This window comes from Paenibacillus sp. CMM36 (genome assembly GCF_053570945.1).
In genome coordinates, this window is sequence record NZ_JBSEDY010000011.1 from 57,672 (window position 1) to 115,342 (window position 57,671).

Sequence of the window (57,671 nt, forward strand, 5' to 3'; positions counted from 1 at the left end):
ACGAATGTTTCCTTGTCGAGACCCTCCAGAATACGGATAAAATAATCCATGCCTTCAATCCGGTTCAAGCCCATAACCTTTGGCGTAGCCTCGGTAGGCAAATCGCCTCGAACCAATTCAACCTCTAACAGTCGATCAATAACCGTACGGCGTATCTCCAAAAATTCTGGGTTGCTAGAAATCCATGTATTGCGGACATTGGTTAAGGTACTCATATGTCTTCTGCTTTCACTACCGGCCAGCAGTTCCCGATATACTTCCCCTACACCGATCAACCCTTTTTCATAGGCTTTGAAATAATCCTCCAGATCCAGCGGAGAATAAAAACGATTTTCCGCTCCTGGCAGTTCTGCGTAGTTCACAAAAGTATGGAAAAAGCGCTTAAAGGACTCATTATCATGAACCTGCCCCTTCTCCAGCGCCACCCACGGGCCGGACAATAGATGGAGCATTCCCAAATCCTCTGCTGGTCTGTCCTTAGGCACGCACTGCATTAGTGAATTTAAAGCAAGGTCAATTACGTCAAATGTTTGGTCACCGGATGTGTCCATAAAATAAGCATTAACTAATGTGCTTACCTGATCGGAGTAGGTCAGCTCTGCCATCCATCTTTGAACCTCGTTAATCCGATCCACAGGATACATTTGCTCAGCGAAGTCTTTACGCCATCCTTCCAGCAGCATGTGCTTGCTTAGCTCTGAATAGTCCATTTTAAAAGAAAAGTATCGATAGTAGCGATCCAGCGTTCGGTCCATAGGCTCCAATCGGTCATAAAAAACAAGCTCCAGCAGTTCACGTGCTTCTATGCCGCTTTCCTGCAAATAACGGTCCCACTCCTCATAAAGAGGATATAAAGACAGCCTGGAATCTACTTCTTCATCGACCTGAACCAGCCGTAGAGGGCGAAGGTTCGTCCCAATAAGCGATGTATCTTTGTAGCCTGAATAATATTCCGCTGTATATTCCACATCACGATGATGATGAACAAGCTCATCCAGTCCAGTCAAAAACTGCTTGAGCTTCTCCAATGGACTAACAAAAACATCGGCCAATCTAAAATCATCCAGATCCACTTTCTCTTCCAACCAAGCTTCCTTGACATTCGGATCGTACAGGCCAAAACCGTTAGCCCCTGTATAAGCATCCTCCTGTCCCAGTTTGGACAGCAGTTGCTCCTCTTTGGCGGTAGGTTGCTGTATGATATCCGCCAAAGCCCGCAGGTTTTCATACTGTTCGGCACGATCCGGGTCTGCATATATCTTCGTCAATACCTCCAGTCCACCCAATCGTTGCAGCTCCGCCTTAGCACGCAGCAAGCGTTCCAATGAGCCAGCGAGCGGCTCTTCCGATTGTGAGAGCAACACACCAATGACACTTTGTCGCAATGAGCCCGTCTTGAGCTTTAGTAAGGCTTCCATTTGTTGCATTTCTGGTTCCGACAGCGTCAGCTTACGCGCCTTGGCCACAGCGAACTCACGGATACTCATACTTTTGTCCGACAAACTGGAAAAAATAAAATCACGCTGTACCGTATCCTCAGGATTTTGCACAAAATGGTTCAACAGTTCGCCACGCAGATTAGGGCTAATCTGTTCCTTTAAGGCTATGATTTCCCCAATCCAAGAAGCGTCCATATCATAGCCAGCGAGATATAGCATTTTTTGAATAGGTGCATCTGAGCGGTGATATAGATTTACAAAATCTAGCACCTTGGAGGGCTCGGTGGACTCACCCTTTTTTATATGTACAAACAGGTTATGAAGTCGTTCAAAATCCTTACGCCGCTCCTCTTTGCTCTCCAGCAAAGGAGTGCGCACCACTTTAACGATCCGATCCGCGACTGTCCCGCCTTCTATCCATTCATAAAAATAATTGCTTGTATAGTTCGTCAGAATCCAATATTGAAGCTCCGGATCTGTTTCATCCAGATATTCTCTCGCAATTCCGAGGCGCACATCCTTGTTGTCACTGTTAGACAGTACATACAGTGCTACGATCTTCTGGTAAGTTGCTCCCTGCTCCATGAGTTTCCGAACCTGTCCATACAGATCACGTTCCTCATGTACTGCGGTAGCCCACAAACTCATATACACTTCATTAGCATTTGAGCTGGTCAGCCATTCCTGGCGCAGTTCACTACGAGTCAATGCTTCATATGCCTGCTCGATCAGTTGGCGAACGACCCGTTGATTGGCGGATTCCAAGCCCATTCCCGTCCATACTGCAAGCGCCCGCACTACCGAGCTGTAACGAATGAAGCCTTGGTCGATGATCAACTTTAACAGATATATTAGAGCCTCCGGGGTTCCTTCATCCATTTGTTCCACAATACTTTGGCGCAATCCCTCTTGGAGTTTGGCAGCTGCCAGGAGCTCTCCGATCATGCGATAATTCTCCTCCTGATGACTCAGGAGCATGCCTTTAATCATATTGCGTGTAAGTAACGCCGCCTGATTATCCCCATAAATAATAGCTTTTAGCGCCTCAAGCACCTGTGAATTGCCGTTGTCTAGCTCGTAAGCAATCCAATCACCAATCGTTTCCTGAATCCGGTAATCCCTACCTGATTCATAATCTTTTTTCGTTAAATAATCCATTATAGAGAATCCGATACAGTCCATTCGGATCAACTGCACCATTCTTTTATAAACTCGGGAAGTATGGGCCGTAATATCTGAAGTGCGGAACGGTTTTCGCGCATACCCGGTGCTGTATGGATATTCAGTCACATGCTCTGTTAGATGTGCGAATACATCGCCCGCTGTTTGTCCAATTAGAGCACGTAATACCTCTGTTAGTGGCTTAAACAGCGGTTCTCCGCTTTCTGTCGCCCGTTCTTTTAATATTCGCTGACATTCGTTAAATGGCTCCTCGTTCTCCTGTATGTAATGAAGCTTACTCAGTTCCACAACATACTGAGCCAACTCCTGTTGTTGTCCCTCCAGTTGCGCCGCGCGCTCCTTCAGTGTGGTGAAATATTCTTGCTCATTGTTCTCTCGATGCATATTTCATTTCCCCCTCTACCATAGGCCTCCAGCCAGCATTGTGAAGCGTATAAATACAATTTCATTCCCATCCTTAAGTGCCAAAGGAGCATCCAGTTCAATAGTTTCCTCGTCACACACAAAAACTCTGTATAAACCATCTTCAAAAGCCTGCATCGCTGTGTTCACAGCATCCTTAATATCCGGGACACCATCATTATATACGGAACCGAATCCTACTTTGCCTATCTCGCCTTGTGCCTCAACTTCCTCTCCCGTGAGGAATGGAATCAGCGCGACACTCTCCTGCTTATCCCGCAGCTTTTGAACATTCAAAGCAACGGTTGCAGTAATCAAATCTCGCAATGTTTTTGGAGCAGGACTCAGTTCTATTTCCTGTCGTGCGAGTGCGGGCTTGCGTTTTCCCAGACTTTTTACAGTTACAAGCAGCTTCATGTCGTTCCCCTTCCTTTTTATTCACGCTTTTGACCCGTTGTCAGCTGAATTTTTTGACCCATTTAAAACACCGTTAACGAAATCGAAAACGAATGTTTGTTCGTATATTTATTTTAATAGGTTCCTTATCATTACTCCATCACCCTTTATGACCAAAATTCATAATGCTGTAATACACTAAAATCTTAAAAAATAAGACTTTGTACCCTGATTTCGATGAATTTTATCCATATTAAGGATGAAAAAGAAAAAAACCTGCACAAGGGAGACCATCTGCTCTTCACAGACTTCACTCCATTATACAGGTCAAATATCATCATAAATAATGTTTCAATACTTATTTAATTAAAATGCTGGAACAACGCTATCCTTGTAATTGTCCTCAAAAAATTTACGCACTTCCGGTCCGGTCATTCGCTTTGCCAGCTTTTGAATGGCATCGGAATCTGCATTATCCTTACGCGCTACCAGATTAATGGCAAAGTGCGTATCGTCTTTTTCGGTAATCAGCGCGTCCTTCTTCGGTGTCAGACCGAGCGGCTTGGCATATGCGGGATACATGGCAGCCATGTCCACATCATCCAGTGAGCGCGCCAGCATCAACAAATCCACTTCTTTAAACACAAACTTTTTCTTATTCTCAATAATATCAGCCTGTGTAGCATTATAGCCTACACCTTCTTTAAGCTTGATCAAACCGTTTTGCTCCATCATTACCAAAGAACGTCCTGTATTGGCCGGGTCATTGGCAATGGCAATAGTCGCACCTTCGGGCAGGTCTTTAACGTTCTTGTATTTTTTGGAGTACGCACCATAAATGGCGTTGTAAATTGGTTTTATCGCTACCAAATCAGACTTGTTGCTTTCATTATATTGTTGCATAAAAGGAGCATGCTGAAAGAAGTTAGCATCCACTTCATGGCTTGCCAATGCGTTGTTCGGTTGGATATTGTCTGAAAGCACGACGATTTCCAGATTGACTCCGTCCTGTTTAAGCAGCGGCTTCACGATATCCAGCACATCTGTCATCGGTGGGATGAGCGTCGCTATTTTCAGGGTCACTTCTTTTTGGGAAGTCGCTTCTTTGGACTGTGTTTCTTGTGCAGCCTGCTTTTGACCACCGCATCCGGCAACCAGTAGCATAACGACAGCAAATAGTGTAAGTAATTTCAAGTTCGTTTTCATGTTGTTTTTCCGACTCATTCGATGTGGAACCTCCAAAATTAGTTGTGATCGGGAAGATAAAAATGAGTTACAGCATAGCCGCTTCGCGTGCAGATTGTTCTTCCGATCGCTGACGCTTCTCCAGAACAATTCTGCCCGCTCCGCTTTGGAGGCACTGTAAAGTCATTTTTATTTCCCATAGTGGGCGGTGCAAGTGTTAATGAAGAGATTCATAAACCATTTACCGCTTGTCGATCCGGCGGGATATGGTGCTTCCGGTGAACTGGATCGTTTGTACGAAAATAATCATGACGACGATGGTGAACGCCATCAAGCCTGTTTCAAAACGCTGGTAACCGTAGCGGATGGCAAAATCGCCTACCCCGCCGCCACCCACAATGCCCATCACCGTGGAGTAGGAGATGAAGCTAATGGTGGACGTGGTCAAACCCAGTACAAGCCCAGAACGAGCTTCCACGTACAGAAATTTGAAGATAAGCTGAAGAGTGGATGCCCCCATAGAAGTAGCGGCTTCAATTACACCCTTCGGCACCTCAAGCAATGATTGCTCCACCAGCCTCGAATAATAGGCGATGGCCACCACTGACAAGGGAACCGTAGCAGCCATCGTACCCAGCGCCGTCCCTACGACCAGACGTGTAAATGGAATCATAAACACGACGAGCAGCAAAAACGGGAACGAGCGGATGACATTGACCACACTGTTCAATAGGGTGAACAGCAGTCGATTTTCATATTTTTGCCCTTTGCCGCACAAATACAAAATCGTTCCTGCCGGAAGCCCTAACAGTACAGCTGCTGCGATAGAAATCCCCACCATAATAAACGTCTCTGCGATGGCTTTCCATATCTCAGACTGATATTGCGCAATGATGTTCAGCATTTCATTCATCAGCTTCACCTGCTTTCGCTGTTGAACCTACCGCAGCGTCAGCTACACGTTGCGTGGAAAGCAGCTGTCCATCCCGCATTTCTGATACATGGGTACAAATGTTGCGTACCACGTCCATATCGTGCGTTACAATTACAATGGTAACTCCCAGTTCACGGTTGATCTCCCGTAACACGCCCAGAATATCCGCGGTCGTCTGCGGATCAAGCGCCGAGGTCGGCTCATCACACAGCAGCACCGCAGGTCGATTCGCCAGCGCTCTGGCTATCGCTACACGTTGCTTTTGGCCTCCGCTCAATTGTGCCGGATACTGTTCTGCTTTATCAGCTAAACCGACGAATTGCAGGCATTCGCGCACACGTTCTGCTCTCTCTTTTTTCGCGACACCTGCCAGCTCCAACGGCATTGCTACATTTCCACTGACCGTCCGATTGTGAACAAGATGATAATGCTGAAAAATCATCCCTATGGATCGCCGCGCTTCACGGAGACGTTTTTCCGGCATGCGAGTCAGATCTTCCCCGTTCACAACCACGTTTCCCTCATCCGGCCTTTCCAATACATTCATCAACCGGAGCAAGGTAGACTTACCGGCACCGCTGGCACCTATAATACCGTGGATTTCCCCCTTCTCCACTTGAAGGGACACGGATTGAACCGCATGAAATTGGCCGCTTGAGGTGGTATAATGCTTGTTTACCTGATGCAGCGTAATCATGAAACCTGGCCTCCTGATGATCCATTTCTCAGGGAAAATGTAATAAGCCCGCCAGCCCAGGCGGGTCTGTACGAGCCGTCAATTCCCATTGCATTAATATACCACAGAGCAGAAAACGGGCAAAGCCTTTTGACAACAATTAACGTACATCCCACACCCCTACATAAGGAAAGCAAATCCCAAGTCCCCAAGCCAGCGTAAGCATGACGACAAAATAGAATATGAATACAATATCTATAGCCGAATAGCCGATCGCATAATAATACGTTCGCTTGGTTTCATTGGTAAAACCCTTGGCTTCCATAGCAATAGCAATGCGCTGGGCACGCCGAATACTTTGAGCGAGTAGCGGAATCGCATACCTGCGAAGCGTGGCATACATATTCCATTTGGACACATGCTGATGTAAACCTCGAATACGGTGGGCTTGTCTCAATGCCTGGAATTCCTCCACCATCATAGGCATCAACCGCATGGCTGCCAAAAAGCTGTATGCATACTTCGGAGGGAGCTTCCATTGCTGCATCAGTGAATAAAAAAGGTCCACTGGACGAGTCGTTAAACCAAACAACAAACCTACCGCAGCCATACTCAGCGCACGAAAGCCCAGATGCATGCCTCGGTAAAAGCTTTCCTGCGTCACATGGATCAAGCCCCATGTCCACCAGGTCGTCACCCCTTTGCCGAACATCATCATGCCCGTTGAAGTTGAAATAAACACCAATATAAAGGGAGACCCGTATAGCAGCAGCCTCTTCCATGGATGGCCTGACCAGACAAGCAGCAACAGCATAGCACACGCAACATTAAACATGACATTCGGATCATGAATGACTATAACGACCACAAACAGGATGGAAAACATCACGAGCTTTAGGCCCGGATTCACGCGATGCAGCCATGTTTTATGATGGGGAAAGGACAGGTTCATACTGTAGTTCCCCTTTCTGAATCCGCCATGTATCGGTACAATATCGACGGACAATTTCCGGGTCATGGGTGACCATCACAATGGCCGTGCCTGCCGCTCTCAGCTGCTCCAACATATCCAGCATGACAAAGGTATTACGCGCATCCTGCCCAAAGGTCGGTTCATCGAGCAGCAGCACTTCCGGCTCACGAATCATAGCCGTAGCAATACTCAACCGCCTTTTTTGGCCTAACGAAAGCTGATACGGATGCCGCTCGTCCAGCCGCTCCAGTCCGAACTGTACGAGCATCCGATCGACCCGTTCCCGGCACTGTTCAACAGTATACAAGCTCTTGGGTAACGAATACTCTAGTTCCTTTCGTACGGTATGCGCTACAAATTGCAGCTCGGGATTTTGAAACGCGAACCCGATACGCTCTGCCAGTTGTTCTGTACTGCCTGCCTCAATTCCGCGCACGCTATAACGTCCCTGTGTGCGAAGTAAGCGCATCATGGAGAGCAGTAGCGAGCTTTTGCCAGCCCCGTTTTCACCAACCACGCCAATCCAGTCGCCAGGCTTCACCTGCGCATGCTCCACATAAATCACTGAACTTAAACCGCGGAGGCCGCTAAAATGTTCCAGCTCCAGCACATCAGTCCCCGCACCATTCTGTTGCGTCACTGCTTCACTCCAACGTGGCGAAGACGCTTCATTCCATACTCCCGGATACCACACGCCGTACTCGGACAATGCCTGCCGGTGCACATGAAATACTTCTTGGGCCCTTCCATCTGCAATGATCTCCCCTTGAGCAGAAAGCACCACAATCCGATCCACATCATGGACAATTTCATTAATTTTATGCTCCACAATCACCAGTGTCTGGTCTACCGAAATGTTGCGAATGGTATCCCACACCTGTGTAGTGCCTTCCTCGTCCAACAAAGCCGTGGGCTCATCCAGAAAAAGCACTTCTGGCTCCATAGCCAGCACAGACGCAATCGCCAGCCGCTGCTTCATTCCCTGTGACATGCTGCCAATGGGCATATGTATATCATCCGTCGATAGACCCACCTGTATCAGCAGCTCGCGAATACGGGATCGCATCTGCTCCCGGGGAACCTGATTATTTTCCAACACAAAAGCCAGTTCCTCATCTGCATATGACATACAGAACTGCGTATCAGGATCTTGAAATACAATACCTGAGACACTTGGGATTACAGCAGCATCGCATTTCATAGGCACTTCTATCGTGCGTGGAATCAGACCGCTTAACACTTGGAGCAGTGTTGATTTACCGCATCCACTCGGTCCCAGTAGCAGCAGCTTTTCCCCCTTGCGGACAGACAAAGACATATTGTGAAAAAGCAGCTCTTGCTCACCGGGGAATTTCAACCGTAGCCGGGTGATCGAAGCCACCACATCTTCGGTTGCCCGGCTCATCAATCCAGCCCCTTATAATCTTGTTCCGTTGCAGGCCTCAAACTTCGCGTGACTCCGGTTACCTCCAATGCCTTAGCCAGATAGAACGCGAATACCCCGGCAATCACAATACTGCCAATCATCCGAAATCCAATATACAAAACATAGTTCCAAGTCGATAGCTGATCAATATACCCGTAGCTGAAGTCTAAAATCAGAGAAGTGACAGCCGCCCCAGCCGCAGCTAGCGAAGCAACCCACAGGTTTGCGTTCCGATACAGAAAAGCCGCAAAAAACAGCTCCGCTCCCAAGCCTTGCAGCAGGCCATAGTACAAGGTGGACATACCCCATTCGCTTCCCAAAAAAGCACTGACCGTTGCCGCTGCCACCTCTGCCAAAATCGCAACACCCGGCTTGCGAATGATGAGATAAGCAAACGTACCTGCCATAAACCACATGCCATACATCAGTTGCTCGGCGTGTAGACCCAATGGTTTCATCAAATCATAGGCAGGTCCCCATATTTTGTAGATCAACCCGAACACAACAGCGATCACAATCGTGACCAAAATATCCGTCAGTTTCAACCCTTTGGACGCTCTTACAGCAGTATTCATTATTGCGTGCTCCCCTTTTTCCTTATAGTTGGCCTCTTGGCCATGAAAAAAAGCTTGTCTGGAGCTGAATCTCCAGGCAAGCTTTATGCGCAGTAAAAGGTGAAGCACCATACAAAACATCATTCGTCGATATGCCTTATATAACCAGTAGTCTAAACTACTACACTGATACCCAGCCAAGTCAGGATCAAGGTAAAATGCTAGGACATACATTGAATCTATCGACAACCGCAAAAAAAAGCGGCATTCCTGTATAGTGTTCTTGGTTTCTCTACGCTGGCATTACCCAGATCAGATTTCACGGTCAGTGGCAAGGGCCACCCTCTCAGCCTGACTTTCTCAAGCTCCCGACAATGCTTTTTAATTCACTATAATATATACCACATCTATGGCTTTGACAATCCTATAATCCGAAGAAACGTTTAGCCGTTTCCGTCGTCGCGATTTCGATCTCCATCATGCTTCGACCTGTACATTCGGCTATCGTAGCAGCAATGTGAGCGAGATACATGGGCTCATTACGCCCTTCTTTAGGCTTCACAGGCAAATTACGCGGGGTCAAAAATGGAGCATCCGTTTCAATCATCAGACGGTCCAAGGGAATATCTCTGACCAGTTCACGCAGATGCTTCCCCCGCCGTTCGTCGCAAATCCAGCCGGTGATTCCGATATACAGTCCCATTTCTACATACGTACGCAATTCCTGTTCCGTGCCGGTAAAACAATGCACTACCGCTTTATCGACAAGCCCTTGATACTCCCGAAGCATAGCGACAAAGTCCTCATGTGCATCTCGTTCATGCAGAAATAACGGCATTTTCAGCTCACCCGCCAGTTGGATTTGCTCGACAAACCATCGGCGCTGCACATCACGTGGCGAAAAATCACGGTTATAGTCCAATCCGCATTCCCCTATGGATACGACCTGCGGCTGACCCGCCAACTGGCGGAGCTGCTGAATCGTGTCTGCACTGCAGTCTTTGGCATCATGGGGATGCACGCCAGCTGTCGCATACAGCTTGCCCGGATAACGCGCTGCATACTGAGAAGCTTCCCGACTGCTGCGGACACTGGTCCCGGTAATAATCAGCGGTGAAATCCCTACAGCCGCGGCTCTCTCTACCACCTGTTCCCGATCTGCATGAAACGAACGATGCATCAAGTTCACACCAATATCAATTAACGGTGTACCCCTTTCCATCTCAATCCCTCCCTCGCAAACTACAATCTTGGATCAATCGGCTCTGATTCCAGAGATAGTGCGGCAAGGACGCATTCATGAATACGATCTACCGTATCCTTGCGGACAAAACGTTCCACGCCTTCCATACCAAGCGCTCCTTCCATCAGGGCATGACGCTCCTTTTTGTTCGTTCGACGCTGCTTCAGACGCTTTAAATTCTCAGGGGCAAGATAATCCATACCGTAAATGATGTGCAAATACTTCCGGCCTCTCACCTTGATTGCAGGCTGAATCATCTTGTCCCGATTTTTCATCAAAAAGCGTTCCGGCTTGATCACAATCCCCTCATGACCATCCTCTGTCATCTCGTTCCACCAACGAATGACCTCTTCCTCGCTTGCTTCGTCCGTGATCACGCGATACTCTGTCTCCATAAACAGGGAAGACAGCCCAGCCAGCTCCCGGTTTTGCTCCATATGCCAAATATGAGAATGGTCGAAAAAAGTCTTTCCGCTGTGTGCCAGCGTATGAAACGGTGCGATACGAATCTCATCCAGACCGTCCACATCCCAGCAATATTTTTGAAAAGCCTCTTGAAACGTCACGGCATTCGCGTACTTCTGTTCCATTTCCTCCAACCAGTCTCCAACCTCTCGGCCCGCAACCTTCGCCTGCTTCAGCTTGTCTACCAGCTTACTGCGATCCAGCAGAGCTGCTTCACCCACATGCGCATACTGTGCAGCAATCAATTCCCGAGCCTTGAGATTCCACGGTACAATTTCCGCATCCAGCAACACAAAATCCGTCTGGTTCCGTTCAAAATATCCGGCAGTCCGTAGATCCACATTCAGCTTTTCCAGCACTTGCTTCCCAAGGCTTTGTTCAAAGAAAGCTCTCCCGCTCCGACTGTAGATCGTGCCCAATGTCGGGTAGCCTACATACTCGACAGCGGCCTGTTCGTTTTTGAATAATAGCAAAATAGCCCGGCTACCCATATGTTTTTTCTCAGCCACCATCGTTTGTACCCCTTGCCCGCGATAATAAGCCAGCGCTTCACGCGGATGCTCCAGATAACCTTCCTCTGCAGACACCGCTGGAGCAGGACTCATGGTCGGTGGAATATACACCAGTTCCTCTATCGGTACTGTCACATGTGACACGGCATCTATAGCGGTTTTGACCGATTCTCCTTGAACGCGCACTTCGCCATACGATTCCGTCAGTACACTGTAACCAGCGATGAGCTTGCGTAAATTCGGCGGGGAAAACCGTTTTCTCTGCCACCGGACAAGTGGGCTATCGGGATCATTCGCATAATTCTCATGTGCCGGAACGCTGACAAATTCCTTTTCCGGAAAACGATAAGCGGTCAGCATACCGCCAAATACCACACCCTGATCAATATTCACCGTCTGATTCACAAGGGTAGGCTGCGGTCTAGGATCATGTCCCCATACTACTATTTCTCCCGATTCATGGTCTACGAACCAATCTTTGCGGATTGGTTTTCCGTCTGCATCCTGTCCTTCCGTATCTCCATAACGGCAATAATCAGAAATACGTGCCGACTGTTTGCCGATAAAATGATCCTTAATCCCCGCATGAGCCACGACCACGTGTCGCAATCCATTCCTGCCAAAAATAAGATGTGAGGGTGCATGTAGCAGAAAATCCCTTAACTCGCTTCTAAGCTGTTCCGCCGCTGCCTTGCCCGCTTTTTGTTCATACTGGGCCAGTTCCTCTGCAAATCGTTCATCCCCATGACTGAGAGTCACCTTTCTTCCATCAAGGTAACGGCCGATTTTCCAGCCATGATTGCTGTCAATCATATACGCTAGTCCAGCATCCACGTGCTTTTTCCAGAACTGCACCGCTTGTAACGATTTGGGGCCACGGCTCATCACATCCCCGACAGATACCAGTCTTCTGCCATCTGGATGATGGTATAGTCCTTCCGTATCTTCCGTATATCCTAGCCGCTCTATCACTTCCAGCATCTCACGGTAGCACCCATGGATATCACCAATGATGTCAATACCTGAGCCAATCTCATGAAACAGTGGCTGCGCACGGCGAACAAAATTCATTTCTTCTATATCCTTAAGGATATAGCAAGCGTTAAAGCCTTCCTCACGGATCCCACGCAGGTTCCGCTTTAACAGCTGTGCCTGCTGCTTGACCCGTTGGCGGCCACGCGGATGCTCCCTGCCTAAATCACGTTCCAGCAGCACAGCTTCGGATACATCCAGTACCAAAGCCATTACAGGAACATGCGCCTTGGCTGCCAACTGTACATATTTTTGACGGTCCTCAGCATACAAATGGGTGGCATCCACAACCGTCAGCTTATTCAAGCGACATCGCATAGCCAGAATCGTATCCATCGCCTCAAACGCCTTGGCTGACATTTGCTGATACTCATAGAACAGTACGTCCGATTCCAGTCTTGGAAGTCCACTCCAGTCTATAAATTCCGTATCTCCGACCAGCTTGCGAAAATGATCCGAGGATACCACTTCTGTCTCCAGCAGAATCCCTTCGCTCACCAGCTTGTCTAATAATGTGGTTTTCCCACTGTTGGAGGCCCCCACCAACACAACCAGTCCAGCATGCGGTAAATGAATCGTACGTTTGGATGAATTGCTCATGCTTCCTTCTGCTCCTTTCTGCGCGTAAATATAGCCATTTGGGTCGGTTGTCCAAAGCCTTCGACCTCTTCTCCGATCCCCTTCAGCGCTACCGAATAAGGAGCTTCCACAATCCACTGCTCACATCGTTCCTGAAACTCGCTTCTACTCCATTCAAAACGGTGATCGCCATGCCGCATCTCTTGCTGATTCATACGATACACTTCATTATATTCACGATTGGGAGTCGTCACGATCAGCACGCCCGGCTGATACTCCGTTACAATCGTCTTCATCACCCGGTTCAGACGATGCTCATCCACATGCTCAATGACCTCACATAGGATCATCACATCTTTTCCCCGCAATTGTTCATCATAATAAAAGAGAGAGCCCATCATGGGTGTAGGACTGATCGCATCGGCATGCCTTTCCAGCTTGTTAAAACGCTCCACGGCTCTCAACTGTGCATACGCAGACGGCTCCACCGCCCAAATCTCTTCAACGCCCGTCATTCGGGCCATCCGAGCCGATAGCTTCCCTTCCCCTGAACCCAAATCTACGATTTTCTGTCTGCGAGGCAGCTTGCGAATTACGTCCATAATAGCTTGATACCGCAGCTCATTTAGCCGTACTGTAGGCTGTTGCTTCCCTTCCTCATGTGGCTGTTCTGGCTGTTGAATCTGTTCGTGCTTATCCTTTTGAGCTTGGACAGTATCCTTTTCAATATGTTTTTTAATACCTATTTCATCACAATCAGATTGCTCAAATTGCTCAATCAGATTGGTAAAACGAAGCGTGCGTCGAATGATAAGCTCGCGTAGCGGATGCGCTGACAGCCAGCCTTCACCGTAACGTCTCAGCTTGTCAAACTCTTCTTCACTGATATAGTAGTGCTTATAGTTATCCAACACCGGAATCAACAGCAATAACTGACGTAGCGCATACTGCACCGTCTGATGGCCACTTAACGTGACATATCTGACAGTGCTTCGATTTTTCAGCTGAAAAGAATAGTCTGCTTCCCCTCGTTCTATGTCCACTTGATAGCCCAGCGGAGCAAATAGTCCCTCCACCACAGAATCCGGTAAATCCGAAGCAACAGGCCCAAACGATAACTCCAGCGCGAAAGGATGCGTCACCCATTCTGCATACTCTTCTTTGGGTTTGCCGTTCAGTGCCGTACCAAGCGAGCCACGAATATAGGTGCAAAATAAGCTGCTGGTTACAAACTCCCGGTCATTAATATATTGTGTAATATCATAGCTATCTGGACTGTTTTTGACCAAATCTATCGAATCTGGCGAAGCCTGAATGACGATTTCTGCCTCTTCCTCGGTAAACACGGTGTACACCATGCGTACACGCGCACCCTTTTCCGTGCGATCATACGTATTGTAGGGATTTTTGGCAAGCAAGTGCGAAATCATCCCAGCATTGTTTCCGGTTGCTTTTAGCGTGATGTGCATACTCTACTTCTCCTTCCCAGCTTATACTTTCCATACTTCATTCACCGCAGCGCGGAACATATCATCCAACTGCTGATCACGTCCACTCTCCATATGCTGAAGCAAGGGCGCCTTTTGTTCAAAATAAGCAATTTGCTGCTGGATAAAATCATTCACCACCGAAAGCTGTGGCTCCACATCCAGCTCCTCGCCCGCTTTTTTACGATCAAGCAAATGTTCGATCACCTGATAAAGTTCGGTATGTGCCGGAATGAGTTCCTCTAGCAATTCTACGAATTCCATTGGAGGCATGCTGTTGTGACGTTCAATCCAGCTACAGGCCAGCAACGGGCGCAGCACGTAAAAATACTTTTTAATCTTCACCTGTTCTCCCTGCAAATAATCCCGATAATTTCCCCGCGCCATATTCAGATAATGGTACATGCAGGACTTCGGAGAGAAGGTTAACGGCGAGATCGCACGAATCTGATCAGCCACTGCATATTGCTCCAGATAGGAAATCGGAGATTGCAGCCATTCCAGCAAAGGCGGATTGGATTTGCGAAACAATTGGAGCGCCTTTTTTAAATCCCAGCCGTTTATATCCAGCAAATCGCTGATTGGCCGTTCAATCACATCCCGCTTATCAAAAATAGATAAATACCATTCTATGGGTCTTACATAGATAAATCGTACATCATAGTCACTGTCCTGTGAAGGAAACCCCCACGCCCGACTACCTGATTCACAGGCGTATACAATGCGCACCTGCTCCGCTTGCTCCAACGCGCGCAGCTCACGCAAAATCGTCTCACGCATTTCCGGTTGAATGAAACCCTGCCCATGCTTCATATCCGTCATGTTGTTCCCTCCCTTATCATTAAAGTATTTCCCGAATCTGTTCTCTAATCGACTCCTCCGTTTCATCTATCGATAAGCGGCGAAGACGCTCTGTCGTTTCCTCTCCCCACATCTCAGAAGGCCATTCCTTGAGTACATGAAGTGCTGCATGACGATTGGAGATCACCGGACTCCAAAGTCCGGCAGCAACTAGCTCTTGTCCCATTCCTTCGTAAGAAGACAATAGCTGAAGCAAAATACCCAGACATTGATGCGCTTCATACTCCGGTCCAAAGCCCGGCACATCAGCAGGACCAGAAGCAATTTCTTCCAGAGGCAAGTGCTTTTCTGCAAAAGCCACCAGCTTACGAGCCCGCTGTTCATCCTCTGTCTTGATGAGTTCAAAGTATAGATTAGGCTTGACTGGATATTTACTTAATTGATCAAATAGCACGGGCCATACATCTAGTGCTAGCATTCGAGCTACGCGAATGGCGCAGTGGAGATGCGGTGAATCTGCATACTGCAGTTCCTGCTCTACTGGCTTCACCCACTGCGGATCGTCCATCATCTGCTGGCATATTGACGCGTAACGTTTACGTAATTCCGGCGTCCATTCATGCTCATAACGTGCCTCCCATGAATCGTCTTCTTCATCGAGAAAATCCGCAGTATCCATGATGATCGTAAAATGCTTCACAGTCGTACACATGGTCTTAGCATGGCGAAGGTAGTTGCCTATGACCATAGTGGCATGCTCATAATCGTCTATACTTTCCGCAGGTCCGCCTGCTGCCAGCAAAGCCGATAGAATATCACCCGCCCCGTCAAACAACTCCTGATCAATGTGCGGTACAGCGATGGCTGTATGCAGTTCGCCTTTATGAGCACACTCATAAGCAAGATACTCATACATGACATTGTTGCGGAATCCTTCCCTTAATAACCAGTCACGTATTTCCTGCCGCGCAGGCTCCAGCCGTTCTACTACGTGAATACGTCCCCAGCCATGTACCTGTGAGGCTAAATTATACAATTGTTCGTTGGCCTGCTCCGAAATATTACGGATAGCTACAGCTGCATATAGCGTGAATTCATCATGCTTGGCTAGTGTTAAAATAAGTTCGTGGTGCTGATCCGTCTCCAGTAATCCAAGCAGCGCAATACCGACCTTCACCACATTGCGATGTGCTCCGTGTTCAGCCAGCCAACGTGCTTCCTCATACAATCGATCCGGCTGAATTGCTGGATGCTCGCGCACCGCATCTAGCAGCGGATCAATCAGGCTGAGCGCATTTTCCTCCATCAAGCGTACATACGTCTCACGTCTCGTCTTCATCCCTGGCTTGCGGCATTGTCTGGACAACAACTGCGCCAGATCCTTAATTTTGTCAGTCTCTCCATCTCCGCCAGCGCCATGATGCCCAAATGCTCCATCCAATCCTCCTGCCACCCAACGCATCGTGTGACCTGCCCAGTATTCTTCATCATCTGGCAAATGATCATCCGTAAGCCTGCCCTGAGGGTCCAGTCCCTGCTTAATCGTTTCATAAATCGAAAGCTTACCTACCCATGGATATAACACTTCATTTTTGAATCGTCCAAACATGTTGTATCACCCTTCTGTTATGTATTGCTTCTTACTTATCGTGCTACCTTATATCCCTATAATCCTTTATTTTGGAAGTCATGAACATGGTGAAAGTATTACAAGGATGAATAATTTCCCTTTTTCCTACATCCCTTCCCTGTTAGAATAAAGGGATACTTACTTTCGGAGAACGGCAACAGAAACGGGGAATGCATCATGGCGAGAGAAAGTTTTGATAAAGAAATTCAATTCCTGCGTATGCTCACATTAACAAGCGGCGCCTATAATCGGCAGCAATTCGCAGATAGACTGGGCATTTCGGTACATACCTTTGATAAAACAATCCGGCGTCTCAAGGAAATTGTCCAATCGGTACAACAGCAGTTGCCTGCGGAACACGGACATGATTTTAATGAGATGCTGCGCTTTAATTATTACGAATCGGCTGATCCATTATTGTTATTTCTGTTTCGGGCCAAATCGCTCAAGGAATCGGAAAGCGTCCGCTTATCCCTTCTGCTGACAGCGCTACAGTCACAGCCTATGACCACCATGGAACTATTGGATGCTTGCTGCAACGGGCTGCCTTCCGACAGTTCACTACCGGATGAGAAAACGATTCGTTCCGATCTGAAATATCTGGTTGAAGTCGGCGTCGTTCGCAAGGAACCCGGCGGCAGACCTTACCGCTATGCTGTCCGCAACGATCTGGTGACAGAACTGACGGACGAGGAGCTGCTGGACTTATATGATTTTGTAGACATTATGGCCAACACCCAGCTCCCCTCTGTACAGGGATATCTGCTGCGAGATCATCTTAAAAAAGCCATGCGCCGTCAGCTCGGAGATCGGGAGATGGCCGAACCTTTTTTATATAAATACCACTATTATTCACGCATTCTGGACGAAGCCCATATTCATCCGCTTCTACACGCCATTCGGCAACGCCGCTGTGTAACTTTTTTATATTTTTCGACATCCAAACGAAGCATGTACGGGTCACAAAACACAAACCCGCTGTTTGAAAAAGAGACCGACGGCCGTGAACACACCATTCTGCCCCTACAAGTCATCTATGATCATCAATATGGACGTTGGTATATTCTGGGTCATGTAGGCGGTAAAGGAATCATGAAGTTTCGTATGGAGGGCATGACTCAATTGGTGGAGGGCAAGCCTGTACCAGAGCAGTTTCATGCCGATCTGCTAGCGGTGTTGGAAGAAAAAATGCGGTACAGCTGGCTTGTTGATACGGGTCGTCCTGTGAAGGTGCGGGTACGTTTTTTCAATCCTGAGGGCGCGAAGCGCAACTTTATTCGGGAACGTGTGCTGTCACAGGGACAATGGGGTACGATCGCGGAGGAGGAAAGTGAATCCTTTATCTATGAAATCACAGTGAATGGAATCACTGAGATTAAACCGTGGATTCGCAGCTTCGGATCAAGCTGTGAGGTATTGGAGCCTCAGCGGCTACGGAAGGAATTCAGACAGGAATGGAAGGAGCTGCAAGCCTATTATGAGCCTGTTCGAGAAAATATTTAACTACCAGATCGTCTCACGGCTGGATGAATCGGGCGCTTTTGCTACCACATCACAGGAAAGAATTTGGCTCAAATCTATGCTTGCAGACTCGGCAGCGACAGAGGGTTTTACCCCGGCTACACTTGATAAGCTTCGGCAATTACTTGCAGACGACGAGCCGCTGGAGGCCGATGGAAGTTTGCGGGAAAAGGCAGGTATCCCTGCTGTCTCGGTATACCATCCACTCTTGCGTGAATTGCGTTCCATTCTGCGATCCCGTTCTGGCATCTGTGTGACCTACAAACTGCGCAACGGACGCTTGCATGAGCGAATGTCCGGTTTTCCATATAAGCTGGAGTTTTCCATGGTCAAAAAAGAATGGAGCCTGCTGTGGTATAATCGCAGACACCGCGCGCTCATGTCTACCAAGCTATCTAATATCGTGAACATCACGGAAGATGAGCTTCTACCCGAAGAGGCCGATAAATTCACCCAACGTATACTCGGTATACTGGAGTCGCGCAAGGAACAGGGCATCATCGAAATTGTTCCTGTATATAACGGTGAAATGTCTCGTATTTTATATGCTTTTTCCTGCTTTGAAAAAGAGGTCGAATATGTTCAGGAAGCAGATACCTATCGTATTACACTCACTTTCCAGGCAGACGAATGTGAATATGTGTTATCCAAAATCCGTTTCCTGGGCAAACGTGTCAAGGTCGTCCAAGGCTCCCGGCTGATCTCACGAATGAAGGAGACAACAGCCAAGGCCCTTGCACGCTACGAAGAGGAATAGCTACTGAGGCAAATATGAGATTCATCCATGTAAATAGCCCCTCCCTCCGTCTGTTAATGAGACGAGGGAAAGGGCTTTTAAACGAGTTATGGCAAGGCTTGTCCGCGCGCACTGACGTACAATTCATACCATTCCTCACGGGTCATCAGCTCGCTCTGGCGTTCCGCATCCTGACATGCTTTGATTCGTTCAGGATTGGCGCTGCCAATGACAGGCTGAATCCGTGCTGGATGCTTCATAAGCCAGCCAAGGACGATCGCTTCACGTGTCGTTTCCTTTTCAGAAGCCAGCTTCTGCACCAGCTCTGCCGTCTTAACGACATGCTCAGGCGCCCCTTCCAAAGAACCTCCGCTAAAACGTCCCTGCGCCAGCGGTCCCCAGGCTTGGAGCTGAATATCCTCGGTTTGGCAATATTCTAGCAACCCTTCACCAAAATGTACATTCGTCCCCGCCTGCTGGTTCACATGTACGGTCTGATCTACAAAATGCAGATGTGCCAGGCTCATCTCCAGTTGATTAGCGATCAGCGGCTCCGTCAGGCTCCGCTCCAGAAAACGAATTTGGCTTACATTCATATTAGAGACGCCAAAATGCCTTACTTTGCCGGATGCCTTGAGCTCACTGAACGCTTTCGCTACTTCTTCCGGCTCTACCAGCGGATCGGGGCGATGCAGCAGCAAGATGTCCAAATATTCCGTACCCAGACGCTTCAGGATCCCATCCACGGACTCCATAATATGAGCATATGAGAAATCAAAACGGCCCGGGAGCGTACCATCTGGCAGAAAAATACCACATTTGGACTGAATTACGATTTGCTCACGCAAGCCCGGCTGTCCCTTTAAAATCTGACCGAAAATCTCTTCCGCTTTCCCCATACGATAAATATCCGCATGATCGAACATCGTAATCCCAATGGATCGTGCAGCTTCTACAGCTCTCTCCGCTTCAACGACATGCTCCTGCGTAAACGGTGCATGGCTCCATTCTCCACCAAAAGGCATACAACCAAGCGCCAGCCGACTATCGGAGATTCCACGTTTCTGTAAAGGCATAATCTTCATGCTGCTCCTCCTTCAACCTTCAAAATATTCCCTGCTTCATCCACATATGAAGAGTCCGTGGGACCGCTATCACACACCTATTTTACCACTTACTTACGGTCGTGTTCGACAATGCTTGTATTGAGTTCAGTCCTTCCACAGCATACTGAAGAAAGAACTGATTCACCTTAATCGTTATGAAATCCGGGACGAGGCCAAGCAAGGTATTTTTGCGTATATTGGCGGACTTTCACCGCCAAGTTATCATTCATACCGATCGCACTATATAAAAAAATAGACGGAAAACATGTCGTTTCCCGTCCAATTTTTTTATTTTAGTTACTTATTAGACAGCCCTTCTTATATGTAATAATCAATAGCCAACTTCAGCAGATAAAGCGCGAGCAAATGCAGCGGATAAAACAAATAGAAAAAGGTTCGTGGGCCTTTTCCCCTCTCTCCATTATATCGGGATAGCAGAGGGAGTGCAAAAATACAGGCCCCGCCGATCGCAAACGGATAAAGATATTCGTTCATTGTGCTGGCGTTGATGCCCATGATGCTGAGCGAATCGGGAACAGCCCATATAATGATGACTCCGAAAATGAACATAAGCGCAATTATTGCAATAATCCATCCGTTGTAAATCTTCTGTTGTTTGCGAGCGACATAGAAAGCTAGAACCAGTAACACTCCAATTACACTCCAGTCTCCCAAAAAAGAGACTACGCAAAGAGCCGAAATCGCCAAGTATTTAAGTACAGGATTGGTCGTGTTGTCATAGAACCATATTGCCAGTAGGCCCATCAACAACGTTAGCATGATGTTTCCCGAAGTATACCAATCTTTAAATACCAATCCGTAAGGCACCACACTGGCTAGCCCGGTTAGAGCAAGGCGTATTGTATATTTTTTGAAGCTTCTGGTATGGATATATCCTTCGGCTACAAAAAAAGCCATGATAGGCAATGTAATTCTGCCTACCACCTGAAAGCCCAAAAAATCGGCAAAAAATAGCCCTCCAATATGATCAATTAGCATTGCTAATACTGCAATTAATTTTAAACTGGTGGCATCAATGCCCTTCACCTCTGCTTGAACGGATAATCTTTGTTCCATATTCCTCCCCTTTTCTTCCCGAAGGACTATGCCCTCCATATCTATTCTATTCGTAAACAGGTCTGTTCAGGAGGCTCCGGTCTCCCATCTTATCTAAGAGGTGCTTCAACAATTGGCGGGAAACGGGAATAATGCGCCTTGCTTCTCCGGAATTCTGATTGGTTTGAAAAATGATCTCCTTCTTGCTCTTATCTATAGATTCCACCTTCATCAGGTTTACGATAAATGCCCGATGACACCGGAACAACCTGGGGTCCTTAGCCTCAATATCTTTCAGATCGCCGTAAAACTCAAGAGTTCTGTTTTCGGAAACCAGACGGATTTTGTGGGGAACACCGGTTGTTTCAAAGTAATAAATGCTGGAGAAGGAAATTTGAAATTTCGTAAATTTATTGTCGAGTATAAACCAATCATCGACATCCAACACAGGCTTTCTTTGATGGGCAACAGCAAGAACGTCTCTTACCTTTTTTTCCATTTCATCCTGAGTAGCATCCTTGATAATGAAATCAAGAGCTGCTACCTTGTATTGGAAGGTAAGCGGAGACAGATGACCGTGGGTAGTTACAAAGACAATATGCCCATACATATCATATTTTCTGATTTCTTGGGCAACTTCCAGTCCCTTCATCTGGCAACCCGAGATTTCAATATCAAGGAAATACAAGTTATTCGCACAAGCTTTAGATTCAAAAAGCAGGAGATCCGGCTTACTGGTGACAATGAGATTGCTGCAGCAGATGCCAAGTTCCTCGCAGCTTTTACGGACCATCTTTTCCATTATGCGCTGCTGGATAAACTGATCTTCCAGGATAAAAATATTCATGATGTCGCTCTCTTTATAATTAATGTTTGCGTGAAAAAATCCGGTTCCTTTTTGGTATCCAAAGTTACATACTTGTTGCTGCGCAGCACCTTTGCTATATTGTACAAGCCAAGACCCCGATTGTCCGCTTTCGTTGAAAAGTTCCGTTTGTAGAGATCATTCACCTTAATCCCGTCAAGTGCAGAATGATTATAAGAGTTTCGTATCGTCACCGTCTGAATATCGTCTTCATGGATCAGTACAATATTTATGGACGGATTGCAGGTCTCTAATGCCGCATCGATTGCATTGTCCAGGAAACAAGAGATTACTCTGCAAAGGTCTATAATATCCATATACATTTCACTGATACCGCTATCAATTTCCAGTTTTACGTCAACTCCACGCTTCTTTGCCACCAGCACCTTGGATGTAATAATACTCTTGAGCTCACTCACGTCCAGATTAATCAGGTTATCCAGACTATAGGAATATCCGTTCAACTGTGAAGCAGTAGGTTGGATAGAACTCTCATATATCCGCTTGATCATCGACAAATCCCCAGTTCTGATCCCCTCGTCCAGCATTAACAGGATATTGGTATAGTCATGTCTGAAGCCGCGGATGTCTTCGTACATTTTTTCAATCTCCATAATATAAGCCTCCAGCTGCAGGTATTGTTCCGTCTTGTTCTTCTCTAGCTCACGTTCACGCAGGAAGCGATACAGCCAATTGATCGTCATCAGGAAGATGGAGGTCAAGCCGATCAGCATCAACACAATCTTTAATCTGCTTGGATACGGATTGTTGCTTTCACACTCCGAATAGATAATGAGTCCGAGTCCGATGATCCCCAAGACTAAGATTAAAGAAGCTCCGACGATAAGCTTAATCCGATATAGCTTCAAAAGCCTGACCGCCGGAGTAGGAAACAAATAAGACACAAGCTTTCGGAGCGCCAAGTAGATCAGCGGAGGTGAACAAGCGGTTAGGAAGGGCGCCGTCCATTTGTTTTTATATTCATAAGGAACCGCATAGCTGATTACCGTTATGAAATAACCCAGCAGTGTCGTAATAAAGATGGTAAGGATGGCGTAGAAGCCTATGACCCACAAGGATTCATATTTGTCGGTCAACCACCCGTATAATGCCAGTAGCACAAATAGAAATAGGTAAACAATCAGTCCGAAGTTATTCAGAGCTGTTATTCCGATAAAATAATACATGACTAAAAACAGCAGCAGCTTATAATTCATACGGAAAACGCTTAGACCATTGCCGCTGACCATATGATATATTACAAGATAGCTGGTGTATTGCAAAAAATAAATGCCGGATGTAATCATTTTTTGTTCAATTTCCAAACTTTTGGGTTGACTGGTTCATAGAACAACCCGAAACAAATCCCTCCTCCTTCACCTCTTTTACTCATATGCTCCAGTAGCTTAGCCTTGAGTCTCTGGGTATGGTTGTTTCTGTGTTCTTTAATATTCTTGATATTGTTCATAATTAGCATAACTCCTTCTCATTATGGAATAGAATACTGGTGTGATGACGACTGCTTCAAGAAACAGCCCGAATATTAACCAAGGATAAAAATCTAGTGCGATGGCCACGAAAACAAACACTATACTTAAAAAGATAGCTTGTAATCTGCATGCTCTTCTGAACTTCGGATCTACCAATGGATTGCACTCCGTATCGGCCGGAGCGTATCTGGCAATCAGAATGATAGAAAGCAGACAGAGCGTCGCCAAAAAAAAGCGGTTCCATTCTACTTCCTTTAAGAGCCAGGGAAGAAACACAAAGGTCAGTAGACTGACCCAGGTGCAATGATGCGACTTGCGAGCATGCCAGCCAAAGGACTTTCGCCGGACCACTGTATAGGAAAGCAGCATCGCAGCCGTTTCGGCTAATACACCGAGCAAACAGGCACTGACCAATACAAGAAGTATTTTTTCTGTGCCAGCCAGTATGTTCTCTAGATAATAAAGCACATAAGCACGCTTCTCCGCTTCCAATTCTTCGTCTTGAAAGTATTTATCAATGATCCACGTTGACAATTGATGATACAACGCCACCGCCCCTCCCTAACTTAATTGTGTAGGAAGCTGGAATTGAACATAATCACGATATTTATCATGCCAACTCATTAATTCGTGATGCGTGCCTACCCCCGTTACTTCTCCTTTATCCAAAAAGATTATCTGGTCCGCTTTGTAGATGGTTGACAAACGATGAGCGATAACAATGGTCATTTTATTCTTGGAGAGAAGCTTGATTACATCATGTACAAGCTGCTCTGACTCGCTATCCAGATTGGCGGTAGCTTCATCAAACAGCAGAATCTCATGGTCTGAAAGCAAGCATCTGGCAATCTGGATTCGCTGCTTCTGTCCCCCCGATAATTTGACTCCCCTTTCTCCAACAAAGGTATCCAAACCATCCGGTAATTGATAAATTACCTCCTTCAAGCCTACTGTATCAAGAGCCGCATAAATCTCATGGTCATCCGCGTCTCTGTTTAGGCCATATACCAGATTGTCTCTCACTGATCCTACCAGTAAGTCACTATCCTGCATAACATAGGATATTTTGCGACGCCATTCTTCCGTCCTAATCTTATCCAAATATACATTATTGTAATAGATTTCTCCATTATATTCTGAGTAAAATTTCTCTATTAAAGAAAATATTGTTGTTTTTCCCGAGCCGGAAGGCCCTACGATCGCTGTAGTGGTACCGCCTCTGAAGGTTAACTCCACGTTGGATAATATCGGTTGGCCCTGGTTGTACGAGAAAGAAACATTGGCAAAATGCAGGATATCCGAATTCTGATCATGACTTTTCATGTCCGGCACACTGCCTAACTTTTCTTGCTTCTCATCCTGCTGGTTATATATAGTATAAATTTCCTTACTTGCTCCCTTGGCCTTCTGATACTGCGAGAAAAAACTGCTGAGCTGGGTCAGAGGCGAAACCATTGTAAACAAATAAAAGATCATGGATACCAAAGTACCTGTAGTGATATGTCCAGCGGCAATGCCGGCGCTTCCATACCAAAACATTCCTACCAAAGCTAGCATGATGATAATTGTTACAATCGGCTCAATGACAGCTGACAATATTCCCTCTTTGATGTTCAAGCGAAAGATACGTCCAAGTATCTCCCGAGTATATTTCATTTCAAGCTTTTCCGACGTCGTCGCTTTAATGAATCTGATGTTATAGAGAATTTTGGATAACTCACCGGAAAAATCTGCGGCTGCATCCTGTGCCTCAATCGCTACTCTATTCATCCTTCTTCCAATGGGATAGATTAGTAGCGCCGTTATAGGAATCAGAGCAACGAGTACACTCATTAATCTCCAATCCAACACAAATAACATGATGATGCAACCAGTGACCATCAGGACATCAGCCAGAATAGAAGGCAGAGTGATAGCCAGAAAATTACTTACAATAGCAAGGTCGTTCGTCATTCTGCTGATGATTTTGCCGTTCTCGTTGTTATCAAAATAATTAACCGGCAAATGGATAATTTTTTCCCAAATTTTCAGTCGCAGTTCCTGAAAAAACTTGCTCCCCACATATCTGAGGAGCAGAGAAGACACGGCGTTTAAAATCCCTCCGGCCAGAAACAGCGAAATAAGCACAGCTGCGGTCTGGATCGTCAGCTCCATAGCTGAGATCTTATCGACAAGCTTGCCTGTAATGATCGGCAATACTAATGAAAAAGCGGCGGAAATCAGTGTAAATACGATGCTCCAAGCAAGCGCAAGCTTGGGCCATCTCGCAATTTTGATTAACTCCAGCAAGGAATGGGCCGTTTGTTTTTCTTCACCAATCTTTTTATATGCCGTGCTCTCCATATTCAATTCCATTATGGCTTAATCACCTATTTCTCTTTGTGATTTTCGTATTCTAGCAAAAACTTCATTGCCATTGTATAGACACCTGCGGCTATCGCTACCATGACAATATAGGAGAGCGACAGCTTGGTTCCTATCCAGTCCGTTTGGTTGCTTAATTGGAACAGTAAGAAGCACACGGCGCTTCCGGCAAGAAACTCCAAAGAGTAGGAGAATTTCCGCCCTCTCTTCAACCTATCTAGTATAATATCCACTATAATTACAGCGGATGTAAGCATAAAAGAAATTTTATACAGCATAATCTTATCTCCAGCAACAATCTGCTGATCCTCAAAACTTGCAAAGTATCTGGCCAAAATTGTACCGATTACTAGGTATAATACGACAACTAGCACATTTATTCCGACACATTCGGCTGTGCTGTAGGTAATAGTCCCTTCGCTTCGTTGAACCAGGGTCGCTGCCAAGCTTGAAATAAACAGGACCAGAAACCAAATATAAAAATATGCATCCAGTTGAAAAGAGAGAAAATCGGTAATCAGTCCCACCATGACTGTAATAATTTCTTTTAATAAAATGAACATTACCGTCTCCTCCTTTTAGCTAAATACCAGCATCTGCTTCCATGTACTCAAGTTCTCATTATCACAGGTCAGCAGTGTCAGCAATACACCTGCACATCCATCGAGCAGCCCTACTTTATCGAGAGATAACGGATCATCAACGCTTCCCTCAAGGTCTGTAAAGGGTACTGCCTCTTGAGTATTCCGGTATGATAACATACGATGCAAAAAATCATTCTTGAACGGTATGGCTGCCGTACGGCTGAAATGGTGCTGAATCAGGAGCAAGCCTGCATAGCCGTGACAGATCGTCGGTGAAATTACCTTTCTTAGCGAATCTGGTCTGGAGTAGACGGTATTGAACAATTGCAGAGCCTGCTGCTGCAGCGCTTTGTCCTCCAGGGCCAATCCCAGCCGGAACATAGCCACAGAAGCTCCCGGTGTGCCGTAACACCATGCATCTCTGTGATAACCTGGATTCCGACTAGTCTCTGCGGATTCATCCGGTGTGAACATATTAGGTATGACAAGGGTGCCGTTCCACTCTCTGATATTTCCGAGTAGAAAAGTCTTGGCAACTTCCAGTACTTCTCTCAATCCTGTTAACGGGTAGCGGCGGAGATGTGCAACAGCCAGCAAATTAATGGCTCCTGTAATTCCGTGCGCCATGCCAAGATTATAGTAAATGGTCTGTTCGGGAAGTTCCCCGAAATGTCTCAGCTTGCCTACAGCATCCGTAATCAGTTGAAGGATCTTAAGGAGCACCGCATCCAGCTTCCCAGCGTATCTGTCTTGGCGTTCCTTAACCTCCATTAATGCAGCTGCAATCCCCGTCCATCCTGAAATCAAATCCAAGTCGCTATCCTCAATCAAGGAGTCTTCCAATTTCCCCCTTGTCTCCTCATAGAATTCCCCATAGCTGCTAAGAAACATATCCAGCGTCTGTGAGAGCACATTCGTATATCTTGTTGAACCTCTTGAACACTCGTTGAACAGATAAATAACACCTGCCAATCCGGTATACAGTGACAATGAATGGAACGGTATATTGCCGATTAAGCGCACAATCTCCTGATTGTACTTGAAAGCAAGCGCATCCCACCCTTCCCCCGGGTAGACTTCATCTAGTTTATCCAGAAGAAGGCTGATCCCGGGATATCCTGAAGCCAATGATATCAGCTCCATTTCAGGGTAATCATGCATGGCGTGCTTCTTGATTAGCAGGGTTACAGTATCTATATCTTTGTAAATTTCTGCGCTTTGCCTGACTATTTCAGATAAATTTCCCGGGACTTGTTTGACCGCCATAAGCTCCTCCTCAATAAGCAACATGGTATTTGCTTACCTGTAAATAATCTTCCAAACTGTAGTAGCACAGGTGTAGGGCAAGCTCTTCCTTTTCCCGGTCCAGGCCGAACACTCTGTTGCAGAACATGTGCATGATGCTGAACATAATATCATCGTAATAATTGGTTCTGTCGTCAGCTTCCCGGATAGCCGTGAAATATGCAGCGTATTGCCGCAACCTGTCGCCTGTATCGCTTGCTGGCAAGGATATGGAACGGGTCTGTTGAATTCTTTGGAATAGCGCTTCTTTGTGTTCCCGATACTCCTGTCTGAATTTCTTTGGATCAATAATCGCAGCCATAGCCTTCAATTGATCTTCTGCCAGCGGATACGCGCAGTTCACAACCTCAAAAAGTCCGGTACAGCAAAATAACATCTGATCGGTTGCATTAATTGACCTCTTGCCTGCATAATAGCCTGAAACTAGATAAGAATCGATAGCAAATAACCTCTCCGCTTGTTCAATGAAGGCTGCGCCGCCATACCGCAAAATTTCAGGCCGGTAAGGAACAACCGAATAGGAACTAACCAATCCGGACGAGGTTACAGTATTCAGGAAATCAAAAACATAGTTCAAGGCCGTGAAACGCTGATGCTCTACGCTTCCCGACATTTTGCACCTTAGCCTGATATGCGGCTCCTTATCTGCATACTGGACAAAAAAAAACCTGGTCAATGAAGTACTCGGCGCTATTGTCCATGAATGTCTTAAACGCACTGCCCAGCAAATCGGTTAGCATTTCCTGATTGTAATATACCTGCAGGGATATCCAATCCGAACCTGGATAATAAACGGCATTCACCGAAGAACTCAGCACTTTATTTAAGCTTTTATCGGTAGCCTGTGCAGACAATCTGTCTATCGGCAAGTACTGAAACATCGGGCTTTTGCAAAAAAATACGCACTCCTCCATATATCGGTTAGCGGAAGCGAACAATTCTTTCTCCGTTTCCATAATAACGGCCGCCTTGCCTTCCGGATTCCGGGTATATTCTTTGTGCAAAAGCTTTCGATGATGATGGCGATCCAAATCCAGCAACAGCTTATTGTCCAGCTCCACCAAATATACATATCGCGGAATGTTATACTTTATGATCCAATCCTCCAGAAAGGACAGAAACTGTTCTTCGCTCTGGAGCTGTTTATCCGCATATAATGTCCATTTTTTGGGGCAGATGATGATATTTTTATAGGTTACTCTCGGTGTAAAAGAAGAATCATAGAGATACTCCTCCAGATGGGACCATCCGGTCTGATACTGCAGATTAATATCATTCAGAAACCGGATCAGATAAGGCGCCAGCTCTGTATTGTACATGCTGCTGAGTTTGGGAAATACCAGTTCGCCTGTTTCCCTGTGCTTCAGATAAAAGTATCCCGAATCCTCCACCCCTACCAGCAGCTGGGAAACATCTAATTTCCGATTCTCGGGAAACGTGGCCATATCCATAGATTGGTCTGGTGTCGGGCCTGCCGTCATAATATTAGTTATTTTGGGACTGAATGGGTAAAATGAGATTTCAGCGGCGCTCTCCCCTGCTTTCTGATCCTTCGGGTTCCTGACAAAATTGAAGATTTCATCACGGCTATCCTTGTCAAACATGTAGGCAAATCTTCCGAAGCTCTGACACGCTTCCAATGATCCGGCTCTGTTGTTTAAATAAAACGTAACTTCACCTTGCTCATTCTCCATGCAGGAATAATACAAATCGAACGAGACATGGACATTCTCCAGACTCAATTCAGACAGCTGTTGGATTTTGACCTCGTCAAGCACGATATCCGAATGATTGACAAGCGCTTCGGTCTGCCACTCCGCAATTAGCGCCTTAAGCTGTCGGAACCTGCCTTCATCCTTGTGCCTGTACTTATCTCCGTTCTGGTAGTGGCTCTTGTACTCTTCAGGTTTGCCGAGCCCCAAGGTTTTACTGAACAACTGCAATAAGGGCACTTCTTCATATACTCCGTACTTCTCAGTAAATTGCTGACGATAGTCGGAAAGTGTATCCTCTTTCCTGTACGTAGAAAGCATGCTCAATATTGAAGCTATTTGGGCCAACGATTGCCTATCGCTGTCCGACAATAGAATTTCATTTACCTGATTCAGTCTTACGTCTATTTTGACCAAGTCGCCCTGATAATCGGGAAGGATAAGCTGGACTAGTTTTCGGACAGCCTCAATGCCTTCGCGTTTGACCGCAGCAACTGTAATGTCCTGAATGGCTTGTCCAACTCTCTCCAAAATATCTGAGTAATATGCTGCCTTGGGAGTAGCAAGCAGCTTTAGTGTACGTATCAGATGCGCCAGAGGAGCGCTATCCCGAGGATTGGGAATCATCTCACTTACCAAAAAGCCTTGTTCTATCAATTGCTGCAAAAAATCTGTGCTGATCGTGTCATCCACGCCGAAGGCGTCTTTTATAGCTTGCATAAGCTGCAGAAAAGTCTGCTGCTCTTTATCAAGGATCTTCATGATGAAATCTATGACCGGGGTTTTGAGAATAGATATATTTTCAGTGCTTCGTTCCTCCTGATCTGCTGCAAACAGAGTCTGATAAGAGATGACGAGCCTGTGATGGTCAATGTAAGAGGTGTTATTTACACTCAGTCTCAATTCATTGCGGACATCCGTATCCCCATGGAAAAGCCCTATTAAGCGGTAAATTAGGCTATAATCCGGAGTTGCCCAGACGACATGTTCCCCGGCGCCTCCCGTTTTTCCAAATCGGGAAATGCCTACTCCCGCGAACAGTCCAAACGGTGTTGGTCTACAAATTGCCCGCGAAATGAACTTGCTTAGACTTAGGATAAGATTCCGCTTTTTTTTGGACTTCAATGTTCTGCCTTGTTCCAGGCTTTGCAGTGCAGCGTAGGTCGAGGGGCTGGAGACATAAATGGAATCTATCAACCCCTGCTGCTGAACGAACCGTACAAGTCTGTCAAGGTATTCATCATCATCTAGTTGTTCATGATCAAATATCTGCGTATAATACTCCATGCCAAGCAACGTTTTCCGGTACATGTAATTTTCCGAGATTTCAAAGTTCTCCAACATGCAATCAACCTCTCATCTGTCTTAAAGCACGAATTGAACCGGCAAGGCTTACTTCATAATAATTCCGCTGAACATCAATCAGTCTCGCGCCTTGACGGAGCAGACACTCCATTTCTGTGCGTCCGGCATTCATCCCCTGCGCGATAAGCTCTCCGCTAAGAGAGGCAACAACTCCGCTGAATAAGGCGCTGGCAATACTCGTACCGATACCCACTGTGTATGCTTTGTCAAATCCCAGCACTTCATATAAGTAATCCTCTGTGTCGAAGCTCGATTTGGCAACCATTACCCAATCATTGTTGTAATTGATTTCATACTCATCACCACTCGGCGCAAAAAATTGATCGTTGAGCGTATTGCTGAACCCGGAGATATCCCCGTTCTTATTAGTTGATCCAATTGGGTATACTCCCTTTAAATTCGCAGGTACTCTGTACTCCTGCGTAATATCGCGTCCATCGTTTCCTGCGGAACAGACTACCCATATGCCTTGCGCATTGGCGCAGTCAACCAAAGCCTGAAACCTATTGAACTCGAATAAGTCGACCTCATATTCTGTACGATAGCTGACGTTGATAATTGGATATCCTTTAGCAATACCCTCTTCCAGCGCTCTATACAACCATTCAAGCTTGCTTATTCCTTTTTTGTCCGTAATTTTGTAGACAACAACCCGAGCGAAAGGGCATATCCCCTTCAATATATATTTGCCGGTAACAGAGCTAACCATTTGTGTACCATGCCCGACGTAATCGCTTAGACAAGGCTCATAAGGTACAAATGACTTGCATTCTGCCTCAACTAGATTACCTTGGATCTCTGAGTGGGATTTATCGACGCCTGTATCAATAAACAGGATAGTAAGCGGCTGACCAACAGTTGCACCACAACTAAAATGATCGGTCAGCCGGGCTACATGCCAATTGTATATATTAGGTTTTATCATGCAATCTCCATAATGTAAGTAGGGGTAGCCTATTTCACTACCCCTGACTTACGAATCGCTTATGAATTATTTACAATTGGAACAAGAACCGGTACAGATACAGGTAAGAGTTTTACATACTGCTTTGGATACCTTAATGGTTGTTTTGATGATTGAAGCTTGTGGGCTAAGCTCACTGGCCTCATAGCTCTTTCTTAAATCAAGGTCAAACATTTGATCTACTTTCATTTTCCTCTTCCTCTCTGAATTAGATTATAATAAACATGATTTCAGTGGTACCCCTAAATCACGTTTATTGTGAGTGACCGTATGTCATATCTTGCTGTCGATGAATAAAGAATATATCTAATTCTCCCGTTTTTTATACTTTATTCCTGAAAGGTATTCCAAACCTCCTAAATTGCAGTCATTTTGCTGCCCATGCGGCATGGCATAAAAAAATACCGACACAGAGCGAAACGATTGACGCTTAGAGCATGGCGTATGCTTGCAAGAATCCGATATGTTCTTATACAGGTGTCTCGTATAAATCGGCTGAAGAAGAGATGCTTAGCATGAAGCGCTCGTCCTATGGCTACGATGTGCTGGCTCTTGTGGACGAACTGCGATTCAAACAGGACATGACTGTAAAGGAACTGACTGACGCACTACAGGCATCCCAACAAGTACCCAAAATCTGTTGAGCGATATCAAGCTCTTTTTGCTGCATCTCGATGACCATATTCGTACGATACTGGCCGAAACGACGGAACAAAACGGTGACGTTCTCTTGTCTATGGGTGGAGTCCAGCCGGAAAAAGGCAATGAAAAATTGTACGTCTTGCGCGAAGTCTTTAGTGGAAACGTACTAGCCGCCAAAAATATGAAAAGCGAGGCAGCGAGCGATCGTTTGCTGTTCAGTCCATTTAACCTCTATAGGTGCGTTCGGAAGAGTTGTGGCCTGATGGTGTGCGAGTGGTCACAATCGATACGTGGACAACCGATCAACCCACTTGCGTAGCCGCTGCATATTTTTGATAAATAGCTTGAATTGGGTATAATCGCTGCACGAATATTAGAGAAGCCAAAAAATGTCAGCGTACATTATACTATTTTCCACAACCATTTAAGCAGTCAACTAATAAGTTGACCCGTTTGAGGCAGCTCTTGCTGAAATGGATAATAGGCTCGGTGTTTCCTTCTCTGATTATTTGGGTTTTTCAAGAGGATCCTGAAGAGACAAATAAGATCGAAGAACGGAGCATGAACCGTGAGACTTTTAAAATTCTCACGAATATAAGCTATAATCGACAATTAATAAGCCACAACCTTATGGATTGTGGCTTATTAATTGTCAGGAGTGAAATTAACCTATGAATTATGAAAAGGATGTATTCAATGTCTATGTTCCTCCATTGAAAAAGAATCTACTATATCGCTCCCATCATCCTTTATTCTTTCAAAGATAATATTTCAAGGTCGAGCTATAATAGGCTAGTGAAGAAGTAGGCGCTCCAGGAGTCATCTTGTTATACTTGTGTATTCTTGATTGCCATATCGCCAATTCACTTTTGTTACTTCGCTTAATGAGGCTGGATCATACTACATATAAATGAGTCGAATCACTTTGGTCCCAATCCACATCTTTTTATCCGAATATCCCCATGCTCAGATATCGCTCTCCGGTATCCGGGGCAATGCAAAGTACCCGTTTGCCTGCTCCCAAACGCCGAGCTTCCTGAATCGCCGTCCATATCGTAGCTCCGCTAGAGAGGCCCACCAGAATCCCTTCCTGGGCAGCAATCGCCCGTGTCATTGCAATCGCATCCTCATCCGAAACCTGCACGATTTCGTCATACACTTCCGTATTCAGCACGGTGGGAACAAAGCCTGGACTGGTGCCAACCAGCTTATGTGGACCGGGTTTTCCCCCAGATAGTACTGGCGAGCCCTTCGGCTCAACTACAACAATCCGCAGATCTGGCAAATGCTGACGCAGCACTTCACCCGTTCCCGTAATGGTACCGCCCGTTCCCGAAGAAGCGACGAACACATCCAGTTTCCCTTCCGTCTGTTCCAAAATTTCAAGTGCTGTGGTCGTACGGTGAATATCGGGGTTTGCCTCATTTTCAAATTGATGCGGGATAAAGCTCCCATCAATTTCAGCCCCCAGTTCAAGTGCCTTGCGAATTGCTCCTGGCATCCGTTCTTCTGCTGGTGTCAGTACGACCTCAGCCCCGTAGGCTTTTAAAATGTTGACCCGTTCCTTCGTCATATTCGAGGGCATCACCAAAATCGCACGGTAACCCCGGGCTGCCGCATTCATCGCAAGGCCAATTCCCGTGTTGCCACTCGTCGGCTCAATAATGGTGCCTCCCGGCTTTAGATGTCCTGCCTTTTCCGCCTCGGCAATCAGGTTGCCCGCCGCTCGATCTTTAACACTGCCGCTTGGATTAAAATACTCCAGCTTCACATACACTTCCGCATCCTGCGGCCCTGTGAGCCGTTGGAGCCTTACACAAGGTGTATCTCCTATTAAATCTGTAATACTATATACCACTTTAGGTGCCATCGTTGTATCCTCCTTGGATCGTTCCTTACAACGTTATTTACGATCTTCATATCATACTACCAAAATAACACACTTGGCTCCTTCCTACCTGTCGCTTTTGTAAATTACATAAAACTTATCAACTTAGTATGTAAAATTCTTGCAAAATGGGTCGCCAGATATCGCCTGTAGTGATATACTCGCATTACTATTTTTTCAGGAGGATACAAGACACTTATGAGTACTCAAGAAAATATGACAGCAAACCGCTTCCCTCCCTCCTTGCTATGGTTGACCCTTGGTGCCTTCGCCATTGGCATGACCGAATTCGTCATTATGGGACTACTGCCCAATGTAGCCCATGATCTTCATGTTACAATTCCGCAAGCCGGGCAGTTAATTACCAGTTACGCACTTGGTGTGGCTATTGGTGCACCTGTGCTTACCGTATTAACTCATAAGGTACCGCAGAAAAAGCTGCTATGCCTACTAATGACCATATTCATTTTAGGTAATCTTTTTTCCGTCATTGCTCCCAATTACGAACTTCTGATTGCTGCCCGTATGGCTACTGCATTATCGCACGGAACCTTTTTGGGAGCCGGTTCCCTGATCGCTGCCCGATTGGTTCGTCCTGACAAACGCGCGGGTGCTATTTCTATGGTGCTGACCGGTTTGACCGTGGCGAACATTATAGGCGTACCCTTTGGTACCTTTATCGGACAACAACTCGGCTGGCGTGCTTCCTTTGGAGCCATTGTGGTCATCGGCTTGATTTCTCTGTTTGGTATCATTCGTTATATTCCGGTGATTCATCAGGACAAGCCTTCCAGTCTCAAACAAGAAGTCCGAAGCCTGTTTAATCCAAAAGTGCTGCTGATGTTGCTCACAGGTGCAGTCGGTTGTGGCAGTCTGTTCACTGTCTTTACGTACATTACGCCTTTGCTTACGGATATTAGTGGCTTTGCCGAGCATAGCATTACCTGGATTCTCGTCCTGTTTGGCCTAGGGGTAACGATCGGCAACATCGTTGGCGGCAAGCTTGCGGATTGGAAACTGCTGCCATCCCTGATCGCAAACTATGCTGTACTGGCTATTATTTTGGCCATTCTGACGTTTACGCTTCAAAACAAGGTACTGGCGGTTATTACAGTCTTTATCTGGGGCATTGCTGCGTTCGGCATCATGCCGGGTATTCAGGTTCGCATCATGAATCTGGCCTATGAGGCTCCTTTGCTTGCCTCTACCTCCAGCCATTCCGCATTGAATCTGGGTAACGCAGGCGGCGCTTTTATCGGGGGAGCTGTTATTAATCAAATGGGGCTAGCCGCTATTCCATGGGTTGCATCGCTAATTACTGTCGGCGGTCTGCTACTCATGGTAGTTAGCTACATTGTGGATCGCAAGACAGCTCATACTGAAGCGATAGCAGAGATACAATCATAGAATCGTTTAGTAAATTGGACGTAAACGATTGGTTCATTTTTCATAGATTGAGAGATATTGTCCACTCTCTTCCTCCAAATTCCTCATAGTATAACATTGTAATACCAATTTATGAGGAAAGAAGTGTGTATGATGAGCCTTTTTTTTACAAACAACACGAGTAACACCATCTATGCTGCCTATGCTTATCCTGATTCCGACTGTCATCCCATGAATTATTCTAAAATGGGCTGGTATCGGCTAGAGCCTGGTGATACGAGAGAAGTATGGAGCGGGTCTGTAGGGGGAACCACATTCTATTATTATGCTGAGAATCACTCCAATAGGTGGCGTGGTACGTACCGCACACGGCTTCCGAGAAGTACTGACCATGATTTTCATTGGTGTTGGAACGATAGCAGTGGATCATCCAGACGAGTGGGGATGCGCCGACTTGCCATTGATTCATCTGTAGACAATTACACTGTTGAGTTCAGCAGAACCAATCAAAGCTTACTGTCAACAAAGAAAACTCGTAGAGCATTACCTTCCAAATCGGAGGACTCCGGCATTAACAGAATTCCGAGAAGACCGGTTCGCTTTAAAAAAGGAACCCCGGTTCCAGTAAAGTCCAAACGATAAGTCAATGATGAACCGTAACCCGCAAGATGGAATTTTTGAAAAAAAGTGACCCCCTTGCGGGTTATTTTTATTTCACTCTGGATACCCAAACGCGAGTTGCAACCACAGTATTATGCCTCGCTGCTCAGCTTAACCAATGATCAAAAAAGTCTCGGTATCCCTGCTTCATCACCTGACTTGAAAACTGTTCCATGGCGTATGCCTGATTTTCTGTAGAAACCCGACGGGGTGAGGCGGCAGCCATATTGACCAGCTCAAACCAGTTTTTCTCATTCCCTGAAAAAGAATGCGTAGAGCTGATATGTCCATAGCAAGGATGCTCTGGCTTAACCACGATTTTACCCATAGCGAGCGCTTCGGTCAGCGGCATGGCGAACGTATCAAATTTGGAGCAGCTCCAGTACACCTTCGCCGTGTTCATCAGCGCAAACACCTCATCTTGCGTCAACGCAAATTGAAGTTTAACATTGTCCGGGATATCATATTTCTTCATACTTTCCTTGTAGCGTTCACCGCCAAATACCATATAGACATCCTTGTCAGGATTATGCCTCGCATACTCCAGTACCAAATCCGGACGTCGGTTCTCCTCATCTCTACCAATCCACATCACCCGGTTCTCTACCACTTGCGAGGGATCAAAATGCTTTTCCACCAGCCGCTCATTAAATCCGATCGGGATAACTGTCACATCGGTTACGCCAAACTTCGAAGCCATCTCCTGCTTGAGAAAGGCAGTCTGTACGATAGCCTTGTCCACGATCTGATAAAAAGGCTTCATCATTTCATAGCCTGTCAGTGCCGGATCAGGAAAACTATGCGGAAAAAGCACGCTGTTTTTAAAAAACATGTTCAAATAGGTAAAGCCAGATACCGTATAAATAACGTGCTCAATCTGCTGCTCATGGAGTTGGTCCAGTACGATGTCATAATTGACCAGGTCGCCTTTTTCGTGTTCATAACCCGGAAGCCAGTCATGACTGCTCACATGGCGCTCCGGTGATACAAATACGATGTCCACCCCCAATTCCAACCCGATCTGCTTCAGACGCTCTGCAAAAATACGTGGACCCTGTGCTTCAGCAAATTGTATTTTTCTCATGACCAAACCAACTTTTTTCATGGATATATTCCCTACCTTCTTTGGCTAACTAAATACGGTCTATGTCTTAAGCTACTATCTACATCGCTGGGCTTGTCCCCAATCCATCATTACAGCACACTGGTTCAAACAGGCTAACGTTTCGTCCAACTGGGACTCTAATTGCTCTTTTGACCATTTGTCGCCGTTTCTATGCAGGTGCGTTCCAATCCTTTGCAAATCACTTGTGATTAACAACAGCATCCAGAGCGAAAATACCACAGCAAACATGCCATATTCCAGCATAAAAGCCGTTCGATCCACTCTTATCCCCAACAGCTCCAGCTGCTCCACGTAGGTGTCCAGTATACGAATACGCAATTCGGACGTCATGCGTCGGGGAAACAACGGATGGGACATGTCGATCAGGTGATATACATCCCACAGCGGTGTGTTCAGATGAGTATGCTCCCAATCCAGCACCATAAGCCGTTCCCCGCTCAGCGCATAGTTCCCCGGATGAAGATCACCATGAGACAGTACAAGCTGCTGTGAAAAAGATACATGCTCCAGCTGTACATACATACGCTGCATCTGTTGCTTAGATAATCCTAGTGAGCTGCAAAGCTGTAACACATCCGGCTTGCGCGTGTATAGCTCGGAAACCATCTCCTGAATGAGTGGCTTTGGTCCCCGCAGCGGTATCCCAGCAAAACGATCCGTCGGCAAAGCATGCCACCATGCAACAAGTCTAACAGCTCGCAATAAAGTTTCGTCTGCGTGTAGATGATGTAACGGACCAAGATCCTCAAAAACCATCCATTCTTCTCCGCCATCCACACCTGCATCAGACCAGGCTAGCAATCGGGGATAGATCGGTGATAACGCAGGAAGCACATGCTCATACACCCATCTCTCCCGCCCCTTCTGATCATCGTTGGTTAGCGGTTTAAATATATAACTTTCAGAGGATGACACGTAAAAACGTTCCACATGCCGGCCATTCGTACCTGTATATAAAACCTCACGATTCCGCACCAGCGTATCATTTAAGGTACCGTCAACATTCACATATTTATGAAAAGGATTCATAGCCACCCAACTTTTTTGTATAAAATGTAATAGCACGATCATATCACAGTCCTCGTTCCGAACGAAGCCCAGATCATTTTGGGGTAACTCGCTGCACCCAAAAAGGGGCTTGCCCAAGCAGATCATACGACCTGTTGGGCAGCCCCTTATCACATCCGTACTCCTATCCTTACTCTCTTCTATACCAATTAATATTGAGTATTGCCGGATTCACTCGTATTACTGGATTTAAAACCTTTGAACAATTGTTTTACATTATGATAACGAGTATTCGTAATTTTAGCTTTGCTGTTAGGACCGTCCGATCTCAGGATCGAGTCCTTTACATTGGAAATATCCGAGTTATCCAAAGTCATATTCACTCTGAATGTAGAGCCCCCAAGTTGGCGAACCAGCTTACCGATATCATCGGCTCTAAAGTTTTTAATGTTAATCGTACCTTCGGCATTAATTTGGAATACTTTATCATATGCGTGGAACGCTCCACCACCCGTAATGTTTACCGTGCCTGGTTCTTTAAGCGTCAAGGCATCTTCACCGACATCCTCCCACGTTACGTTGGAGATTGTGCCGTTGCCATATACATGCACCCCATCCGCAGCAGGGGCAGCGATGATCACATTTTTCAGTGTTGCATTATTTTCAAGCTTGAAAATAGGCTTTTGGGCCTCTTTCTGGCTTCCATCTCCCAAGGTATCGGGATCAGCCACTACAGTCTTGCCTTTACCATCGTAAACTTCTCCAGCTTTAACAAGTATGGTCTTATGAACGACTTCTGGAGCTGCATGTGCAGAATAATTGCCGACAAATAAGGCGACCAACATTCCTGATAAAGCGATACTGATTCCCTTTTTCAATACGTTAGCTGTGTTTGTTTTCATGTCAATTCATCCCTCTCGTAGATATTTTTCATTGTTCCAACTCTTCGTTGACTAGAACGTGTAGACCGTATCACCACCTTCGCACAATGAACCCAATGACCGATACACGTCTATAAAGCATCATTCAACTATTTGCATATGTATACTTGGTTTTTGGTTCAAAGTAATTTTGTCTCATAAATTATATAAAGCACAAATTGTAAATAGAGCGATTACATTTACAATTTGTATAATTCTATTATAATCACACTTCCAGTAATTTCAATATATTTCTCGGCAAAATATGTCCTTTTTTTCAATTTAGTACATAAAATTGCCTCTTTTATACTTGTACAAGTTTGTTTTTCTTCAATTTACACATTAAACAATACTTGAATACCTTGTTTCGTTTGCCTGCTGTTTATCACTTAATTGGTATTCAGAGTCCCTTTTATCGTATACCTCATTGCTGATGTGATCTATACTATTGAATGACACGTTTGATGAACGTATAATGTATTTAGTGCTTTGAAGCGTTACATCTCAACATTACTGGTGAGAAAAGAGTGGTTATCGTGCAAAACAATAGTGAGATTCCATTAAAAGAACAAAATATTGTGCTCATCGGCTTTATGGGTGTAGGTAAAACAACGATCGGTTCCCATCTAGCGCGCAAGCTGTATCGCGATTTCGTGGACATTGACCAGGAGATTGAACAAGAGTACAACATGCCAACAACAGAGATTTTCAAGACTTATGGAGAGAAGCGTTTCCGTGAGATTGAAAAAGAGCATATTTTGAAGCTGTGCAGCAACACACGCCTTAAAATCATTTCCGTTGGCGGTGGTGCATTTTTACAGGAAGAGGTGAAGCAAGCTTGTTTGGCTTCATCGATTGTTTTCTTCTTGGATTTAAATTGGGATTCCTGGAAAGATCGGCTCAAGATGCTGATTGACACCCGTCCTAATCTACAAAACAAGACTTTAGGGGAAATTGAGGATTTATTCCGTTCCAGACAGGACATCTACGCGGTGAATCACTCCAAGATCGATACAGATCAGTTGGATGCGGAAGAAGTCGCAGACTATATTATTCAAACGCTGAATCTAGGTTGGGAGTTATATGAACCTACTCGGGGATTGAATTAAGAGTTACACCAAAAAGGAGGGCTCCAGCATGCTTATCGCATGGGGGCCCTCCTTTTTGGTTCACTGCGGATATATTACTGACTGGCGAGCATGCCATCCGTCTTTTAAGAATGGCTATGCAGCACCGTCAATATCTCTCTCAGTTCAGTGACAGGAATCTGCCCCGGTGCGGAAGCTTTCTTAGCGGCACCAAAGGTCAAAGCCGAACCAAACAGTTCTCCGGTCAGGCGGCTCACGACACCTTTCCCCGCCATCGACATCGTAATAATCGGCCGATCTGCATGCTCTTCTGCCATAGTACGCGTGGCATCCAGCAAAGTGAGCACATCGGCTGTATTGGTCGGCATCACTGCTATCTTAGGCAGATCGCCTCCCAATTCCTGCGCCTTGCATAATCGGGAAACAATCTCCTCCTTCGACGGCGTCTTATGAAAGTCATGATTAGATATAATCACATACACGTTATGCTTATGTGCTGCTTCTACCAGCGTCTTCACATCAGCCTCCTCATTAAAAAGCTCTACATCAATAAGTTCGACTTGCCCCGTTGCGGCTATTGTACGATTCAATTCCACATAACTCGCCGCACTGATTTCCTTTTCTCCGCCTTCCCGAGCGCTACGGAACGTAAATACGAGTGGAATATTGGCTAAAATAGACCGAATTTCATGTAAGGCAGCCTTTACCTTTTCCAGATCCTCCACATGTTCGAAAAAATCGACTCTCCACTCCACGATATCCAGGTCGAGCGTAAGTAAATAAGTAGCTTCTTCCTTCAACTGCTCCAACGTTTCTCCCACCATGGGCACACAAATTTTTGGCGCTCCTTCACCAATCAGGACATCTTTCACCTTTACGATTTTAGCCATCTCTTTCTCACTCCCAAATTACAGTTTCAAGTCGAACATGTACAATAATTCATAGTATAACGCATTCTGAATAAGCATGCAGATGATATGATCCAGTCGTCGTTATTTGGGTTCAAGTGCAATTTTAGGCGACAATTTGCGACTTGCTGGAAAAACTAAACTGTACCGAAAATTAACAAACACCGCCAGTACGATCCCTAGCACATTCACAATAATAGCTAGCATAAAAACACTCGATATCTGAGAATGTTTCAACAGAAAGCCTGTAAACACAGGAATGATCGTGTATGAAAGCGAGGTTGCTGTATAAACAAACCCGGTAATCTGTCCTTTTCGTTGACTAAAAAATTCACTCATTACGGTTAATGTTAACTGAAGTACACCTGATATTGAAAACCCGATAACATTCGCACAAATAATGGAGGCAGCCCCTGACTTGAAAAGGAGAAGCGCTCCAAAAGCCAACAGGGAAATACATGGATAAATAAGAATAATGTGAACTGGTTTAACCCATTTTCTTAACACAATGACCAATACAAACACGGAAACCAGCGAACCCATATTGTAATAAACTAATAATCTGAGAGACTCTGATTCGGTCATACCGATAAACTGTTGTCCAAAAGTAGGCAACCATAACTGCACAATATAAAGCAAGGTAGGTCCCGTAAATCCGAGCAAGATAAGGCATAGCCCTTCCTGCCAAAACCGCGGCTTACTCCGGTCATTTGCCTCCAATTTTCCCGCTAGGCTTGATACAGAATTACCGCCACTTTGCCCCTTGGCGGGCTGCACGCGCATGTCTGGGAACTTCATTTTGAACAAGTACATTGCATTCAAAGCAAATATGAGGGCAGGTAAAAAGAAAGAGAACCCGTAGAAAATATCGTGATTCATAAAAAAGATAATCATTAGCGGTAAAAATGCCGCCCCAACGGATATAAAACCTCTCACCAATACTGTAGCCGAACCAGAGGATTGGGGGAAAGCTTCGATCAGCGCTGGATAAGTACCTGAATCAAGAAAAGAATTCGCTACGCCTGCCAGCACAGCCAGTACGATCGCCATCTCAAAGCTGGAACTCAGCGGTATACCGACCAAGAATACAGTCATCAGTAGCCCGGCTGCCACAATAAACGGTTTGCGACCATAACGGTCGGAGAGCACCCCGGATATGTACAGGGTAAACAACCTGCCAAATCCCATCGCAGAAACCAAGAGACTGATGCCCGCCTGATCTGTATGCAAATGCTCTGTTAAAAAGGACATGTGCGATGCCAGCATAATATTAAACATGCCGAACAAAAGATAGTTTACATAAAGTCCTGTCGCCACTGGAAAAGAAGTACGTTTCATCATGAATTCACCTGCTTTTGTAAGTAAGTCTTGTAGTATCAAAACGTGAATCATTTCACATTGCTTGCGTCGATGATGAAGTATAGAACACAATTTAAAATTTATCAAGTTTAAATATTGCGAGACTCCGGCTTAGACACGCTGATGCGTTTTCAGATAAAACTCCTTGCCATAACTTAGGGCAAAGTTCCGAAACTCTACTACTGCCGGGGATAAATATCTATTTTTAATGCTGGCTAGGTAGATAAAACGCTCGTATTCTGGATTAATAATAGGCAATGTTTGACGTTAAAATAATCTAACGATGAAATGCGGGGCATAACTCCGATCCCGTAATTGATAGACACCAGTCCTGCCATTGCCGTATCTTCTTCAATCTCGCAAATAATCTGTGGCGTAACGCCCGCCTTGGCAAACAAATTCTCAATAATGGGCCGAACCCCACTCTTTTTGTTGAAGAAGATCACCGGGTAATCTGCTGTATCCTTGAGATCAATTTGGTCCAGAGAAGCCAGCGGATGATCAGGTGAAACAATGACCACCAGTTCCTGCTGAGCCAGCGGAATAAACTCCACATCCGGTTCATTTTCTACGTGAGAGCAGAACGCCACATCATAGTGTTCCTGCTTCAGGCCTTGAATAATATCGTTCGTATTCCCTTGGTGAAACGAAAAGGAAATGTCTTTACGGGCATCCAGAGCTGAAAAGGCTTGGATTATTGCTGGAATGAAGTGTGAACCTAGTGTGTAAATGAACGCCAAATCTATATTACCATGACTTGGACTCACTAATTCCCGTAAGTTATGCTCCCCCTTTTCCAATTCATCCATCGCGTGCTCCACATACTTCAGAAAAAATCGTCCGTATTTGTTTAACCGAATATTTCTCCCCTGCTTCTCAAACAGATGAACGCCCAAATCCTTTTCTAATTCTGAAATCGCATGACTTAAACTGGGTTGAGTGATACATAGCCGCATAGCTGCCTGAGTAAAATGCTCCATCTCCGCAAGTACACGAAAATATTGTAAGTGCTTCAGGTTCATAATTATGTAATTCCCTTCTTTAATTCATATTTTAAATTATAGACCCAAACTATGAAAAACGATAAAAATATGCATTGGATTTATAATATCACCCCTTATATAATTAAGACATAGACATTATGTGAATATTTTCACTTGTTTATGGGCGTACTTTAATACACCTGGACGATGCCTACCTAGGCCATTGATCTAAAATTTATGTTGGGAGTTACACTTATGAAAAATCCTTATATCAGAATGGCAACAGGGCTTTATATCAACTATTTTCTTCTGGGTATGATTAATGTTATTCTCTCGTCGAATATGAGCTTTCTGACCGTGCAATTGAACACGGATAAAGCAGCCATCGGCTATCTGGTGTCAGCGATTGGAATCGGTAAACTGCTCGCTCTCGGAGTAGCCGGAAAAATGTCAGATAAATACGGAAGGAAACCACTGATTGTTATTGCATCATTTGCTTATTTAATCTTCCTAATCGGTATTCCGCTTGCACCTAACTACACCTTGGCATTCGTGTTTGCCATTATCGCAGGGCTCTGCAACTCGATGATGGATGCGGGGACTTATCCCGCACTCATTGAAGGGTTCGGAAAAAAAGCCGGGTCTGCAACCGTCCTAGTCAAAGCATCCATCTCGATCGGTGCCATTGTTATTCCTTTCATGATTGCATTTTTTATTAATCACGATATGTTCTATGGATATTCCTTCTTTATTCCAGCAGGAATTTATCTGCTGAACGGGATTTTCTTGTCAATGACCGCTTTCCCCAACCACAAAGCCGAGGAACAAAAGGCTCCAGCCGAGACTGGTCAATCAACGGATTCGTTCCACAGCGAGCCTAAGTTTTGGCAAGAAGGTTTGTCTCTGATTATTATCGGTTTTACTTCAACTGTATTGTTCATGATCGTGCAGCTATGGCTTCCTACCTTTGGACAAGAGGCTCTTGGCATGGACAAAGCCAGCGCCATTAAGCTGCTTAGCTACTATAGTATAGGTTCACTAGTTTCCGTTATTTTGTTGGCTATGGTACTTGGTAGATTCATTAAGCCCATTACCGTCATGATTGTGTATCCGCTTATTGCCCTGCTTTCTTTGCTGGCTTTAATTGTATGGCACAATCCTGTCGCTACCTTGATCAGTTCATTCTTAATCGGCTTGTCTACCGCAGGCATATTCCAAATTGCCCTTACGGTAATGACGGAATTTTTCCGCAAGAACAAAGGAACTACGACTTCTCTCGTAAACATAGCAGCCAGCCTATCGTTCATCCTGATGCCTTTGGCTACCGGGAGCATGTCCAAAAGTCTGGGAATTACCTCCGTATTCATTCTGGATATTGCGATTGCTGTAGTCAGTATTTTGCTGGCCGTGTTTGTTGCTTATCGATATAAAAAAGTGTTTCATTAAACTACACACGTTACTTGGAGGCTTATATCATGAAAAATGCTGGACGTATTGACGGAAGAACACAATTAATCGGACTGCTAGCTACACCGATCGGACACTCTTTGTCCCCGGCTATGCATAATCTTGCGTTTGAAAAGCTGGGCCTAAATAACGCGTATATGGCCTTTGAAGTAGGCAATGAACAGCTTGAAGAGGTCGTACGGGGGATGCGCGCTCTGAACATACGCGGTTATAACGTGTCCATGCCTAACAAAACAGCTATACTCCAGTATCTTGACGAGCTAGACGACAGCGCTAAATTTACAGGTGCCGTCAACACTGTCGTGAATACGGATGGTAAGCTGAAAGGCTACAGTACAGATGGATCAGGTTATGTTCGTAACTTGCAGGAGAACGGCATTGATCTGAAAGGTAAGAAAATGACACTCGTCGGCTCAGGCGGTGCTGCAACGCCGATTGCTATTGAAGCCGCTCGAGCTGGTCTCGCTGAAATTTCAATTTTCGCTCGTAATGACCAGTTCTTTGCCCGGGCGGAAGAAAATGTCCGTATGATTAATGAAGAGATGAAACATGCCCAAGTCAAGGCGAATATCTATGCATTAGAGAATCAGGAGAAGCTGCGTGAAGAGATTCTTACAAGTCATATTTTCGCTAATGGTACAGGTGTGGGTATGAAACCGCTGGAAGGCAAAAGTGTAATTGAGGATGTGTCCATGCTTCGTTCCGATCTGATTGTAACCGATGTAGTATACAGCCCAGCTAAATCCAAGCTGATGGAACAAGCTGAATCCGTAGGTGCAACCGCCATTAACGGTCTGGGCATGATGCTGTGGCAGGGCGCATTAGCCTTCGAACTGTGGACAGGCCAAGAGATGCCAGTCGCTTATATTAAAGAACAGCTTTTTGCTGATCAACTGTAAGATTTAGAGCTGCTCAACAAGCACATCAAGCCATGAGTTCCTTCTATTATATACGCATATATGTACTTTAAAGACGATGCTCGGCGAATGAACACTTCTGCCGGGCATCGTCTTTTTTATGGGTACAGCCCCGTTCTTCCTTCTCTTTTCATTAATCCTTATACGGGTCAAACTCATTGGCCCCAGCCATGCATACCCCGATTGGCTTCAGCACATGCATAACTTCCACGGTCTCGGAATGAGCGTCCAGTACCTCGCGCAGTTTGCGGTAGACGAACGGACTTTCGTCTGTACCTGCTCCGCGCAGCTCGACACCGTAGTTCCGAACAGCCTCCTTCATCTGTACATCCGTGATTTGTCCACCACTCCGTGTGCGGGTTTTCCAATTCATTTTACCGGCTGCCTGGGTACGACTCATAATACGACCTGCGCCATGGACTGTACTATAGTAGGAATCCCGATTTTCTACCGAATCTTTCCCACGCACAATCACCGAGATATCGCCCATGCTTCCTCCAATAAAGCCCATTTGGCCAGGGGCCGAGGGGGTTGCGCCTTTGCGGACTACAATGGTGTCGCGTCCATCATGCTGTTCCTTCCACGCGTAATTATGGTGGTTATGCACCGTAAAATCCGCTTCGGTCCCCATAATACCAAGCACTTGTTCTATCACATAGTCACGTCCCGCATACGCATAGCGTCCGGCAAGGCGCATCGCACGGTAGTACATGTCTCCCAGCTCACTGTTCATATCCAGCAGTACAGGCGGCTGATCCATATGTTCTCCCGGCGCCTTTCCGAGAAACTCCCGTCCTGCAGCCAAATTTAGAAACCCGCTTGCTGTTTTGTGCCCAAAGCCTCGGCTGCCGAAATGATTGGCAATCCAGACCTGTCCTGTCGCTTCCTCCACAAATACATCAACAAAGTGATTACCACTCCCTACTGTACCCAGCTGTTCCCTCGCCAAGGACTTCAGTTTGTCATGTTCTTGTTTCCCAATCGCCGCATATACTGCCCAATCTGGGTCATCGAACAGCTCATGGTCTACCTGAATTGCATTCACACGGCCTACGCCAAACGAAATATGACGTGCAATCTCATCCATCACGGCTGAAATACGTGGCATAATATCTGCGGCAAACAGCTTGGATCTTACCGCCTTATTCCCGCAGCCGATATCATACCCTACACCTGAAGGTGAAATTTGTCCGTCATACACCATCACACCGCCAATCGGCTGACTGTAGCCTTTATGATGATCTGCCATCAGTAGCGCCTGAATCACATTACCATTTTCGGCACATGTGCGGGCTTGAGATAGTGCTCCCGGGTCAGGTGATCCCCATACGCGTACTCCATTGATTTCTTGATAAGCCATCGCTTTATCCCTCCATATTTTGCAAGAAAATTTCTATATGTAAAATTGACTACTTTTGAACTTTGGATCTCTTAATAGCATTATGTACGGTTTACCCGCTTCCGAACAGGGCGTAAGTATTACAAGCACAACATCAGACGTCTCTATAAGAAAGTCCCTATAAGAAAATGAAAAAGGATATCCATGCAGCCGACCAGACTGTAGGATATCCTTTTATGATTATTTAGAAACCATTAATCAATTTTACTGATATTTTTTGATGATTCCGAATTGATCCACAATAAAAGGTTTGGCATCATTTTTGTTTTGATCAATTTCGTACGTTACGGCTGTAAGTTTATTTTCGTCTACGGTGATGCCAACAAAATTCTGTACCTGTCCTCGTACAGGTCTACGATTGTCACTCGGATCCGGGCCATATACTGCCGCATGATTCTCTTCAGCTAGTTCAAAGAGATTATAGTACTTATCTCCAAGTTTTTCACTCGGGTTCTTGTAGTAGACTTTGGGGCCAGCAGTTGCTGGGATGACATAGATACTTCCATCCGGATTCACACTATATTCAATCTTCTTATCATTTAATGTATCTTTTAATTTGGTTGACGTTGTTGCTTTACCCTCTTGGTTGATTGGTTTCGTCCGAGCATAAATATGATCGTGCCCCTGCACGACAAAGTCGATATCAAGTTTGTCCATGAGTGGAGCGATTTGGTTACGAACTCCATTGTTATCCATGATGTCAGAATCTGTTGCATGGTTAGAGGTAGTGTAGGGACCTTTGTGAATGTTAACAATGATCCACTTTGCACCTGCCCTTTTGGCTGCCGCAGCATCTTTCTTTAACCATTCAACTTGATCTTCAGAAAAATTGGCATATTTCTCTGAGTCCTCATTGGAGTTCAGTACGATAAAGTGAGCATAGCTGTAATCAAAGGAGTAGTACGCTCCTGTTTTAGTAGCAGAACCAGCTGGTTGATTAATATTAAAGTGATCATAAAAAGCGTAGTTCTCATCCTCATGATTACCTGCTGAAGGAACAATGGTTGTATTCAAAAGACTTTTTTGTGAATGTCCCAACAACCAGTCCCACTGCTCTTCTTTGGTACCGGTGTCTACGATATCTCCGTTGTGGACTACAAACTGAGCATTACCTACAGTTTGAAGTGCTTTTTCGAGCGTCTGTGAAGACAATATGGCTTCATCTTCGCTTTTCGCTTGTGTATCAGCTAAATCAATGAAGGTAAATTCGCCGCTCTTAGGAGCCGTTTGAAACGTACCTGTTTCGCTCCATATCCCGCGCGCTGCATCACCCACACGATAATAATAAGCTGTGTCCGCTTGAAGACCTGTAGCTACAGCTTTATGGACAAGCTCTTCTGGAGAATTGGTCGATGGAGAAGAAGTCCCTTCAAATGTAAGAGCACTCGTAAAATCAGCTTCAGAAGCCGTTTTCTTGATTACTTGAACAGTGCTCTTCGTGGAAAGTTTTGAAGTATACCAGGTAAATCCTTTGGAACCTTTTGTGTCTCCATAAAATGTAGCTGTAACTTTACTAATACCATGATCTGTATTCCCTGATGACTCAGCATGGACAGGCAAGGCTGACATGCCCGTAATCAAACCTAGTGCAAGAGCAACAGACATAGATGTTGCTGACCATTTTTGAAACTTCTTAAACATGTGTACACTCCTCTGTGTAGTTAATATGTAAAAGTTATAAATATGATCATATCAATCAAATGTTAATACGTTGTTTTAGGAAATATAGTAATTTGTAAAAACGAGGTGTTAAGTGACCTAGCGATTGAGGAGAAGGATAACTGCTTTACCCTTTTAGGGCTACAAAGCCAAATAAGGCTAACCGTATATTTGCAAAGTTTGCAAAATCGGCAGCCCTTTGTGCATTGCAATTTCGATCATTCCACTGACTAATGTGCAGAAGTATTTTTCAAATCTGCTTCATAACGAAGGCCGAATTGTTGTCTTGCCTCCTCCATCACTTCAGCGACTGTAAGTGAACACTCCAAAGAGTTAATGGAACTGTTGCGTTCACCAATCTTGATCAGATCTATAAATTCCTGAATTTCATAATACATGGGCTCACGCGTCTGAGCTTTGGTCAGATCCTCAATCGTGCCGTCCCGATAATGAATTTTCACCTCATAGGGCTGACTGATTTTGTCGATCACCATCGTTCCATTCTCACCCTGAATTTCAGCAGGCAGATAGGAATCTGTAATTTTGGAATACATGACGATAGCATCCATATCAGGATACTTCATCACGATACTGCCCTCGCCATCGACACCAGAGGATAAAAGCACACCAACCGCCCGAACCTCCTCAGGTTTGCCGAACAAAGTCACCATAGGATACAAACAATACACGCCAAGGTCCATCAGGGAACCATTGGAAAAGGCCGGGTTAAACGCATTCAATACCTTACCTTGCTTAAAAGCATCAAAGCGGGAGGAGTATTGACAGTAGCTTGCAAAATAACGCCGAACCCGGCCTATTTTATACATATGATCCTTTATTATTTTAAAGTTAGGCATAAGTGTGGATTTAACGGCCTCCATCAGCAGAACATCGTTGTTGCGCGCGGCTTCGATCATACTCTTCACCTCTGCTGCATTAGACGCAAAAGGTTTCTCACACAACACGTGCTTTCCGTGATTCATACATAAGATCGCCTGCTCCGCATGTAAGGAATTGGGGCTGGCAATATATACGGCATCGACCTGGTCACTTGCGGCCATTTGCGCCAGGTCTGTAAAAACCTCCGGCTGGCTGTTATATTTGTCAGCAAAAGCTTTGCCCTTATCCTCTGTGCGTGAGTATACCGCCGTCAGGGAAAATTCGTCCGTCTCCATCGCAGCTTGAATAAACCTCTCTGTTATCCAGTTGGTTCCAACAATACCAAAACGCATCACAGTATCCCATCCTTCCCGTGAGTCATTACAATTCATATGTACCTATTCTCGCATTCCAGCCTAAACTTGTCCACTATACCGTTAGCCATATCTCGTGCTTCAACATGTTTATTCGACAAAAAAAGACTGCGGTCTATCAGCTTAATTTATACTGATTGTACCACAGTCCCTGTCAGTTATTTGGGGTTATATCTCTATTTTTTTGATATTACTTTTCCTACTTCTTCCAAAATAGCATCCATGGAAGCAGGGTCATGTACATCATACTCATCAATGTTCAGACGCAGTACAGGACAGGCATCAAATTCGTTGATCCAATTGGAATATCTGCGATGCATTTGCTCCCAATAAGAACGCTCGGTCTGGATCTCCATCTCGCGACCGCGCTCCTCAATCCGACTCAGAATGGAGGGCAAACTGCCTTCCAGATAGATCAGCACATCAGGGTGAGGGAAAAACGGTGTCATCACCATCGCCTCAAACAGGCTAGTATACGTTTCATAATCGGTAGGATTCATCGTTCCCTGATCGGCATGCATTTTCGCAAAAATGCCTGTATCCTCATAAATAGAACGATCCTGCACAAAGCCTCCACCAGACAGGAAAATATTCTTTTGTTCCTTGAAGCGTTCCGCGAGAAAATAAATTTGCAAATGAAAGCTCCATCTTTCGAAATCGTGATAAAATTTCTCCAGATAGGGATTATGATCGACCTGCTCCAAAGAGGTTTTAAAACCAAGGCGTCCGGCCAAAGCACCGGTCAACGTGGATTTACCTACACCCACTGTGCCCGCTACCGTAATCAAGGCATTTGCAGGAATGTTGTAATTATTCACTATATAAGCTCCTTTACATCGGAAACAATTTGTTTAAATTGTGCCTGATTTTCTACAAAATCAATTTCATTCCCGTTCACGGTCAATATACGAGGGGAAGGGGACTGTTCAGCGAGAAACTGCATGCCTTTATCATAATCTATGATCAATTGCTCCAGATAGGCAGGGTCCATCTCCTGTTCAAAAGAGCGTGCACGCTTGCGAATTCTCCCCAGCAAGGTATCCAAATCTGCTTTGATATAAATGATAATGTCCGGCTTAGGCATATCATCTGTGAGCAAATGATAGATTTGACGATATTTTTCGAGCTTCACACCCTTAAGCGTACGTTCAGCAAAAATCAAATTCTTGTAGATATGATAATCAGAAATAACAGGCTGAGCTTTCTCGATATATTGCAGACCAGTATCCTCCAACTGCTTATACCGATTGCAGAGGAAGAACATTTCCAACTGGAAACTCCACTCATCTATATTCTGATAAAATTTATCGAGAAATGGGTTCTCCTCGACAATCTCTTTGATTATCGGCCAATGTAGCTCGGTTGAAAGCATCGAAGCTAACGTCGTTTTGCCTGCTCCGATGGGCCCTTCAACGGCTATAAATGGGGCTTGTTTCATGCGGTTCTGCTCCTCCTTGTACTCCAGTCCATCCTGTGGACAACTATCCTATTGTATCACAAGGTAGTACGCTAAAGGCATACCAAATCTATGGATAAAACAAAAAAACAGAGCGCTATATTTTGCTTCATAGCGTCTCTGTTTCTCATTTAAACCAACCTTTTTCATTAAAACGTGTAATCGCTTCGATCCGGTTACTGACACCCAACTTATCGAGAATGACTGAAATATAATTGCGCACCGTCCCTGTCGTTAAATACAGTTCACCAGCAATCTCTTTTGTGTTCTTTCCGTCAGCGATGAGCGCCAAGACGGTCTTTTCACGCTCTGTTAGCGGGTTGACTTCGGCATAAGCATCATCGACCAGTTCCGGAGCATAGATACGCCGACCTGCCATAATACTGCGAATGGAGGAAGCCAGCTCTTCACTGGGACTGTCCTTGAGTAGATAACCGTGTGTCCCCGCCTTGATCGCTCGTTCAAAATACCCAGGGCGGGCAAACGTAGTTAAAATCAGCATCTTGCAGTTCAAGCCTTTGAGTTCTTCAGCCGCATCCAATCCGCTCTTTATTGGCATTTCGATGTCCATAATGCATATATCCGGTTGATGCAGCTTCACCAGTTCTATAGCTTCTTCCCCGTTGCTTGCTTTTCCGACTACTTTCATGTCCTCTTCCAAGTCTAGCAGAGAAGCTAGAGCACCCAGCAGCATACGCTGGTCTTCTGCAATGACAATTCGAATCATGGCCCCACCTCCTCGTTCGGCTTTTCAGGGATATTGGGCACTTTAATGACCAAGGTCGTTCCCTGATCTGAACGCAGCTCCATACATCCGTTCACGAATTCGAGCCTTTCCTTCATACCTTGCAGGCCGTTTCCACGAAGGGTTCCATTTTCTCTCGTAATACCGACTCCATTATCCTGAATCCGAAGAGTTAATTCCTTACGAGACGGCTCAATCGTGATGGAGCAAGCGGTAGCTCCACTGTGTTTCACTACATTGGTTACGGCTTCCTTCATACACATGCTAAGAACATTTTCATTCATTAATGATGTATGCTCCAGCTTCGGGTCGCCCTCTAGAGTTAATTCAATGTGAGCAGCCTTTAAAATCTGCCGAATACGTAGTAGCTCATCCTCTAGTCGCATACCGCGCATTTGAGTAACCATTTCCCGTACCTCTTTTAACGCGCTTCTTGCCGTGAGACGAACATCGTTAATTTCGACATGCGCCCGCTCCGGGTACTGATCCATCAGTTTGCCCGCCAAATCGCTCTTCAGCCCAATGAGTGACAACTTCTGACCTAAGGTATCGTGCAGGTCACGCGCAATTCTTTGCCGTTCCTCCAGCTTAATCAATTCCGATATTTTCTTATTGGCATCCTCCAATTGGACTTGGAGCCGATCGCTTTTGTTGCGATTAAAATTCGTAATCGGAAGGAGAATCACACCGATCAGATTAAGCAGGATAAAAGGAATCTGTTTAATAAAAACGGGATTCTGAGAAACAAAACCATAATTGATCAATCCAATCGTAATAACCATTAAAATAATATACAGCGTCGTAAATGCAGCCTTACTTTTAATATTACCGATCAAATAGGCGATAAATATGGAAAAGTACATATAGCTGAACAGCAGTGTCATGGTAATCGATATGGCAATCTGTACACTGGTCCAAAAGTATATGAGCCAGCCTTTTGAGACAAAAGCCAGTACATAACATGCAAAGAATACCAAAATAATAGCAGTACCCAAAATAATATGACCTGTAGATGAAGAGCTAAAGTAGTAAAAGGGCAGGATGTAAAAGACGACCCAAACATAAGGGCTAAGCCCTGTATTTCTTTGGAAGATCTGATACCATTTTTGCATCCTGCCCACCCTCTTCTACTTCACATGACTTATATTCCTTATCTTATCATACCAGGTTTTGTTCAATGTTATTTTCTTTCTGTGCCTACAACAGGTGTAGGCATGGGTTTCGTAACTGCTACACGTTTGCTGAGGAGCGGCTTCACTTGTTTAAAGGTCAAAAAGGTTTTCGTATTTTCATCCCAAAGTCGGAACTTCAACGATTGCAGACTGCTACTCACTGTGATCGTGGTCGCCTTTTGAAGTAACGGTGTCGCTTCATGTGCTTTTTCCAAATTATAATTTGGAACTTTGGGACTCAGGTGATGAACGTGATGAAATCCGATATTGCCCGTAATCCATTGCAATACTTTAGGAAGCTTGTAGTAAGAACTGCCTTCTACGGCTGCATTAATATAACTCCACTCTTCATCGTGCTCAAAATACGAATCCTCAAATTGATGTTGTACATAGAACAACCAGATTCCCAACATACCGGATACAAAAAAGATAGGTGCCTGTACGAGAAGGAAGGCCTGCCATCCAATAGCCCAGCACAACAGTGCATACAATGCAACGATGGATATATTCGTCACATGAGTGTTCATTTTTTCCTTGCGTTTGGCTGTCTTGATATTAAAGCGATAGGAAATCAAAAAAGTATAGATCGGACCTAGTCCGAACATAACCCAAGGATTTCGGTATATGCGATAGGCCAACCGTGTCCATGTGGAAGCCTCTGTGTACTCTTCTACCGTAAGCACCCACATGTCACCTGTGCCTCTTTTATCCAGATTACTGCTGGTTGCATGGTGGATCGCGTGACTATTTTTCCATTGGTGATAAGGGCAGAGCGTAATAATACCTGTAATCGTTCCCACAATGTCGTTCAGCTTGCGGCTTTTGAAGAAGGATTGATGACCACAATCATGAAAAATAATAAACGTCCGTACCACAAACCCCGATGCAACAATGGCAATGGGAAGCGTCAGCCAGTACGAGACCGACAGGCTAAGATAAGCAGCATACCACAATAGGATCAGTGGACCCAAGGTATTGATAAGTTGCAGAACGCTGGATTTCGTGTTTATTTTCTCGTAGGGAGCCATATTTTTTTTCAATTGGGCTAATGGGAGTTGTGTCATACTCATTATGATCCTCCTTAAAGATGACGCCTATACCTTGATCCTGTTAGGCGTACATGTTGATCTAATCTCAGTATAAGGAGAACGCTCTAGGCGCTGTAGTCATAAACGTCAGTTCGTGTATATGACATTTGTCATATAGACAAGTAACATAACCCGTTTTCCAAATGTTCGCGGGTTTCTTTTCTGATGATTGTTTGTTAAAATATAAGGTATAATAACGCTGTATGTGACTGGCGAAGTCAGTGGAATGAACCACGAGGGAGCATACAAAAAAAGCGTACCGTTCGCCTGGGAGAAGTATTTGCAGAGGATTCGTCTGTCTTGACGACCTTGTGCAAATACTTTTTTTCGTTTTACAAGACCATGACACCCTGTTGATTCCATTATGCAATAAATTCAGAGGAGGCTCGGACTATGGCTATTATCATGAAATCCAAAGAAGCAGCTGAGCAAGTATATGCAACGATCCGTTCACAGGTAGAAGAAATGAAGCAGCAAGGACACCGTCCCCATCTGGCAACCCTATTGGTAGAAGGTGATCCGGCATCTGCATACTATGCACGGACCAAGCAAAAAATAGCGGAGAAGCTGGGCATCTCATTTCATCTCCATACGTTTGATCGTCATGTTAGCGAAACCGAGCTACTGCACCTGATCGGCAGTCTGAACGATGCATCCCATGTACATGGCATTATGCTGGAACTGCCGCTTCCCCAACATCTTTCCGCCTCCGTTATTAAACAATCCATTGCCCCCTACAAGGATATTGATGGGATTACACCCGATAACAAGCTGGCTACTGTAACAGGTGACGCCGGACTATATCCCGCAACACCTCAAGCCTGTATCGAGCTGCTCAAGCATTACGGTCACACATTGGCAGGCAAAAATGTCACGCTCGTGGGCATCGGACAGACAGTGGGACTTCCCCTTTTCCACATGTTGCAAAGAGAAAACGCCACCGTTACCGCCTGTCATGCAGGTACGCGTGATATTGCAGAGCATCTGAGCCATGCAGACATTGCCTTCGTGGCAGTCGGATGCCCTGATGTGATTACGCAAGATATGGTTCATCCCGGTTTGATTTTGGTAGATGCGGGAATTAATGAGACGCTAGAGGGAAAAATAGTGGGAGATGCCGCTTTAGACGTGGGGGAAAAAGTACATGCTATTTCTCCGGTTCCCGGCGGTGTTGGCACCTTAACGACTGCGATTTTGTACAAAAATCTGCTCAAAGCAATACATCTGCAACACTACTCCAGAGAGGTGGTTTACTCATGAGTGAACTGTCGTGGAATCATTCCATCGGACATTTTCTGAAAGAGGCTGCAAGTGCAGCTCCTACCCCTGGCGGAGGAAGTGTATCCGCACTGGCTGCGGCACTAGGCGCGGCTATGACCTCCATGACCGCCAACCTTTCACAAGGAGAAAAATACGCGCACATCCATGAACAAATCACGGACGTCATTAGCAGCATGGAAAGATTGTCTACACATTGTGAGGAATTAATGGTCGCAGACATCCAATCCTTTGAACAGTATATGACTGCCCTGCGTTTGCCCAAGGAAACAGACGAAGAAAAGCGCTATCGTACCCATTCCTTACAGACAGCGGTGATCGCTGCCATTGAGGTACCCATGCGCCTGCTGGAAGTATGCCGAGACGGATTGTCGCAAGCCTATAACATTGTGGAAGTGTCCAATAAAAATGTGATTTCGGATCTTGGCATCGGCGCGATCCTGTTCGAAGCCGCCGCTCAATCTGCCCTGCTTACCGTCGACATTAACCTTGCTTCGCTGAAAGATTTGGATGTCAAACAATCCTACGAAGCTAAAACAGCCGCACTCCTCCGTGAAATCGGACAAATCAAAGAACAAACCTTATTGATGGTGCGCAGCCGAATAACGGGCTGACCATTGGAAGAACCCGTCCCAAGTCATATTCTGCTTCCATGCTCAAAAAATAGCCTCTCAAACCCGCCTCTGCTCGTGGGTTTGGAGGCTATTTTATTGGAATCCAACGATTTGTGGAAAACTTTTCTATATATTCTTCGTCTATTGATAAGGAGATATTCCCCAAGGCGTTATTTAACCTTATATACATTGATGAAGAAATGAGGAAAAACGCATGAAAAGACGTACTCTGTTAATCAGTATGATCGCGCTGTTATTGTTCAGCTCCAGTGCATGGGCGGCCGGTGATGAATCGGCGTCCCGTATTCGCTCCTATGATTCCGGGAGTCTGATTCAATCCGATGGGAGCTTGTGGTTATGGGGCTATAATCAATCCGTACCGACTCGTGTAGAGGATAAGCCAAACGTTGTAAGAACATTTTCGAATATAATCCAGGAAGGCGATCTGATATTTACCTTACAAGATCATTCCGCCTGGTATGTGCCAAGAAACAACATTTCTGAATCCGTGAAATTCATTTCTCTGGAAGGACTACCAAACATCATAAACGTGCGTATTATGAATGATCATGTGCTCGCCCTAAACGCCGAAGGAACCGTATTATCCGCTGATCGAATCGAAAATGGTGGCAACTTTGCTCCTTTTCAAACCCTATCCGGCATCGAAAATG

The 57,671-nt window shown here is 45.4% G+C and carries 51 protein-coding genes, 2 pseudogenes and 2 riboswitches (2 of these 55 cut by a window edge); of the genes and pseudogenes, 13 read left to right on the plus strand and 40 right to left on the minus strand.

Going from position 1 to position 57,671, the window contains the following annotated elements; genetic code table 11:
• The 13 genes from ACWA2B_RS19890 to ACWA2B_RS19950 form a co-directional block, all read right to left on the minus strand.
• Nucleotides 1–3,005 carry the 5' portion of a DUF5724 domain-containing protein gene (locus ACWA2B_RS19890; protein WP_449292554.1) on the minus strand. Its footprint begins 1,963 nt before the window's first position, so the window shows 3,005 of its 4,968 coding nt (coding positions 1–3,005); its start codon is at nt 3,003–3,005; the stop codon falls past the left edge of the window.
• Between the two features lie 15 nt (nt 3,006–3,020).
• Complete coding sequence (locus ACWA2B_RS19895; RefSeq protein ID WP_165150009.1) at nt 3,021–3,440, minus strand: hypothetical protein; 420 nt, start codon at nt 3,438–3,440, stop codon at nt 3,021–3,023.
• A gap of 345 nt (nt 3,441–3,785) precedes the next feature.
• A complete protein-coding gene (locus ACWA2B_RS19900; RefSeq protein ID WP_029517585.1) occupies nt 3,786–4,643 on the minus strand; it encodes a MetQ/NlpA family ABC transporter substrate-binding protein in 858 nt (285 codons plus the stop codon).
• Nucleotides 4,644–4,845: 202 nt separating this feature from the next.
• On the minus strand, nt 4,846–5,517 hold the full coding sequence (locus tag ACWA2B_RS19905; protein ID WP_340931424.1) for a methionine ABC transporter permease: 672 nt from the start codon (nt 5,515–5,517) through the stop codon (nt 4,846–4,848).
• Complete coding sequence (locus ACWA2B_RS19910) at nt 5,510–6,235, minus strand: methionine ABC transporter ATP-binding protein (protein ID WP_449292555.1); 726 nt, start codon at nt 6,233–6,235, stop codon at nt 5,510–5,512. Before ACWA2B_RS19910 ends, ACWA2B_RS19905 begins: the two co-directional genes overlap by 8 nt.
• Before the next feature lie 139 nt (nt 6,236–6,374).
• Nucleotides 6,375–7,166 carry an energy-coupling factor transporter transmembrane component T family protein gene (locus ACWA2B_RS19915; RefSeq protein ID WP_039272469.1) on the minus strand — a complete coding sequence of 264 codons (792 nt, stop codon included), beginning with the start codon at nt 7,164–7,166 and terminating at the stop codon, nt 6,375–6,377.
• On the minus strand, nt 7,141–8,592 hold the full coding sequence (locus ACWA2B_RS19920; RefSeq protein WP_165150005.1) for an ABC transporter ATP-binding protein: 1,452 nt from the start codon (nt 8,590–8,592) through the stop codon (nt 7,141–7,143). Before ACWA2B_RS19920 ends, ACWA2B_RS19915 begins: the two co-directional genes overlap by 26 nt.
• Complete coding sequence (locus ACWA2B_RS19925; RefSeq protein WP_029517589.1) at nt 8,592–9,188, minus strand: ECF transporter S component; 597 nt, start codon at nt 9,186–9,188, stop codon at nt 8,592–8,594. The genes ACWA2B_RS19920 and ACWA2B_RS19925 overlap by 1 nt, the downstream gene beginning before the upstream one ends.
• Before the next feature lie 250 nt (nt 9,189–9,438).
• Nucleotides 9,439–9,548: riboswitch (TPP riboswitch) on the minus strand.
• Nucleotides 9,549–9,591: 43 nt separating this feature from the next.
• On the minus strand, nt 9,592–10,389 hold the full coding sequence (locus ACWA2B_RS19930) for a TatD family hydrolase (RefSeq protein ID WP_449292556.1): 798 nt from the start codon (nt 10,387–10,389) through the stop codon (nt 9,592–9,594).
• A gap of 20 nt (nt 10,390–10,409) precedes the next feature.
• Nucleotides 10,410–13,019, minus strand: a complete 2,610-nt coding sequence (locus ACWA2B_RS19935) for a polynucleotide kinase-phosphatase (protein WP_029517591.1) — start codon at nt 13,017–13,019, stop codon at nt 10,410–10,412.
• A complete protein-coding gene (locus ACWA2B_RS19940; protein ID WP_165150001.1) occupies nt 13,016–14,467 on the minus strand; it encodes a 3' terminal RNA ribose 2'-O-methyltransferase Hen1 in 1,452 nt (483 codons plus the stop codon). Before ACWA2B_RS19940 ends, ACWA2B_RS19935 begins: the two co-directional genes overlap by 4 nt.
• Nucleotides 14,468–14,488: 21 nt before the next feature.
• Nucleotides 14,489–15,307: a nucleotidyltransferase domain-containing protein gene (locus tag ACWA2B_RS19945; RefSeq protein WP_029517593.1), complete on the minus strand. Its 819-nt coding sequence runs from the start codon at nt 15,305–15,307 to the stop codon at nt 14,489–14,491.
• A 19-nt stretch (nt 15,308–15,326) separates the two neighbouring features.
• Complete coding sequence (locus ACWA2B_RS19950; RefSeq protein ID WP_209949993.1) at nt 15,327–16,895, minus strand: limonene hydroxylase; 1,569 nt, start codon at nt 16,893–16,895, stop codon at nt 15,327–15,329.
• Nucleotides 16,896–17,093: 198 nt separating this feature from the next.
• On the opposite strand from ACWA2B_RS19950, the gene ACWA2B_RS19955 reads away from it, so the two are divergent.
• Together ACWA2B_RS19955 and ACWA2B_RS19960 are read left to right on the plus strand one after the other, a co-directional pair.
• A complete protein-coding gene (locus tag ACWA2B_RS19955; protein ID WP_029517595.1) occupies nt 17,094–18,419 on the plus strand; it encodes a helix-turn-helix transcriptional regulator in 1,326 nt (441 codons plus the stop codon).
• Nucleotides 18,394–19,194 carry a WYL domain-containing protein gene (locus ACWA2B_RS19960; RefSeq protein ID WP_029517596.1) on the plus strand — a complete coding sequence of 267 codons (801 nt, stop codon included), beginning with the start codon at nt 18,394–18,396 and terminating at the stop codon, nt 19,192–19,194. The genes ACWA2B_RS19955 and ACWA2B_RS19960 overlap by 26 nt, the downstream gene beginning before the upstream one ends.
• A gap of 86 nt (nt 19,195–19,280) precedes the next feature.
• Here ACWA2B_RS19960 and ACWA2B_RS19965 read toward each other — a convergent pair whose 3' ends face one another.
• The 12 genes from ACWA2B_RS19965 to ACWA2B_RS20020 all read right to left on the minus strand — a co-directional run bounded on the left by ACWA2B_RS19965 (nt 19,281) and on the right by ACWA2B_RS20020 (nt 32,173).
• Nucleotides 19,281–20,258 (minus strand): aldo/keto reductase, encoded by a 978-nt coding sequence (locus ACWA2B_RS19965; RefSeq protein ID WP_039272461.1) that lies wholly within the window; start codon nt 20,256–20,258, stop codon nt 19,281–19,283.
• Nucleotides 20,259–20,597: 339 nt separating this feature from the next.
• Nucleotides 20,598–21,356: a TraX family protein gene (locus tag ACWA2B_RS19970; RefSeq protein WP_029517598.1), complete on the minus strand. Its 759-nt coding sequence runs from the start codon at nt 21,354–21,356 to the stop codon at nt 20,598–20,600.
• 46 nt (nt 21,357–21,402) lie between these two features.
• Nucleotides 21,403–22,182: a LytR/AlgR family response regulator transcription factor gene (locus ACWA2B_RS19975; RefSeq protein WP_029517599.1), complete on the minus strand. Its 780-nt coding sequence runs from the start codon at nt 22,180–22,182 to the stop codon at nt 21,403–21,405.
• Nucleotides 22,179–23,525 carry a sensor histidine kinase gene (locus ACWA2B_RS19980; RefSeq protein WP_245231541.1) on the minus strand — a complete coding sequence of 449 codons (1,347 nt, stop codon included), beginning with the start codon at nt 23,523–23,525 and terminating at the stop codon, nt 22,179–22,181. Before ACWA2B_RS19980 ends, ACWA2B_RS19975 begins: the two co-directional genes overlap by 4 nt.
• A gap of 120 nt (nt 23,526–23,645) precedes the next feature.
• A complete protein-coding gene (locus ACWA2B_RS19985; RefSeq protein ID WP_449292557.1) occupies nt 23,646–24,236 on the minus strand; it encodes an accessory gene regulator AgrB in 591 nt (196 codons plus the stop codon).
• 15 nt (nt 24,237–24,251) lie between these two features.
• Nucleotides 24,252–26,045, minus strand: coding sequence for an ABC transporter ATP-binding protein (locus tag ACWA2B_RS19990; protein ID WP_449292558.1), 1,794 nt, complete (start codon nt 26,043–26,045; stop codon nt 24,252–24,254).
• Between the two features lie 14 nt (nt 26,046–26,059).
• Entirely contained in the window at nt 26,060–26,617 is a 558-nt protein-coding gene (locus ACWA2B_RS19995) for a DUF5823 family protein (protein WP_016819877.1), read from the minus strand.
• A 15-nt stretch (nt 26,618–26,632) separates the two neighbouring features.
• Complete coding sequence (locus ACWA2B_RS20000) at nt 26,633–27,904, minus strand: lanthionine synthetase C family protein (RefSeq protein WP_107735013.1); 1,272 nt, start codon at nt 27,902–27,904, stop codon at nt 26,633–26,635.
• 10 nt (nt 27,905–27,914) lie between these two features.
• Entirely contained in the window at nt 27,915–28,661 is a 747-nt protein-coding gene (locus ACWA2B_RS20005) for a thiopeptide-type bacteriocin biosynthesis protein (protein WP_449292559.1), read from the minus strand.
• Nucleotides 28,585–30,999: a lantibiotic dehydratase family protein gene (locus tag ACWA2B_RS20010; RefSeq protein ID WP_449292560.1), complete on the minus strand. Its 2,415-nt coding sequence runs from the start codon at nt 30,997–30,999 to the stop codon at nt 28,585–28,587. Before ACWA2B_RS20010 ends, ACWA2B_RS20005 begins: the two co-directional genes overlap by 77 nt.
• Nucleotides 31,000–31,003: 4 nt before the next feature.
• Nucleotides 31,004–31,945: a S8 family serine peptidase gene (locus ACWA2B_RS20015; RefSeq protein WP_209018268.1), complete on the minus strand. Its 942-nt coding sequence runs from the start codon at nt 31,943–31,945 to the stop codon at nt 31,004–31,006.
• Nucleotides 31,946–32,011: 66 nt separating this feature from the next.
• The gene (locus ACWA2B_RS20020; RefSeq protein WP_080561132.1) at nt 32,012–32,173 is read right to left on the minus strand and encodes an epilancin family lantibiotic; all 162 of its coding nucleotides are present in this window, start codon (nt 32,171–32,173) and stop codon (nt 32,012–32,014) included.
• Between the two features lie 248 nt (nt 32,174–32,421).
• Between ACWA2B_RS20020 and ACWA2B_RS20025 the strand changes: the two genes are divergently transcribed.
• Both ACWA2B_RS20025 and ACWA2B_RS20030 read left to right on the plus strand, forming a co-directional pair.
• A complete protein-coding gene (locus ACWA2B_RS20025) occupies nt 32,422–32,628 on the plus strand; it encodes a hypothetical protein (RefSeq protein ID WP_141695547.1) in 207 nt (68 codons plus the stop codon).
• Complete coding sequence (locus ACWA2B_RS20030) at nt 32,625–32,945, plus strand: hypothetical protein (RefSeq protein ID WP_029517607.1); 321 nt, start codon at nt 32,625–32,627, stop codon at nt 32,943–32,945. Before ACWA2B_RS20025 ends, ACWA2B_RS20030 begins: the two co-directional genes overlap by 4 nt.
• A gap of 627 nt (nt 32,946–33,572) precedes the next feature.
• On the opposite strand, the gene cysK is transcribed toward ACWA2B_RS20030, so the two are convergent.
• Complete coding sequence (gene cysK / locus ACWA2B_RS20035) at nt 33,573–34,496, minus strand: cysteine synthase A (RefSeq protein WP_209949991.1); 924 nt, start codon at nt 34,494–34,496, stop codon at nt 33,573–33,575.
• A 216-nt stretch (nt 34,497–34,712) separates the two neighbouring features.
• Here cysK and ACWA2B_RS20040 point away from each other — a divergent pair, with 216 nt between their 5' ends.
• The 3 genes and pseudogenes from ACWA2B_RS20040 (at nt 34,713) to ACWA2B_RS20050 (ending at nt 36,375) form a co-directional block, all read left to right on the plus strand.
• Nucleotides 34,713–35,921, plus strand: coding sequence for an MFS transporter (locus ACWA2B_RS20040; RefSeq protein WP_209949990.1), 1,209 nt, complete (start codon nt 34,713–34,715; stop codon nt 35,919–35,921).
• A 132-nt stretch (nt 35,922–36,053) separates the two neighbouring features.
• Nucleotides 36,054–36,203: pseudogene (locus ACWA2B_RS20045) on the plus strand (DUF1036 domain-containing protein); the annotation flags it as partial.
• 22 nt (nt 36,204–36,225) lie between these two features.
• A complete protein-coding gene (locus ACWA2B_RS20050; protein ID WP_341038812.1) occupies nt 36,226–36,375 on the plus strand; it encodes a hypothetical protein in 150 nt (49 codons plus the stop codon).
• A gap of 291 nt (nt 36,376–36,666) precedes the next feature.
• On the opposite strand, the gene ACWA2B_RS20055 is transcribed toward ACWA2B_RS20050, so the two are convergent.
• The 3 genes from ACWA2B_RS20055 to ACWA2B_RS20065 all read right to left on the minus strand — a co-directional run bounded on the left by ACWA2B_RS20055 (nt 36,667) and on the right by ACWA2B_RS20065 (nt 39,596).
• A complete protein-coding gene (locus ACWA2B_RS20055) occupies nt 36,667–37,665 on the minus strand; it encodes a glycosyltransferase (RefSeq protein ID WP_235307374.1) in 999 nt (332 codons plus the stop codon).
• A gap of 54 nt (nt 37,666–37,719) precedes the next feature.
• Nucleotides 37,720–38,757, minus strand: a complete 1,038-nt coding sequence (locus ACWA2B_RS20060) for an aminoglycoside phosphotransferase family protein (protein WP_340933858.1) — start codon at nt 38,755–38,757, stop codon at nt 37,720–37,722.
• Between the two features lie 146 nt (nt 38,758–38,903).
• A complete protein-coding gene (locus ACWA2B_RS20065; protein WP_029517613.1) occupies nt 38,904–39,596 on the minus strand; it encodes a pectate lyase in 693 nt (230 codons plus the stop codon).
• A gap of 554 nt (nt 39,597–40,150) precedes the next feature.
• Between ACWA2B_RS20065 and ACWA2B_RS20070 the strand changes: the two genes are divergently transcribed.
• Complete coding sequence (locus ACWA2B_RS20070) at nt 40,151–40,723, plus strand: shikimate kinase (RefSeq protein WP_029517614.1); 573 nt, start codon at nt 40,151–40,153, stop codon at nt 40,721–40,723.
• A 104-nt stretch (nt 40,724–40,827) separates the two neighbouring features.
• Here the strand turns inward: ACWA2B_RS20070 and aroD are convergent, their stop codons facing one another.
• The 3 genes and pseudogenes from aroD to ACWA2B_RS20085 all read right to left on the minus strand — a co-directional run bounded on the left by aroD (nt 40,828) and on the right by ACWA2B_RS20085 (nt 43,991).
• Entirely contained in the window at nt 40,828–41,592 is a 765-nt protein-coding gene (gene aroD, locus ACWA2B_RS20075; protein WP_449292561.1) for a type I 3-dehydroquinate dehydratase, read from the minus strand.
• Between the two features lie 102 nt (nt 41,593–41,694).
• Nucleotides 41,695–42,951 carry an MFS transporter gene (locus ACWA2B_RS20080; RefSeq protein ID WP_449292562.1) on the minus strand — a complete coding sequence of 419 codons (1,257 nt, stop codon included), beginning with the start codon at nt 42,949–42,951 and terminating at the stop codon, nt 41,695–41,697.
• Nucleotides 42,952–43,080: 129 nt separating this feature from the next.
• Nucleotides 43,081–43,991 (minus strand): annotated as a pseudogene (locus ACWA2B_RS20085) (LysR family transcriptional regulator).
• A gap of 216 nt (nt 43,992–44,207) precedes the next feature.
• Here ACWA2B_RS20085 and ACWA2B_RS20090 point away from each other — a divergent pair.
• Together ACWA2B_RS20090 and ACWA2B_RS20095 are read left to right on the plus strand one after the other, a co-directional pair.
• Entirely contained in the window at nt 44,208–45,398 is a 1,191-nt protein-coding gene (locus ACWA2B_RS20090; RefSeq protein WP_029517617.1) for an MFS transporter, read from the plus strand.
• A 29-nt stretch (nt 45,399–45,427) separates the two neighbouring features.
• Nucleotides 45,428–46,318 (plus strand): shikimate dehydrogenase, encoded by an 891-nt coding sequence (locus ACWA2B_RS20095; RefSeq protein ID WP_029517618.1) that lies wholly within the window; start codon nt 45,428–45,430, stop codon nt 46,316–46,318.
• A gap of 151 nt (nt 46,319–46,469) precedes the next feature.
• Here ACWA2B_RS20095 and ACWA2B_RS20100 read toward each other — a convergent pair whose 3' ends face one another.
• From ACWA2B_RS20100 to ACWA2B_RS20135, 8 genes are all read right to left on the minus strand, one after another.
• A complete protein-coding gene (locus ACWA2B_RS20100; protein ID WP_165149979.1) occupies nt 46,470–47,696 on the minus strand; it encodes an RtcB family protein in 1,227 nt (408 codons plus the stop codon).
• A gap of 243 nt (nt 47,697–47,939) precedes the next feature.
• Complete coding sequence (locus tag ACWA2B_RS20105; RefSeq protein WP_341071691.1) at nt 47,940–49,376, minus strand: metallophosphoesterase family protein; 1,437 nt, start codon at nt 49,374–49,376, stop codon at nt 47,940–47,942.
• A 248-nt stretch (nt 49,377–49,624) separates the two neighbouring features.
• Entirely contained in the window at nt 49,625–50,626 is a 1,002-nt protein-coding gene (locus ACWA2B_RS20110; RefSeq protein ID WP_029517621.1) for a Gfo/Idh/MocA family protein, read from the minus strand.
• 197 nt (nt 50,627–50,823) lie between these two features.
• Complete coding sequence (locus tag ACWA2B_RS20115; RefSeq protein ID WP_013308920.1) at nt 50,824–51,465, minus strand: deoxynucleoside kinase; 642 nt, start codon at nt 51,463–51,465, stop codon at nt 50,824–50,826.
• On the minus strand, nt 51,465–52,085 hold the full coding sequence (locus ACWA2B_RS20120) for a deoxynucleoside kinase (protein ID WP_029517622.1): 621 nt from the start codon (nt 52,083–52,085) through the stop codon (nt 51,465–51,467). The genes ACWA2B_RS20115 and ACWA2B_RS20120 overlap by 1 nt, the downstream gene beginning before the upstream one ends.
• 145 nt (nt 52,086–52,230) lie before the next feature.
• Nucleotides 52,231–52,830, minus strand: a complete 600-nt coding sequence (locus ACWA2B_RS20125) for a response regulator transcription factor (protein WP_029517623.1) — start codon at nt 52,828–52,830, stop codon at nt 52,231–52,233.
• Entirely contained in the window at nt 52,827–53,960 is a 1,134-nt protein-coding gene (locus tag ACWA2B_RS20130) for a sensor histidine kinase (RefSeq protein ID WP_029517624.1), read from the minus strand. Before ACWA2B_RS20130 ends, ACWA2B_RS20125 begins: the two co-directional genes overlap by 4 nt.
• A 68-nt stretch (nt 53,961–54,028) precedes the next feature.
• The gene (locus tag ACWA2B_RS20135; protein WP_029517625.1) at nt 54,029–55,090 is read right to left on the minus strand and encodes a fatty acid desaturase; all 1,062 of its coding nucleotides are present in this window, start codon (nt 55,088–55,090) and stop codon (nt 54,029–54,031) included.
• A 213-nt stretch (nt 55,091–55,303) separates the two neighbouring features.
• Nucleotides 55,304–55,388, plus strand: a riboswitch (ZMP/ZTP riboswitch).
• 113 nt (nt 55,389–55,501) lie between these two features.
• On the opposite strand from ACWA2B_RS20135, the gene ACWA2B_RS20140 reads away from it, so the two are divergent.
• From ACWA2B_RS20140 to ACWA2B_RS20150, 3 genes are all read left to right on the plus strand, one after another.
• Nucleotides 55,502–56,368 (plus strand): bifunctional 5,10-methylenetetrahydrofolate dehydrogenase/5,10-methenyltetrahydrofolate cyclohydrolase, encoded by an 867-nt coding sequence (locus tag ACWA2B_RS20140; RefSeq protein ID WP_029517626.1) that lies wholly within the window; start codon nt 55,502–55,504, stop codon nt 56,366–56,368.
• Entirely contained in the window at nt 56,365–57,000 is a 636-nt protein-coding gene (locus tag ACWA2B_RS20145) for a cyclodeaminase/cyclohydrolase family protein (protein WP_069012904.1), read from the plus strand. The genes ACWA2B_RS20140 and ACWA2B_RS20145 overlap by 4 nt, the downstream gene beginning before the upstream one ends.
• Nucleotides 57,001–57,214: 214 nt before the next feature.
• A protein-coding gene (locus ACWA2B_RS20150; protein WP_069012903.1) for a stalk domain-containing protein crosses the window boundary here: on the plus strand, nt 57,215–57,671 show its beginning. The gene runs 1,046 nt beyond the window's last position; 457 of the gene's 1,503 nt are visible here — the first part of the coding sequence; its start codon is at nt 57,215–57,217; its stop codon lies beyond the right edge, outside the window.

What these genes read in the sequence shown, in the direction of transcription:
- ACWA2B_RS19905 (WP_340931424.1), bottom strand. Translation starts at nt 5,517, where the DNA reads ATGAATGAAATGCTGAACATCATTGCGCAATATCAGTCTGAGATATGG.
- ACWA2B_RS19895 (WP_165150009.1), bottom strand. Translation starts at nt 3,440, where the DNA reads ATGAAGCTGCTTGTAACTGTAAAAAGTCTGGGAAAACGCAAGCCCGCA.
- ACWA2B_RS19960 (WP_029517596.1), top strand. Translation starts at nt 18,394, where the DNA reads ATGAGCCTGTTCGAGAAAATATTTAACTACCAGATCGTCTCACGGCTG.
- ACWA2B_RS19920 (WP_165150005.1), bottom strand. Translation starts at nt 8,592, where the DNA reads ATGAGCCGGGCAACCGAAGATGTGGTGGCTTCGATCACCCGGCTACGG.
- ACWA2B_RS19975 (WP_029517599.1), bottom strand. Translation starts at nt 22,182, where the DNA reads ATGAATATTTTTATCCTGGAAGATCAGTTTATCCAGCAGCGCATAATG.
- ACWA2B_RS20110 (WP_029517621.1), bottom strand. Translation starts at nt 50,626, where the DNA reads ATGCGTTTTGGTATTGTTGGAACCAACTGGATAACAGAGAGGTTTATT.
- ACWA2B_RS20055 (WP_235307374.1), bottom strand. Translation starts at nt 37,665, where the DNA reads ATGAAAAAAGTTGGTTTGGTCATGAGAAAAATACAATTTGCTGAAGCA.
- ACWA2B_RS20140 (WP_029517626.1), top strand. Translation starts at nt 55,502, where the DNA reads ATGGCTATTATCATGAAATCCAAAGAAGCAGCTGAGCAAGTATATGCA.
- ACWA2B_RS19900 (WP_029517585.1), bottom strand. Translation starts at nt 4,643, where the DNA reads ATGAGTCGGAAAAACAACATGAAAACGAACTTGAAATTACTTACACTA.
- ACWA2B_RS20090 (WP_029517617.1), top strand. Translation starts at nt 44,208, where the DNA reads ATGAAAAATCCTTATATCAGAATGGCAACAGGGCTTTATATCAACTAT.
- ACWA2B_RS19910 (WP_449292555.1), bottom strand. Translation starts at nt 6,235, where the DNA reads ATGATTACGCTGCATCAGGTAAACAAGCATTATACCACCTCAAGCGGC.
- ACWA2B_RS20025 (WP_141695547.1), top strand. Translation starts at nt 32,422, where the DNA reads ATGGCGTATGCTTGCAAGAATCCGATATGTTCTTATACAGGTGTCTCG.
- ACWA2B_RS19970 (WP_029517598.1), bottom strand. Translation starts at nt 21,356, where the DNA reads ATGGAACAAAGATTATCCGTTCAAGCAGAGGTGAAGGGCATTGATGCC.
- ACWA2B_RS20105 (WP_341071691.1), bottom strand. Translation starts at nt 49,376, where the DNA reads ATGTTTAAGAAGTTTCAAAAATGGTCAGCAACATCTATGTCTGTTGCT.
- ACWA2B_RS19940 (WP_165150001.1), bottom strand. Translation starts at nt 14,467, where the DNA reads ATGCACATCACGCTAAAAGCAACCGGAAACAATGCTGGGATGATTTCG.
- ACWA2B_RS19925 (WP_029517589.1), bottom strand. Translation starts at nt 9,188, where the DNA reads ATGAATACTGCTGTAAGAGCGTCCAAAGGGTTGAAACTGACGGATATT.
- ACWA2B_RS20145 (WP_069012904.1), top strand. Translation starts at nt 56,365, where the DNA reads ATGAGTGAACTGTCGTGGAATCATTCCATCGGACATTTTCTGAAAGAG.
- ACWA2B_RS19935 (WP_029517591.1), bottom strand. Translation starts at nt 13,019, where the DNA reads ATGAGCAATTCATCCAAACGTACGATTCATTTACCGCATGCTGGACTG.
- cysK (WP_209949991.1), bottom strand. Translation starts at nt 34,496, where the DNA reads ATGGCACCTAAAGTGGTATATAGTATTACAGATTTAATAGGAGATACA.
- ACWA2B_RS19955 (WP_029517595.1), top strand. Translation starts at nt 17,094, where the DNA reads ATGGCGAGAGAAAGTTTTGATAAAGAAATTCAATTCCTGCGTATGCTC.
- aroD (WP_449292561.1), bottom strand. Translation starts at nt 41,592, where the DNA reads ATGGCTAAAATCGTAAAGGTGAAAGATGTCCTGATTGGTGAAGGAGCG.
- ACWA2B_RS20095 (WP_029517618.1), top strand. Translation starts at nt 45,428, where the DNA reads ATGAAAAATGCTGGACGTATTGACGGAAGAACACAATTAATCGGACTG.
- ACWA2B_RS20065 (WP_029517613.1), bottom strand. Translation starts at nt 39,596, where the DNA reads ATGAAAACAAACACAGCTAACGTATTGAAAAAGGGAATCAGTATCGCT.
- ACWA2B_RS19945 (WP_029517593.1), bottom strand. Translation starts at nt 15,307, where the DNA reads ATGACGGATATGAAGCATGGGCAGGGTTTCATTCAACCGGAAATGCGT.
- ACWA2B_RS20080 (WP_449292562.1), bottom strand. Translation starts at nt 42,951, where the DNA reads ATGATGAAACGTACTTCTTTTCCAGTGGCGACAGGACTTTATGTAAAC.
- ACWA2B_RS20000 (WP_107735013.1), bottom strand. Translation starts at nt 27,904, where the DNA reads ATGGCGGTCAAACAAGTCCCGGGAAATTTATCTGAAATAGTCAGGCAA.
- ACWA2B_RS20050 (WP_341038812.1), top strand. Translation starts at nt 36,226, where the DNA reads ATGCTGAGAATCACTCCAATAGGTGGCGTGGTACGTACCGCACACGGC.
- ACWA2B_RS20015 (WP_209018268.1), bottom strand. Translation starts at nt 31,945, where the DNA reads ATGATAAAACCTAATATATACAATTGGCATGTAGCCCGGCTGACCGAT.
- ACWA2B_RS20125 (WP_029517623.1), bottom strand. Translation starts at nt 52,830, where the DNA reads ATGATTCGAATTGTCATTGCAGAAGACCAGCGTATGCTGCTGGGTGCT.
- ACWA2B_RS20060 (WP_340933858.1), bottom strand. Translation starts at nt 38,757, where the DNA reads ATGATCGTGCTATTACATTTTATACAAAAAAGTTGGGTGGCTATGAAT.
- ACWA2B_RS20130 (WP_029517624.1), bottom strand. Translation starts at nt 53,960, where the DNA reads ATGCAAAAATGGTATCAGATCTTCCAAAGAAATACAGGGCTTAGCCCT.
- ACWA2B_RS19995 (WP_016819877.1), bottom strand. Translation starts at nt 26,617, where the DNA reads ATGTTCATTTTATTAAAAGAAATTATTACAGTCATGGTGGGACTGATT.
- ACWA2B_RS20135 (WP_029517625.1), bottom strand. Translation starts at nt 55,090, where the DNA reads ATGAGTATGACACAACTCCCATTAGCCCAATTGAAAAAAAATATGGCT.
- ACWA2B_RS20120 (WP_029517622.1), bottom strand. Translation starts at nt 52,085, where the DNA reads ATGAAACAAGCCCCATTTATAGCCGTTGAAGGGCCCATCGGAGCAGGC.
- ACWA2B_RS20040 (WP_209949990.1), top strand. Translation starts at nt 34,713, where the DNA reads ATGAGTACTCAAGAAAATATGACAGCAAACCGCTTCCCTCCCTCCTTG.
- ACWA2B_RS20010 (WP_449292560.1), bottom strand. Translation starts at nt 30,999, where the DNA reads ATGTTGGAGAACTTTGAAATCTCGGAAAATTACATGTACCGGAAAACG.
- ACWA2B_RS19950 (WP_209949993.1), bottom strand. Translation starts at nt 16,895, where the DNA reads ATGTTTGGACGATTCAAAAATGAAGTGTTATATCCATGGGTAGGTAAG.
- ACWA2B_RS20100 (WP_165149979.1), bottom strand. Translation starts at nt 47,696, where the DNA reads ATGGCTTATCAAGAAATCAATGGAGTACGCGTATGGGGATCACCTGAC.
- ACWA2B_RS20020 (WP_080561132.1), bottom strand. Translation starts at nt 32,173, where the DNA reads ATGAAAGTAGATCAAATGTTTGACCTTGATTTAAGAAAGAGCTATGAG.
- ACWA2B_RS19915 (WP_039272469.1), bottom strand. Translation starts at nt 7,166, where the DNA reads ATGAACCTGTCCTTTCCCCATCATAAAACATGGCTGCATCGCGTGAAT.
- ACWA2B_RS19930 (WP_449292556.1), bottom strand. Translation starts at nt 10,389, where the DNA reads ATGGAAAGGGGTACACCGTTAATTGATATTGGTGTGAACTTGATGCAT.
- ACWA2B_RS19965 (WP_039272461.1), bottom strand. Translation starts at nt 20,258, where the DNA reads ATGAAGATTATGCCTTTACAGAAACGTGGAATCTCCGATAGTCGGCTG.
- ACWA2B_RS19990 (WP_449292558.1), bottom strand. Translation starts at nt 26,045, where the DNA reads ATGGAATTGAATATGGAGAGCACGGCATATAAAAAGATTGGTGAAGAA.